This window comes from Burkholderia sp. BCC0398 (assembly GCF_902833245.1).
In the GTDB taxonomy this organism is placed as follows: Bacteria; Pseudomonadota; Gammaproteobacteria; order Burkholderiales; family Burkholderiaceae; genus Burkholderia; species Burkholderia sola.
Map to the genome: position 1 here is coordinate 56,917 of NZ_CADFEM010000017.1, position 57,671 is coordinate 114,587.

Genomic DNA, 57,671 nt, shown 5'->3' on the forward strand with positions numbered 1-57,671 from the left:
ACGCGGCCGAGTCGTAGCCCGCATGCGGCCCGCGCTTCCAGTCGATCTTCAACTGCGCGCGTGCCTGGATCGCCGTCCACGTATCGCGCGCAATGACGGCCACGCCGCCGAGCGGCTGGAAGCCGGACGGCAGCGGCGTCGACGCCAGTTGTACGACCTTGACGACACCCGGCAGCTTCTCGGCGGCCGACGCATCGAACGACGCGACCGTGTCGCCGTAGGCCGGCGGTCGCGCAACGACCGCATACAGCATGCCGTCGAGGCGCGTATCGATCCCGTACCGCGCGCGGCCGCCGACGATGTCGCGTCCGTCGATCAGCGCCGTCTTGCCCTTGCCGATATAGCGGAATTCGGCCGGCGCCTTCAACGCCACGCTTTTCGTATCGGGCACCGGCAGCGCGGCCGCCTTCTCGGCCAGTTCGCCGAAGCCGAGCTTGCGTCCGGTTTTCGTGTCGACGACCTCGTGCACCGTCACCTTCACCTGGCGCACGTCGACGCCCCACACGGCAGCGGCCGCCTGCGCGAGCATCGTGCGCGCGGCCGCCCCCGCGCGGCGCAGCGCGGCGAAGCTCTGGCGCAGGCTGCGCGAACCGTCGGTGTTCTGGTTGCCGTAGCGCGGCTCGTCGCCGACCGCTTGCGCGACCTTCACCCGCGCCCAGTCCGCGCCCAGTTCGTCGGCGACCACGAGCGCGACGCTCGTGCGTACGCCCTGGCCCATCTCGGAGCGGATGCAGGTCACCGTGACGGTGCCGTCCGGTGCGATCGCAACGAACAGGTTCGGATCGTCGCGCAAGCCATGCGGCATCCCCGCGCCGCCATACTGCGGATTCGCGCTGACGGGCGGCTGCGCCGGCGTGGCCGCCTGCGCGAGCGACGGCACGCCGAACGCGAGCAGCAGCCCGCCCGATGCGAAGCCGAGCAGCAGCGCGCGACGGCTTTCGTTGTCGACGGAGAGTTCGGGCGCCCTCATGCGTCACCTCCGCGGCGCACGGCCAGCCGGATGGCCGCGCGAATGCGCGTATAGGTGCCGCAGCGGCAGATGTTGCCGGACATCGCATCGTCGATGTCGGCATCGGTCGGATGGGGATTCGTCTTCAGCAGCGACGCGGCCTGCATGATCTGCCCGGACTGGCAGTAGCCGCATTGCGCGACGTTCAGTTCCTGCCACGCCTGCTGCAGCGGGTGCGTGAGATCCGTCGACAGCCCCTCGATCGTCGTCACGCGCCTGGACGCCGCCGCCGCGACCGGCGTGATGCACGCGCGGATCGCGACGCCGTCGAGATGCACGGTGCACGCACCGCACAGCGCCATCCCGCAGCCGAACTTGGTGCCGGTGTGGCCGAGCACATCGCGCAGATACCAGAGCAACGGCATGTCGGGATTGCCGTCGAAGTGCTGCTCGCTACCGTTGACGGTCAGCGTGATCATCGTTCACCTCCTGGTTGCGATGCCCGCCGGGCAGGCATCGAGTGGGGATTCGAACGGCGCGGCGCACATTCCGAACGATCAGGCAGGCGTGGCGCCGTTTCGTCGACCGTGTCGCGTGCACGCACGGTCGGGCGGATGCTGCGAACGATGCCGTCGGCCGGTTGCCTGCGCAACCTTTCGCCTTTGCCCGGCCGGCGCTCGTCCGCATGGATCGCCGCCCGCATTATCGAACCATTTCGGATTTGACGTCGGGTCGCGGCGATTCGGGCGTTTCAGGCAAGCGGGGAGAACGCACGGCCGGAGATGGCGCGTGTCATCGACGGGGCTTTAGCGTGCATCGCGAGCGCGCGTTCCGGGTCGCACATAGGCAAACATCCGGCCGACCTCACGGCCGGACCGGATGCTTGATGGTTGCGCCGAACGCGACGCAACGCACTACCGCACGGTCTTCCTCACGGCGAGCGCAACGCCTGCAACCCGAGCGTGAGCGCGTTGAACGGCATCTCCGCGGCGCCCATCGAGAAACTGGTCGTCTTCGTGGGCACGCCGGGCGTACGCATCAGCGCGTGGACGATCCGCTCGCTCGCATGGCCGTCGCCGTATGGATTGCTCGCGCGCGACATTTCCTCGTACGCGCTCTCGCTGTCGAACAGCCGCGACGCTTCCCACACGATCCGGTCCTGATCGGTGCCGACGAGCCGCGCGGTGCCGGCCTGAATCGCCTCGGGCCGCTCGGTCGTCTCGCGCGTGACGAGCACCGGCTTGCCGAGCGCCGGCCCTTCTTCCTGAATGCCGCCCGAATCCGTGATGATGAAATGCGCGCGCGACATCAGGAATACGAACGACAGGTATTCCTGCGGCTCGATCAGGTAGATGTTGGGCACGCCGCCGAGCCGCGCGCGCGCCGGCTCCTGCACGTTCGGGTTCAGGTGCAGCGGATAGACGAACTGCGCATCGCGATAGCGGTTCGCCAGCGTGCACAGCGCGTCGCAGAAATGCCGGAACGGTTCCCCGAAACTTTCGCGGCGATGGCCGGTGATCAGCACGACGCGCCGCGACGGTTCGAGAAACGGGAAGTACGCGGCGATCTTGTCCGACAGCGCGGCGGTGCGATCCAGCATGCGCTTGACCTCGTGCAACGCATCGATCACGGTATTGCCGGTCAGCGAGACGCCCCCGCCCGGCACGCCCTCGCTCAGCAGGTTGTCGCGGGCCTGCCCGGTCGGCGCGAAATGCCATGACGACACCGCATCGGTCACGCGGCGATTCAGCTCCTCCGGCCACGGCGACCAGATGTCGCCGCTGCGCAGGCCGGCCTCCACGTGACCGACCGGCAGATAGCGATAGAACGCCGCCAGGCTCACCGCGAGCGTGGTCGTCGTATCGCCGTGGACCAGCACGATGTCCGGCCGAAAATCGTCGAAGACGACGCCGATCGCATGAAGAATGCCGGTCGTCACGTCGGTCAGCGTCTGGCCTTGCCGCATCAGGTTGAGATCGTAGTCGGGCTTGATGTCGAACAGCGTCAGCACCTGATCGAGCATTTGCCGATGCTGCGCGGTCACGCACACGCGGGCGTCGACATCCGTCTGCGCCTTCAGCGCACGCACCAGCGGCGCCATCTTGATGGCCTCCGGCCGAGTCCCGAACACAAGCAAGATCTTCTTCATCGTTATCCTCGTTTAGCCGCTTCGCGCCCGGCGATCCTGCACGCGGCGCGAAGCATGTATTCGGGCGGCGCATCCCGTACGCGCACGCGATCGAGCTGCGGCGGTGTGGCGGGGCGAGCGCGCTGCCGCGTCCGCGCGGTCCAGGCCGCGCGAATCGTCGTACTACCGGCGTCCCGTTGCACTGGATCAATCACGTCATGAGTCGTTCCTCGCTGTGTCGAGCGTCGCGTCCTCCCACACCAGCAATATTCAAACCAGCCGGCTCGCGTCGCGGCCCGCTTCGCTCCGCGGCCATTGCCCGCGAACGGTGCGTCATGGAATGTTTCACAACTGCTACGGACACCCGCATCGCCGGATCGACGCGGCAACGATAAACAGCCGGACGCTCGCGCGATCCGTCTGACGACGTCGTCCGACGAATCGCGCATGCATGTCGAGCCCTCGTGACGAAGCGAATCGCACGGACCTTTCGACGCGCGTTGCGTCGCCTCGATTCGCCCCTTTCGTCTGTGCAGTGCGCGGCGCGCACGCGAGCGTCGACCGCCGTGGCGCGCGCAGGATTTCGCCCACATCCGACGCCGCGTTGAATCACACGAATCGGGGCTCGGGAAATGTTGCGAATGTGTAACGCGGATTCGAAACTGGCGAATACATCGGAGTCCGGTCCATTCGTCTCATGTGAAAGCAGCGCGCGTAGCGATCGCGGGCCGACGCGTGCATGCCGAACGACACGCGACGGCCAGCCATGCCAAGCCGCACCCGGCCACGCGGCATCGGCAGCTGGGACGGTCCGGGCGCCGCGCGACGCGCTCGAGCCGCGCGGCCGACCGTGCGGGGTCGGATGCGACGCGCGCACGCTGATTCGTCAGTGAATCAAAACACGCCGGCTGCACGCATGCCGCATCCGCTTCCCGCGCGGGCCTCCTTGCTGCGCGGGGCATCGCGGCAGATGGCTCACCCCTTGCTTGATGTCGGACAGTGCGTCCCGAAGCACGCGCATCGCAGCAGACAGATGGGGGCGCCAAAGCAACGAAGCCGGGAGACGATGCGACGCATCCGTCCGGGGCAGCCGACAACCGCCCCGCGACGAACGCGCCATCGTTTCCCATTGACGTCCGCGCGATCCACGGAGCGCCTTCAGCTCTCATCGGTCGTCGTTGCGGGCACGGGGATGGGGACATGAAGAAAACGCGGGCGGCGTCATTCTGCGAGCAAGGCATCCTGCTGCTGATCGTGCTTGCGTGCTCGCTGATCGTGCGCGACACCGCCTCGCAGGCGATCGCCGAACCGGCCCGGTTGGGCGTGCCCGCCGCAACCGCCGCAACGGCCGCAACCACCGGGATCGCGATGGCGCGCATCGCGCTCGTCGCGCCGGCCTCGCCCGATCCGGACGCGTCGCTCGAGCCGCCGCCCGCCGCCACGCCGGGCGTCGCATTCGATCCCGAGCTGCTGCTGATACCGTGCGTCGCGTACCTGTGGCTGTTCACGCTGTTGACGTGCGCGTATGCCGCCCGGCATTACGTATTCAGCCTCGACCGCCTGTTCAAGCCGCAACACGCGCCCTACCGGACGATGACCCACGGCGACTGGCCGCGGCTCACCGTCTTCGTCGCCGCCCACAACGAGGAAACCGTCATCGTCGATTGCCTGATGGCGCTGCTGGCGACGACCTACCCGCGCGACCGGCTGACGATCATTCCGGTCAACGACCGCTCGACCGACAACACGCGCGCATTGATCGACGAAGTCCGCGCACTCGCGCCCGAGCTGATTCAGCCGTTTCACCGCGAGACCGGCAAGCCGGGCAAGGCAGCCGCGCTGAAGGATGCGCTGCGCTTCATCCGCGGCGACATCATGGTCGTATTCGATGCCGACTACCTGCCGCGCCCGGGGCTGCTGAAGGAACTGGTCGCGCCGTTCTTCGACCCGGAAGTCGGCGCGGTGATGGGCCGTGTCGTGCCGCAGAACGCCGACAGCAACCTGCTCGCACGGCTACTCGATCTCGAGCGCGCGGGCGGCTATCAGGTCAACCAGCAAGCCCGCAACAATCTGAACCTGGTGCCGCAGTACGGCGGCACGGTCGGCGGCATCCGCAAGGGCGCGCTCGACGCCGTGGGCGGCTGGTGCGACGACACGCTCGCCGAAGATACCGACATGACCTACCGCCTGCTGCTGAGCGACTGGCGCACGGTCTATCTGAACCACGCCGAATGTTACGAGGAAGTACCGGAGCGCTGGGCCGTCCGCGCGCGGCAACTGACGCGCTGGGCGAAGGGCCACAACCAGACGATGCTGCGCTATCTGGTTCCGGTGCTGCGCAACCCGCTGATCTCGCGCCGCTGCCGGCTCGACGGCGCGCTGCTGCTCGGCGTGTTCACGATGCCCGCGCTGCTCGCGATCGCGTGGAGCGCCGCGCTCGCGCTCTACCTGTTCAACGGCGTCAACTCGACCGCGCTCGGCCTGCTGCTGTCGCTGTTCGCGCTGTTCTCGTTCAGCACCTTCGGCAACTTCGGCGTGTTCTTCGAGATCGTCGTCGCCGCGCGGCTCGACGGCCGCGCGACGCGGCTGCGGCTCGTGCCGGTCAACGTCGTCGGCTTTTGCGTGACGATCGCGGCGGTCGTCTCCGCGCTGTGGGGACTCGCGCTCGACGCGGCGTTCCGCCGCGAACTGAAGTGGGACAAGACCGAGCGTTTTCGCCGGCAGTTGAAACCGGAGCGATGAGCGATGACGACCTTCAACGTGATGGTGCCGGTGGCCGGCGTGCTCACGCTGCCGTTCCTGCCGATGCTGCATGAACTGATCCGGCGCAGCGACGTCGCGGCGCTGCCGATCGGCGACGGGCCGTTCGTCGACCAGGCGCTGCTCGCCGCGCGCTGGCACGACGCGCTGCGCGCGCACGTGGCCGGCACGCCGCCGCCGGATGCATCCGGCGCGCCGCCGTGGCAGACGCTCGGACTGGCCGTCGAGCATGCGGATGCGATCCAGGTCGCACGCGACGCGCATCGCGACGACGTGCTCTACGCCGACCGTTCGATCACGCTCGACGACGGCGCGCGGGCCGCGTACGCGTTCGCCGACCAGCGCATCGACATCCGTGCCGGCGCGACGATCGGCACGCTCGCGCATGCGCCGCTGATCGACGTCGACGATGCGGTGCTGCGCGGCGTCGTGGTCGGCGACACGGTGCGCCTGCGCGGCGCCGGCGGCTTCGCGTGCCTGTATGGCGAGCCGCTCGTCTTCGGCGCGGCGCCCGGCCCGCGGCCCGCGGACATACCGGCCGCTCCGCGCCGCGCGATCACGCTCACCCGCCACTTCGCGTCGCTGCCGCATCGCTTCCTGCACGGTCGTTACCTGCTGCCGTGCGACGTTCGCCTGCCCGCGCACACGGTCGTGCAAGGCAACCTGATCGTCGAAGGAACGCTCGTCCTCGGCGAAGGCTGCGTGCTGCGCGGCAGCGTCAAGGCGCATCGCGTCGAACTCGAACGTCACGCGTTGCTGCACGGCGCGGTATTCGCGCGCGACGACGTGTTGCTCGCCCACGCGAGCTGCATCGACGGCGTCGTGTCGGCCGGCGGCCTGTTGCGACTGACGGGTGCGCGCATCGGCGTCGCCGGTCATCCGGTCAGCGCGTGTGCGCGCGACGTATCGATCGTCGATCATGCCTGCCTGCATGGCGATCTCGTCGCGTGGCGCAGCGGCTGGTTCCACACATCCCGTTAAGGAGCGCCTCATGTCCGATCGCCCCAGCCATCGCGGCCCGCGCGTGCCGGTTGCCACCCTCGCGATGCTGTGCGGCGTCGCCTTCGGCGCGCCCGCGGCGCTGGCGGAGCAGCCGGACGATGCCGCCGCCGCGCCCGCCGTGCAGCCGCCGCCCACGACCGTCATCACGCCACGGATGCGCGACGAATCGATGTTCGTGCGCGTCGACGCCGAAGGCCTGCCGGACGGCGTGCCGCTCGCCGAGTTCACGCCCGAGGATACGAACCGGCCGCCGCTGCCCGATGCAGTCGTCACCCATGTGCAGGCGCCGCAGGAATCGCACACCGAACTGTCGCTCGGCTATTCGAGCGCACATCTGACGCACGGCTACGGCGACTGGTACGGCGTGCACCTGCGCGGCGTCTATCAGGACGGCAGTCGCACCGTGCTCGGCGAACTGGCGCAACTGCACCGCTTCGGCGAGAACACGCAGCTCGGCGCGCTGACCTACGTGCAGAACCTCGGCCCCGACTGGTTCGGCGGGATCGGCTTTTCCGGCACCACGTCAGGCACGATCCTGCCGAGTGCGCGCGTCGACGTATCGATCAACCGCAAGCTGTTGTCCGATCGTTCGCTGGTCGTGTCGCTCGGCGCCGGCTACGCGTGGAACCGCAGCGGCCACCGCGACCAGCTCTATCACGCCGGCGTGATCTGGTACGCATTGCCGAAGTGGATTTTCGAGGCGGGCGCGAACTATACGGTCGATTCGCCCGGATCGGTGAAGGCGCCCGCCTACTACGGCGCCGTCACCTACGGCGAAGTCGGCAAGAGCGTGATCGTGCTGCGCGGCGGCGTCGGCCGCGAGGCGTATCAGGTCACCGGCTCGGGCTCGCAGATCGCGGATTTCCGCAGCCACGAGATCACCGCGAAATGGCGCTACTGGGTCACGCGCAAGTGGGGGACGCAACTCGAATTCGCGTACTACCACAACCCGTATTACTCACGAATCGGCGGCGAGCTCAGCGTCTTCTATCGCTGGTAAGCGGGCGGGCGCCATGCAGACGCATCCCGTCCGTCCTCCCGTCGACCGTTCGCTGCGCACCCACGCGCACCCGCAGCGCTGGCTGTCGTCGATCGCGCTGCTGACGCCCGCGCTGTACGCGTCGCTGTGGTTCGGATTGCCGATGGCGTGGCGCTACTGGCGCGCGGTCATGGCGTGGGGCGCGCGCCAGATCGATCCGGCGCTTCACGTGATCGTGATCGGCTATCCCCCCGACGCACCGCGCGTGCCGCTGCTGTCGATCGACGTCGCGGCCCGCATGCCGGGCGGCACGCTGCTGGTCGCCACCGCCGCGCTCTGCATGATCGGCTTCGCCGCATCGTTCATCCGGCGCGCGCGCTGGCTGCCCGTTGCATATCTGTTACGTATCGCGAGCTTCACCCAGCTGCTGATTTGCGCGTACTTCTGGCTCGCGCCCGGCACGTTCCCGTACGTCCCGCAACTGCATCTGCGCGACATGTTCGTGCTGCACGGCGCGGCGATCGCGCTGATTCCGCTGGTCATGGCCGCGCTGTACTACCCGCTCGATTTCTCGCTGCTGCAAAAAGCCTTCGCGTCGCTGCTGGTGCTGGGCTACTTCGTGTTCGCGCTGCCGTTCGTGATGCTGCTGCACGCGACGATCGTCCATCACGGCTCGCTGCTGTTTTTGCCGTTCTGCTATTTCCTGCTCGGCGGGCCGCTGCTGATCGCCCTGCTGGTCACGCTCTATACCTACTGCGCGAGCTGGCCCGGCGCGCTGACGCGCGATCGCGATTCCGTCTGCTGATAGCGCGTCCCAACGCGCCGTATCAGCGATGAAACGAATCCGTCGGGTTTGCGACCGTGCCGCGCGACCGGCAGTGCAGGAAGCCAGCAGGACCGGGCCTCCTGCGCCAATGGCACGTTGTTCGCTTCTTTCCATGCGTCGCATCGAGTCCTCTCACCGGCGAAGGCAGCGCGGCGCACCGGCGCACCGGCGCATTGGCGCGGTCGGACCGCCGTGACACGCACCGCTCGATACCCGACGAACCGGACAGCCGCAACACACCTACGGGGCTGGAATGCTCGACCTGGCGGCACGCGTATCCCGGCTGCCGCACGCCCCCATTCCTTGAGCGAGGAGCACACCATGTTGGCAAAGTCAGGCAAGTTCTTGCGGATCCTGTTCGCGCTGTTCGCGCTCGCGTTCGCATTCAGTCCGGGCGGCGTTCAGGCGGCCACCAACCAGCTTCTGCTGTTGGTGCCCGATACGCTGACGCTGCCCGATTCGCGCGTATCCGCATGGCTCGACAGTGCCCAGGAAGAAGGGCTGCAGATCAAGGTGATGACCGACAGCCAGTTCATGGCGGCCGGCGCGACGCTGTCGCAGTATCCGGGCCTGATCCTGCCCGATCAGGTGCATACGACGGCCGCCGACGCGCTCGTGACCGCGATCCAGAACTACGCGCTGAACGGCGGCAAGGTGATGCTCGTCTACGATTTCGGCGTACTGAATTCGGCCGGCTTCTACGTCAGCCCGAAATCGCGCTTCAGCAGCATGGCCGGTGTGGACTATGTGCTGTATGACCAATACGGCGGCAACATGATCGGTCTCGGCAATGTAACCGGCATGAGCAGCTGGCTGCGCACGCTCCAGGTGCCCCCCGGCAAGTCGATGGCATGGACCACGACTTCGTCGACCACCACGACCGCCAGCGCCCTCGCCTCGACGAGCACGTCGGGCACCTCGGGCACGTCGACCAATTCGGCGTCGGGCAGCGCACAGTTTCTCGCCGCCAGCCCGTCGAACCCCGGCGGCCTCGCCAACTACAACCACGGCGCATGGTTTCAGTACACGACGCCGTCCACCGGCAGCGGCGTGCTGAACCAGACGGCCCCGAAGCTGACCGGCACCGTGACCGGCAAGCTGAAGAAAACCACGACGTATACCGCCAATTCGCTGCTGAGCACGTCGACCGGCAAGACGGCCACCGCGCTCGCGTCGACGCTGGCCACCACCACCGACACGCTCGAAGGCATCTCCGGCTACGTGTACGGCTTCCTCACCTATCCGAGCTTCGTCACGCAGGGGACGTACACCGGCACGACGATCCTGACCTCGCCGACCTTCGGGCTGGTGTCCGGCTACAACACGTACGGCAACGGCGGCGTGCTGTTCGTCAACCTCCCGCTCGCCTACCTCGACGGCCAGACCGACGGCATGCTGATTCACGGCTACCTGCATTATTTCGGCACGCAGATGCTTAACCTGCCGTCGCTGTCGCCGCTGCCGAAGGCGATGGCCGGGCTCGTGTTCAACTGGCACTTCTGCGCGGGCGACCAGATCCAGCCGGCGCTCTACCTGAAGAGCCTCGGCGTGTGGAACAACGGGCCGTTCTCGCTCGTGGTCACGGCCGGCCCCGATGAAGCGGCGTTCGGCGACGGTGGCGGCATCAATCTCGCCAACAACCCGTCCGCGCAGAATCTCCTCAAGTATTTCGTGAGCAAGGGCCATCGCGTCGGCAGCCACGGCGGCTGGATCCACGACTACTGGGGGGCGAATGCGAGCGAAACCAACGCGAGCACGTTTACGCAGTACCTGGTGATGAACCATCAGGCCGTCCAGGCGACGACGGCCTTGCCCGACGTCGAGTACGCGGCGCCGGAAGGCAACACGCCGACGTGGTCGGTCAACTGGCTCGAAAGCAACGGCTTCAACGGCTACTACTTCACCGGCCACACCGGCTCGGCACCGACCCGCGCCTACCGCAACGGCGCGTTGCTGAACCCCGGCCTGTGGGCGTACCCCGTGATGCCGTTCGGCAAGTACGCGACGTTCGAGGAGTTCCAGCAATACGCGGTGCCGACGGCCGACGTGAACAACTGGTACGCATCCCTGATGAACTTCGTCGTCGCGAACCGCACGAGCCGGCTGATCTATGCGCACCCGCTCGGCGCGTCGTCCTACACGTCGACGCTGTCCGCGATCTTCAATCAAGCCAACACGCTGAAGCTGCTCGGTCAGTTCAAGTGGTACACGATGACCGACATCACGGTGTTCGACCGCGCACGCCTGAACGTCACGTGGTCGGCCACCGATACGGGCACCGGCTGGTCGTTCGCCGCCAGCCACCCGACCAGCCTCGCGAACATGACGTGGCTGCTGCCGAAGAAGGCCTTCGCGCTGCCGTTGATCACGCAAGGCCTCGGTAGCGTCGTCATCACCGACTCGACGTACTGGCTCGTGACCGCGAACAGCGGGACCAGTCTCAAGTTCACCAGCGCCAAGGTGCACTGAGCCGCGACATCGACCCACCCGCCGGCGCGCGACGCGGCCAACGCCGCGCCCGGCGGAATTTGCGCAGGACCACCGCGCAGGAGCCCCCATCATGAACCGGCCCGCGCTTTTCCCGACCGCACGCGCACGCGTGGCGGCCACCGCCCGGCTATGCCGCCTGTGGTGCGTCGCCTGCTGTATCGCCGCATGCGGCGTCGCACCGCATGCGGGCGCCGCCGAACTCCAGCTCAACGGGCTCTACCAACGCCCCGACGGCGCGATCACCGTGCGTCTGAACGGCGCCGGCATCGATCCGTATTTCGCCGCGAAAGCCCTGCTCGGCGCCGCCGATGCCGGCCTCGACGCCCATCAGGCCGCGCTCGCCTGGATCGCGTGGCTGTTGCCGCGCCAGCGTCCGGACGGCGGCTTCGATCGCTATTGCGTGAAGAGCGGCCAGTACAGTTCATGCGCCGAAGCCGACGCCGACGACGCGATGATGGCGACCTGGATCGAACTGCTCGCCCGCTTCGCGCCGCCCGACGGCATGCCCGCCGCATGGGAACTCAGCCTGAATCGCGCCGGTGCGCATCTGGATACGCTGCTCAGCAAGCCCACGGGCGTCTATCAGATCTCGTCGACGCTGCACGTCGCGCTGCTGATGGACAACGTCGAGGTACACAGCGCGTTCCAGGCGCTCGCCGCGTATTACGTGCGGCGTGGCGACTCCACGCGCGCCGGCCCGTGGAGCCAGCGCGCCGACCGGCTCGCGTCCGCGATCCTGAAGGTGTTCTGGCGCGGCACGCAGTCGGGCTTTCGCCCAAGCACGCAGCGCATCAGCGACACGACCTTCTATCCGGCGAAAGTGGCGCAGATCTTTCCGCTCCTGTCGGGCATTCAGGTTCCGCAGCAATCGAACGATGTGTTCTACGCGCAGTGGATGCAGAAGTACGGCAAGACCTGGCTGCAACTGGCCAGCTCCGATTATCCGTGGGGCTTGATCGCCCTGGTCGCATTCAAGATGAACGACCGGAACACGGTCGCGTGCTGGCATGCGCTATCGGGCCCGTACCGGCACGGCGCACACTGGAACGTCCTGGAGGAAGCGCTTTATCTGGCATTCGAAAGCCGGATGGCCGACCCGGTCGCGCCCGCGCAATGCGGCTTCACGACGGCGGCGACAACGGAGACCGCGTCACGCTGATCCACGCGTGCGCACGGTCCGGGGGAATCTACAGGGAAGGAGACGTGTCATGTGTGGCATCGTCGGCGCGGTCGCGCAACGGGACATCGTCCCGATTCTGATCGAAGGTTTGCGCCGCCTTGAATATCGCGGCTACGATTCATGCGGCGTGGCAACGGTCGTCAACGGCCAGGCACGCCGCGAGCGCAGCGTGTCGCGCGTCGCCGATCTCGACGCCCACGTGCGCAGCGCCGGCCTGGCCGGCAGCACCGGCATCGCGCACACGCGCTGGGCTACCCACGGCGCGCCGGCGACCTGCAACGCGCATCCGATCTTCTCGCGCGACGAAATCGCGCTCGTGCACAACGGCATCATCGAGAACCACGAAACGTTGCGCAAGCAACTATCCGACGAACACTACGAGTTCGACGGCCAGACCGACACCGAGGTGGTCGCGCACCTGATCCACAGCAAGTATCGCGGAGACCTGCTCGCCGCCGTCCGCGACGCGACCTCGCAGTTGCACGGCGCCTATGCGATCGCGGTGTTCAGCAAGCGCGAGCCGCAGCGGCTGATCGGCGCGCGGGCCGGCTCGCCGCTCGTCGTCGGCGTGAAGGACGGCGAATGCTTTCTCGCGTCCGACGCGCTCGCGCTCGCCGGCATCACCGACCGCTTCATCTTTCTCGAGGAAGGCGACATCGTCGAACTGACGCCGGGCGGCGTGCGGGTGCTCGATCGCACCGGCACGCCGATCGAACGCGCGATACAAACCATTCCGTCCGTGCAGGGCGTGGTCGAGCTCGGGCCGTACCGGCATTTCATGCAGAAGGAAATTTTCGAGCAACCGCAGGCCGTGGCCGCGACGATCCCCGATGCCGGACTGTTCGATCCGGCCGTATTCGGCCCCGACGCCCCGCGCGCGTTCGAGCAGATCGACAACGTGCTGATCCTCGCATGCGGCACGAGCCACTACGCGGGCCTGACTGCCCGCCGCTGGCTCGAGACGATCGCGCGCCTCCCTGCGCAGGTCGAGATCGCGAGCGAATACCGCTACAGCGACGCGCTCGCGATGCCGAATACGCTGGTGGTCAGCGTGTCGCAATCCGGCGAGACCGCCGACACGCTCGCCGCGCTCAAGTACGCGCAGGCGCTCGGCCACATCGACACGCTGGCGATCTGCAACGTGCCGACCAGCGCGATGATGCGCCAGACCGGCCTGCGCTTCCTGACGCGGGCCGGCCCGGAAATCGGCGTCGCGTCGACCAAGGCGTTCACGACGCAGCTCGCCGCGCTGTTCATTCTCGCCGTCACGCTCGGGCGGCTGCGCGGCTACGTCGACGATGCGCAACTCGCGCGCTATACGACACAGTTGCGGCGGCTGCCTGGCGCGCTCGAAGACGTGCTGGGGCTGGAGCCGCAGATCGAGCGCTGGGCGGCGGAATTCTCGCAGCATGAAAACGCGCTGTTTCTCGGGCGCGGGCTGCACTACCCGATCGCGCTCGAGGGCGCGTTGAAGCTGAAGGAGATTTCGTATATCCACGCGGAAGCGTATCCGGCCGGCGAGCTGAAACACGGGCCACTGGCGCTCGTCACGCACACGATGCCCGTCGCGACGATCGCGCCGAACGATGCGCTGCTCGAAAAGCTCAAGTCGAACATGCAGGAAGTGCGCGCGCGCGGCGGCCAGCTTTACGTGTTCGCGGACGCCGATACGCGGATCGACAACGGCGAAGGCGTGTCGGTGCTGCGCATGCCGGATTACTACGGGTTGTTGTCGCCGATCCTGCACGTCGTGCCGTTGCAGTTGCTCGCGTATCACGCGGCGTGCTTGCGGGGTGCGGATATCGACAAGCCGAGGAACCTGGCGAAATCGGTGACGGTCGAGTGAGGGGGTTGCGTGACGAGGGGCTGGCCCGCGGAGGTCGCCTGGCGATCAAACGGGCCCGCCGTACACGATTCGAGCAGGGACGATTGACGCTTTCAACGGGAACGGCCCTCGGTTGCCCGGACATCCCGCTGACCGGCCCGCCCTTCTGCCCCGAACCATCCGCTTCCGGGTACGTTAATCGGCGACTCTGTCGAATGTATCCGCATTGGTCTGAACGGCATGTGCCCAGCCGAACGCCGATGATCGTGAGCCTTGCCGTGGCGCCTTGCTGGTCACGACATGCCATACGGTCTGCAGCTTGCCGTCACGCAGCATGCCGGTGAAAGAACAGATCGCCGACACCAGGTCGTTCGACATGCCGAAAGCGAAGTTGATGCAATCGCCATACCCGACGCCGGAGACGGGCAGATCATGACCAAAGAACGCGCTGTCCCGCAACGCCGTGCTGAATACGCCACGGATGACGCCATTCTTGTCATCCGCGATGGTCAGTGTAGAACCATATTGATTACGCCACGTGCCAATCCAGTTCATCACGCACCTCCTGAGCCCCGGACACTTGATCGCCTGCCAGGCGGCCGCGCGTGCTTGTCGTTCTTCTTCCGGCGGCAAAATGGGCGCTCGAGCCAGCGCCGTGCATCGGCGAGCGTCGTTGTGACGAGTGAAGCCTGATACGAATCGAGCAATAGCAAAAAATTGCTGGCGCCCGCGATCCGGCATGACCACGGAAAGTATAGATGGTCGTCAGACGATATGAAGGGCTGCATGTCGCGATCCGGGCAGCTCGTACACTCTTGTTCCCTACTTTATTCGCCGTAACATCGCGCACGGCGCGAAGTCTCGCCTCTGTCGCCGCGGCGACTTCGCGAGCGGTCGCGGACCTTCTTCCGCGCTGAGCGTCATGGGTCATTCTGAAGAAATTCGATACCAGGTTGATCGCAAAAGCACGATGTCGCATGCACCGTCAAAAATCGTGCTTGAATCTTCGAGTTCTTCGTACGATATTTGAACCGCACGGCGTGCTCGTGGGCAAACGAGCAGCCCGGAACCGAATTCGCGCCGACCCAGGCCCGACCCGTGCGGCAAACGACAACGGGAACCATACGGTGCAGCGCAGGCCAGATCTCTCGGGAGACCGCAGGATGTCCACGCAAGCCAGGAAGCCGTTGATATCGCTCGTCGTGCCGTTTCACGACGAAGAAGAAACGATCGACGCGTTCTTTGCCGAAACGCTGCCCGTTCTCGAGTCGGTCGCGTCGGTACGCTTCGAGATCGTCTGCGTCAACGACGGCAGCCGCGATCGCACGCTGGACCGGCTGCGCTCGGTCGCCGCCGGCGACCCGCGCGTGCACGTCCTGGACCTCACACGCCGCTTCGGCAAGGAAGCGGCGCTCACCGCGGGCCTCGACGAAGCGGCCGGCGCGGCCGTGATCCTGATCGACGCCGACCTGCAGGACCCGCCCGCGCTGATTCCCGCGATGCTCGAACGCTGGCGCGCGGGCGCCGAGGTCGTCGCCGCGAAGCGCACCGACCGCCGGTGCGACCCGCTGATGCAGCGGGTGGCCGCCGCGCTCTACTACCGCGTGCACAACCGGCTCTCCGAAGTCGAGATGCCGGAGAACGTCGGCGATTTCCGGCTGATGGACCGCGAGGTCGTCGACGCGCTGCGTGCGTTGCCGGAACGGCGGCGCTTCATGAAAGGGCTGTTCGCGTGGGTCGGCTACCGGACCGAGATCGTCGAATACACGCGTGCGGCGCGTAGCGGCGGCCGCTCGAAATTCTCCGGATGGCGGCGCTGGAATTTCGCGCTCGAGGGCATCACGAGCTTCAGCACGGTGCCGCTGCGCGTGTGGACCTATGTCGGCCTCACGTTCGCGATGCTGTCGCTCGCGTATGGCGCGTTCATCGTCGCGCGCACGCTGCTGTACGGCAATCCGGTGCACGGCTACCCGTCGCTGATTTCCGTCGTGCTGTTCGTCGGCGGCATCCAGTTGATCGGCATCGGCGTGATCGGCGAATACCTCGGCCGGATCTATCACGAATCGAAGCAACGCCCCGTCTATCTCGTGAGGCGGCACTACCGTGCCGAGCGCGATGCGGCCGCGCGACCGGCATCGAAGCTGCTGCAGTTTCCGCTCAAGCGTGCGCACTCGGCGCGCCGCCGGGCCGCGACGCCGGCCGCCGCGAGCATCACCGCCCGCAAGACGTCGTTCAAGTAGCACCGGGCCGCGTCAATTGGACATCCTCCGGCAATCGACCCGCCCGGCCGAGCGGCCGGTCGTCGCATGGCTCACGTCGCGACGCGTCGTCCTGTACAGCGCGCTGATGCTGGTGTCGTACGCGGTGTTCATGGCGATCTGGACGGCGGTCGCGCGTCACGCGTCCGTCACCGGCGGCGTGATGCCGCGGCCCGGCGCCGACTTCTCGGTGTTCTGGTCCGCGTCGTACGTCATGCTGCACGGCGCGCCGTCGCACGCGTACGATTTTTCCGCCTTCTCGCGGCTGACGGCCGCGCTGTTCCCGCACCTTCCGCGCGACGTCTTCGCGCCGTGGCTGTACCCGCCCACCTATCTGCTGCTCGTGACGCCGCTGGCGCTGCTGCCGTTCGCGCTCGGGTATCCGCTGTTCGTCGCGTTCGGCGTGTCGATGCTCGGCCTCGCCGCGTGGCGCGTATCCGGCCTCCGCGCGATTCCCGGCGCATCGCGCGCCGGCGCCTTCGCGCTGATCGCCGCGCCGTGCGTGTTCGTCACCGCGACGCTCGGGCAGAACGCGTGCCTGACCGCATCGTGTGCGGCGCTCGCCGTTCATTGGGCCGACCGGCGACCGCTGTGGGCCGGCCTCTGCATCGCGCTGCTGTCGGTCAAGCCGCAGATGGCGCTGCTGTTCCCGTTCGTGCTGGTCGCCGTGCGCGCATGGCGCACGATCATGTGGGCCGCGCTCGCGACCGGCGCATTCGTCGCATCGAGCGTGCTCGTCTGCGGCGTCGCGTCGCTGCGCCTGTTCGTCGCGAGCGCCGGCCTCGTCCGCTCGATCATCCTCGAGCATGGCGTCGGGTTCTGGCTCGCGTCGCCGACGCCGTTCGCGGCGCTCCGCCTCGCGGGCGTGCCGCTCGGCGCCGCGTATGTCGCCCATGCCGGCATCGCGGCGATCGCGATCGCCGCGGCCTGCGTCGTCTGGACGCAATCGCGCGACACCCGCGTGCGCGCGGCCGTACTGGCGGTCGCGACGCTCGTGGCGAACCCGTACGTGTGGCACTACGAGCTCTCGTGGCTCGCGATCGCGATCGCCTGCATGCTGTCGATCGGCTGGCGCGACGGCTGGCTGCGCGGCGAACAGGCGGCGATCGCGCTGATGTGGGCACTGCCGATCGCCGAATACCTGAACCCGTGGCTGCAGTTGCCGCAGATCGGCCCGGCCGTGACGCTCTTCGCGCTATTGATGCTGCTGCGCCGCGCGCGGCACGACGCGCGCAACACTCACAGCGCAAGCCGCGGCGGCACGTACACGCCGTAATACGGCCCGACGCCGGTCGCGACGCCGGTCATCTTGACGCCGGCGACGAAGTGCCCCTGGATGTACTTGTAGCTGCCGCCCAGCGCCACGTCGATGCGGAACGCGGCGAACGCGACGATCGGCACGGTGGTGCTGCTCGACGTCTGCGTGACGACCGGCAGCACGACCGTCGTGCCGACCGGCACCGCCGTGTAGAGCGTCGCTTTCACGCCGGTCGCGAGATTGATGCTGTCGCCGATATTGAGCGTGGTCGGGTTGCCGGTCACCATCAGGCCGCCCATCGTCGTCGTGTCGGTCGCGGTCGACTGGAACGACGTCCACTGGCCGCCCATGCACAGCGCGCCATACGTCTGGCCGTTCGTGATCGAAAACTCGTACGGCAAGCCCGTCAGCGGATTGATCAGCGGCTGGTTGGTCTGCGCGTTCCAGTACTGGTTGTACACGCACTGGTCGATCGCGATCGGAAAGAGCCCGCCCGCCGCGACGCCACCCGGCGCGGCGAGCACCGCGATCGCGGTCGCGCCGCCGGATGCGCCGCGGATGCCCAGCAGCCCGCCGAGCAGCAGCGGGATCGATCCGCCATTGATGCCCGGCGCGCGCGACACGGTCACCTGCACGGCCGGCACGTCGTAGGGGCCCGGCGTGATCGTGGTCGGCTGCATCGACGCCGGCGTGCGCGTCACGTTCCAGTAGCCGGTCGTCACCGTGCCGGTCGCCAGCGGTGCGCCCGCCGCCGAGTTCAGCGCGATCACGCCGTTCGCCGCCGGCGCGGCCTGCGACCAGTTCAGCGGCCCGCCGGTCGGCGACATCATCGCATCGGCCGCCGCGAGCGCGGCCGCATCCGCGGCATTCTGCAGCTGGTTGCGCACCGTGGCGATCCATGCGATGTCGATCGCCAGCGCGCCGAACGACAGCAGCGGAATCAGGAACATCAGGAAGAACAGCGCGACGGAGCCGCGTTCGCGCGCCGTGCCGCCGGATGGCTTGCCGGCCGCGTCATTCATAGAGCATCACCGAGCTGGCCGTGAGCGTCACCGGGCCGGTCAGCGCGCTGAATGCCGAACCGAGCACCATCCCGGAATACGTGTAGGTCACCGTGACCGTCAGCGCGGTGCCCGCCGTCGTGCCATTCGCCTGCGTCACGGTCACGGTCGGCGTCGTCGGCGTGCCGCCGGTGATCAGGCTGTTCTGCGTATAGCTGAGCGCGACGTTGGCGATCTGCGTCGGGGTCAGCATCGGCACGCGCAGCACGACACCGGCGCGCGCGGCTTCGCGGCTCGCGTTCGTGATCACGGCCTTGTCGCACAGCAGCAGGCTCACGTCGATGATGCCGATCAGCACCATCAGCAGGAACGGCAGCATCAAGACGAACTCGAGGGATACGACGCCGCGCGCGTGGCGGCCGCGCATCGCCGCGCGTGTCATTTTGCGGCCCCCGCGGCGGGTGGCACCGTACGCGGCTCGAGCGCGGCGCCCTTCAACGGCCGCGCCGCATCGGCGACCGGGCGCGCCGCGAGCTGCGCACGCACCGCCTGGTACACGCGCAGATTGTCGGCCACCGCCGACGCCGGCAGATCCGCGGACAGCAGCTTCTTCGCCGAATCGGTGTTGCCGAGCACGCCATACGCGAACGCGAGATTCTGGCGCGCCTGCCACGGCGCATCGGGCAGCCCGGCCACGTCGAGCAGCACGTTCACGCCCTCGCGCGGACGATTGCTCAGCACGAGCGACAGCCCGAGGTCGACGCGCAGCCCCTGCGCGTCGGGATGGGCGCGGAGCGCGTCCCGGTACACGGCCTGCGCGTCCTCGTGGCGGCCCTGCAGGTCGAGCACCGTGCCGAGCCCTTCCGCCGCAAGCGGAAGGTTCGGCTGGGCGGCGAGCAAGTCGCGATAGCGGCTGGCGGCCTCGTCGAGCCGCCGCTGCCGCAACGCGACGCGCGCGAGCCCGACCTGCGGCCCGAGTTCCGCGGGCGCCTGCTGCCGCGCCTGCTCGTAGAGCACGCGTGCGCGCTCCAGATCGCCGGCGCGGTAGTTGACGTCGGCGAGCCCCAGTTGCGCCGCGAGCGAGTCGGGATGCCGGGCGAGCACCTTGCCGTACAGCGTCGACGCGAGATCGACGTTGCCGCCGACCAGCGCGCTGTCGGCAATGCGCAATTCGGCCTGCGGGTCGTCGCTCTTGTGCGACAGCGCCGGCCGCGTCTGGATGCCCGGCGCGCAGCCGCCGGCCAGCAGCGGCAGCACGGCCGCGAATGCGAACGCGAACGCGCGTCGCGCGGAGCCTTTCATTTGAACACCTCGAGCAGACGAATGGCCGCCGGGCCTGCCGCGATCAGCCCGACCGTCGGCAGGATGAACAGCATCATCGGCAGCGTGATCTTCGGCGCGAGCTTCGCGGCCTGTTCCTCGAGCGCGACGATCTGCTCGGTGCGCTCGCTGCGCGACAGCGTTCGCAGCGCCTGCGTGATCGGCGTGCCGAACCGCTGCGATTGCGTGAGCGTCGTGGCGAGCGAGCGCGCCGACGGGAAATCGACGCGGAGCGCGAAATGCGCGAGCGCTTCGGACACGTTGCCGCTCAGCGTCAGCTCGTCCGCGCAGACCGTCAGCTCGTCGGCGAGCGGCGGGCAGATGCGCTCGAGTTCGCGTGCGACGCGCCGCACGCCCGACACGAGGCTGTTGCCGGCCATCGTGCAGATCACGAGCAGGTCGAGCGCATCCGGAAAGCATGCGGCGATGATGCGCCGGCGCCGCCGGATCATCGCGCCGAGCACGTATTCCGGCACGATCACGCCGATCACGAACGCGGCGATCATCGCGACCGCCCGGATCACGAAGTATTCGCCGAAGCGCGGAATATACGGGCTGAACACGATCGCGACGCCGGCGAACAGCACGCCGCAGCTGAGCTTGATGCCGATCATCGACGACACCGCGCGCCGTTCGCGAAAGCCCGCGCGCGTCAGTTGCAGCCCGAGCTTCACGCGCTGCATCGGATCGAGCACGGGCAGCCGCTCGCCGAGCTGCGCGAGCCGTCGCGTCAGATCCTGACGTACGTCGCCCGGCTGCAGACGCCCGCCTCCCAGCGACGGCGGCCGCTGCCCGGCGGCCTGCTGCACGCGCACGGCGATCCGCTTGCGCGTGCCGCCGCCCGGCGTCGCGAGCGCCGCCGCGACGCACGCGATCAGCAGCAACAGTTCGAGGCCGCGGGCGGCCAGCATCGACATCGTCATCGCGCGGTATCCAGTTTCGAAATCTTGTGAATCGCCAGCAGGCCGATCGTCAGCAGCCCCGCCGCGATCGTCAGCATCACGCGGCCGGCATGCGTGTCGAACAACAGCATCACGTACGCGCGGTTCACGAGGAACAGCGCGCCGATCATCACGAACGGCACCGCCGAGATGATCTTCGTCGTGATCCGCCCTTCGGCCGTCAGCGCGCGTGTCTTCAGGCGGATGTCGCGACGCGTGCGGATGATGCTCGACAGCTCGTCGAGCGTCTCGCCGAGGCTGCCGCCGGTCTCGCGCTGCAGCAGCAGGTAGACGGTGAAGAACGAGAAGTCCGCGATCATCAGCCGGTCCGCCGCGTGCGTCAGCACGTCCTTCAGATCCGCGCCGACGCGCAGGCTGTCGCCCATCGTGCGGAAGGTCGAGCGCACCGGCTCGGCCGCGCTGTCGCCGACCGTGCTGATCGCCTGCGTGACCGGAATGCCCGCGCGCACCGCCCGCACGATCAGGTCGATCGCGTCGGGGAACGCCTCCAGAAAGCGCAGCCGGAAACGCTCGACCAGCATGCGGTAGCTCGCGCGCATCGCAATCAGCGGCAGTCCGACGTAAATCGCCGGATGCACGACGCTCGGCAGCGCGACGAGCTTCACCGCGACGATCCCGGCGATCGCGCCGGCGATCGTGCTCGCGACGACGATCCGCAGCCCTCGCTCGCCGCCGACCGCGCGCACGCGCGTCACGTAGCGCTGCATCCACGCACGTACGCGGGTTTGCCGGCGCGGCAGGTTGAACAGCGCGACACCGGATCCGGCGGCCTCGCCGGCGTCCCGGCCCGCGAGCGCGGGTGCAAGGCGCTGCAGCCGCGCGCGAATGCGCTGCTCCGGCGTATGGCGCGCACGCTCGAGCAACGCGGACAGCCCGAGGCCCGCCGCGAGGATCGCGACGAACGCGCCGAGCGTGAAGAGATCGGCAGCCCTCATTGCCGGAATACCTCGGAGAGCACATCCTCGACGCCGTAGTACGCGGCGCGCGGCGCGAACGCGGGCCGCAGCGACGACGCCTCGAACACGCCCTTCACCGCGTCGCGCGTCGTGTCGCCTTCCTGGCGGAACGCGAACAGGTCCTGCGTGATCACCACCTCGCCTTCCATCCCGACGATCTCGGTGATCCGCGTCACGCGGCGCACGCCGTCGCGCATCCGCTCGACCTGCACGAACAGGTGCACGGCGCTCGCGATCTGACGCCGGATCGACAGCAGCTGCAGGTTCGCGTTCGCCATCATGACCATGCTTTCGAGCCGGCTGATCGCGTCGCGCGGCGAGTTCGCGTGGATCGTCGTCATCGAGCCGTCGTGGCCCGTGTTCATGGCCTGCAGCACGTCGAACGCCTCCGCACCGCGGATTTCGCCGAGGATGATGCGGTCCGGCCGCATCCGCAGCGCGTTGCGCACGAGATCGCGCTGCGAGATGCCGCCGAGCCCTTCCGTATTCTCCGGGCGGGTCTCGAGGCTCACCACGTGCGGCTGCAGCAGTTGCAGCTCGGCCGCGTCCTCGATCGTCACGATCCGTTCGTGCTCCTCGATGTGCTGCGACAGCGCGTTGAGCAGCGTCGTCTTGCCCGACCCGGTGCCGCCCGAGATCACGATGTTCAGCCGGCATGCGCACGCGATCTTCAGGACCTGAAGCATCCCGTGCGAGATGTTGCCCTGATGCGCCATCCGCGCGAGCGTGATGTCGCGCTTCGCGAACTTGCGGATCGAGATCGACGCGCCGCGCATCGCGATCGGCGGCAGCACCACGTTCACGCGGCTGCCGTCGGCAAGCCGCGCATCGACCATCGGGCTGCTCTCGTCGACGCGGCGTCCGACCGCCGCCGCGATCCGCTGCGCGACGCTCGTTACGTGCGCGTTGTCGCGAAACTTCAGCGACGTGAGCTCGAGCCGGCCCGCGCGCTCGACGTACACCTGGTCGGGACCGTTGACGAGAATGTCGGACACGGTGTCGTCGGCGAGCAGCGGCTCGATCGGCCCGACGCCGAACATGTCGTTCAGGATCGCGTCGACGATCAGCACCTGCTCGCCCGCGGTGATCTTCAGGCGCTCGCGCTCGACCGTGTGCGCGGCCACCTGCTCGATGCCCGCGCGCACTTCGTCGCGCGTCTTCATCAATGCGGCCGACATGTTCATCGACGCGAACACCGCGGTGCGGATCGCATCGAACTTGCCGGAACGGATGAGGGCCTCCTGCGTATCGGCCGTCGCCGCCGCGCGCGCGGCTGCGGATGCGGCGGATGCGGACGTGGACAGCGACGCCGGCACCGGGCTCGCGGCCGGCGCGGGCGCGTCGTCGCGCGGCGCGGTACGGGAGCCCGCCGGCGCGGGGTCCGGCGTCCGCCGCTTGCGGGTACCGAACGTCACGATCCCTTCCTCCATTTGACGAAGCGCGCATACCACGGCTCGGCGACGACCATCGATTCGCCGGTGATGCCGTTCGCGAGCAGCCGGATCTCGTCGAGGAAGCCGCTCCGTTTCGCGCCTTCGATCGGCTCGCCGAGGTTCTCGGCGATCGCGAGCGACTGCGCGTCGTGCGGCAGCTCGCTCAGCCGCACACCGCCGAACGCGTCCTCGAAATCGGACTGCGCGACGCGCCCCTTGACCGGCTCGAGCGGATTGTTCAGCACCATCGACAGCATCCGTTCGCCCGGCATTTCCTTCACGAAGCGCGCGAGCCGCGCGGCTTCGTACGCGGCGTGCACCGACCGATCGGCGACGATATAGACGAGATCGGACGCCGTCAGCGCATCCTCGAACAACTTGCCGGCACGCACGCCCACGTCGAACAGCACGTAATGGAAGCGGTCCTTCAGCATGTCGACGAGCTGCGCGATCGCATCGTCGCGCAGCAACGCGTCCTCGCCATAGGCGAGTTCGGCGGACAGCACGTGCAGGCGGTCGCCCTTCGTGACGAACATGCGGTCGAACAGCGCGTCGTCGGGCCGCAGTTCCATGTTCAGCAATTCGATCAGCCCGTTGTTGCTCGACAGCCCAAGCATCGAGTTCGCGCCGCCGCCGTGCAGGTTCAGGTCGACGTAGGCGACGCGCCGCCGCTTCTCGCCCGCCAGGCAGCGCGCGAGGCTGACCGCGATCGTCGTCGTACCGACGCCGCCGCGCGCGCCGACGAAGCTGACGATCTTGCCGGTGCGCACCTGCACGACCGCCTCGGTCGTCGTCAGCGCGCGCCGCATCAGCTCGACGGTCAGCGGCTTCACGATGTAGTCCTGCACGCCGATGCCGAGCAGGTTGCGGAACAGCCCGACGTCGTTCTGCGTACCGATCGCGACGACCCGCACCGACGGATCGCACACGTCCGCGAGCCGCATCAGGTCCGACACCGGCAGCACCGAATCCGACACGTCGACGATCAACTGGCGCGGCGAGCGCTCGTGCTGCTGCAGCAGCCGGATCGCGTCGTCGCAGTTGCCCGGCTGCACGTGGGCGCGCGTGATCGACAGGTCCTGCGCGACGCGGCGGATCACATCCTCGCTGCCGGCGTCGGACACGACCGCGATGAGGTCCGCCGCACCGGCTGCGGCGGCGTGCTTGGCGTTCTGGCGGTCGAGGACGTTCATGGGCGGCATCGCGATCGCATCGGAAGGGGGTCAATGGCCGGGCGAGCCGGTCGTCGTCAGCGTCTTGCCCGGCGCGGGCTGCTTCACGCGATCCTCGACGTAGCGGCGCACCGCGTCGGCCGCGACCTGCGCATCGGCGCCGCCGTACGGCACGGGCGCGACGAGGTCTTCCGGCCGCGCGAGCATCGTCGCGAGATTCGTGTAGGTCGCGCAGCCGAACGGCACGCCGGGCCGCCCGAAGCCGGCGTCGACGAGCTGCGACGGCTGCATCAGCTTCGCGCAGTCGGGCGGCACCGCACGGACGCCGTCGAAGCCGATCGCGCGCGCATCGGGCAGGTTGATCGGCGGAGGCGTCGACAGGCAGGCCGCGAGCGCCAACGGCAACGGCGCGGTGAACAGGGTTCGAAGTCGCATGCGTGCTCCTCCGGTCAGTACACGAAGCCCGCGGCGCCGACGAGACGCGGCGTGTCGCCGGTCAGCAGGTCGAGCCCGAGGTTGCGCTGGATCGCGAACTCGAGGTCGCTGCTCGGCCGCGCGACGGTGTCGAGCGCCTGCTCGAGCTGGCCGGGCCCGGTCGGCTGCACGATGTACGGCGTCACGATCACGACGACCTCGGTCTTGTTGTCCTGGAAGTTCTTCGACGAAAACAGCCGGCCGATGATCGGCAGCCGGCCGAGCCCCGGGATCTGCGACACGGTATTGGCCGTCTGGCTCTGCAGCAGCCCGCCGATCGCGAAGCTCTGCCCGCTCGACAGCTCGACCGTCGTCTCCACGCGCCGCACGGAGAGCCCCGGCACCGTGACGCCGCCGGTCGTCACGCTGTTGTTCGGATCGACCTCGCTCACCTCCGGGCGCACCTTCAGGCTGATCCGGTTGTCGGCGAGCACGGTCGGCGTGAAGTCGAGCGATACGCCGAACGGCTTGAATTCGACCGTGATCGCGCCGGTCGTGTTGCCGGCCTGCGCGACCGGAATCGGGATCTCGCCGCCCGCGAGGAAGCTCGCGGTCTGACCGGACATCGCGGTGAGGTTCGGCTCCGCGAGCATCGTGATCAGCCCTTCCTGATCGAGCGCGTCGAGCACGACGTCGATCGACCAGCGCCCCGTATGGAAGCCGCCCACCACCGAATACGCGCCCGTCGGCGACAGGTTGAACAACCGGTTCGTCGAATCGAACAACGTGCGCCCGTTGAACAGCCCGCCGATGAAGTTGCCGGCCGCGCCGAGCGAACTCCAGTTGATGCCGAGCTGCTGCGTGATGTTGCGGCTCACTTCCGTCACGCGCACGCGCAGGTTCACCTGGATCGGGCGCGACAGCGTGAGCCGGTTGACGATCTTTTCCTTGTCGTTCACATACGGCGCGAGCGACTGCATCACGGCGTCCGCGTCCGCCGCGCTCGGCACCTTGCCCGACACCATCAGCGAGCCCGGCGCGCCGGACACCGCCAGCTTCAATTGCGGAAAGCGGCCGTCGAGCACCGTCTGCAGCGACGCGGTGTCGACCTGCACGATCACGGTCCGGCGCAGGATCGGCCGATGATTCGCGCCGAGCGCGATCAGCGTGGTCGTGCCGGCCTTCTTGCCGAACACGAACACGGTGCGCGGCGACGGCACCTGGATGTCGGCGATGCCCGGGTCCGCGACGAACATCGCGGTCGCCGGTTCCGGCAGCGACAGCATCTCGCCCTTGCCGGTCGCGATCGACAACGCCGCGCCGGCGTCCGCCGCGTGCGCGCGCTGCGCGAACGCGACGTCCGGCGCGACGAGCGCGGCCAGGCACCAGAAAGCGATCCAACGAACCATGCGCACCATGCGTGTTCCCGTCAAATGCCGGCCGCCGGGCGGCCGGTTCCGAATCGACACCTCGACACCTCGTCCTCGCGTCACTGCGCGACCGCCGCCCGCGGCACTTGCGCCGTCGTGTCGGCGGCCGCATTGCCCATCGCGGGCGCCGCCGGCGCAACCGGCGTGCCCGGCCAGCCGGACGGCAGCGGCGGGATGCCCGGCATGCCGACGCCACCGACGCCGGTGCCACGCGAGCCGTCGTCCACCGACGAGCCGCGATAGATCACGACCGTGTTGCCCTGCGGTGCCGCCCGCATGCCCGTGTCGGGCTTCGCGGACGACGAACGCGTCGCGTCCCGGAACGCGCGCGATACGTCGCCGGCCCACACCGGCGGCGTATCGGGCTCCTGTTCGTCGCCGCCCGCGGCCTGGCGGCGATCGCTCGTCGCGAAGCTGCGCAGCGCGAGCGACAGCGAACCGAGGCGCGTCGCGACCAGCACGACCTGCGCGGTGCGCGGCGCGACCTCGAGCGTGACCGTGCGCGCGCGCACCGGGGCGTCGGGCGCGCTCGCGGCCGTCTTCGCACGCTGGAATTCCGAGCCGACCGCGAGCACGCGCGCGCGGCGCACGACCGTCTCGGCTTCGAACGTGCCGGGCGTCGTCGCGGAACCGCCGATCTGCTGCGTGAGCACGACGTCGACGAAGTCGCCCGGCTGGATCAGCCCCGCGTTGCCCGACACGTCGTCGACCGGCACCGAGATCGCGCGCATGCCGGGTTGCAGCGCGGCCGCGAGAAAATCCGGCGCGCCGGCCGGGATCACGTTGTCCGCGCGAATCGGCGCACCGGCGTCCACGCGGTTGCGCAGCAGCGCGCCCTTGAGGTCCGCGCCCGGCTGCGACTCGACGAATGCGCCGGCCGGCACCTGCGCGCGCGGCATGCGCTTCCACGCGAGATCGTTGTCGCGCAGCAGCAGCCCTTCGGGCAGGTCGGCCGCCGCGACGCGCACGTCGACGTCGCTCGCCGCGCCGGGCGCCGACGGCGTCGACGCGGCGACATAGAGCTGGCGCAAGAGGAACGCACCGATGGCGGCAGCGATGATCAGCACGGCCATTCTCAGGGGTTTGGGCATGGCGGCGTGCGTCCCCGCTAGGTGAGCGAAACCGCGTGAGGAAACGGCGCCCAGACGGCCAGTGCGCCGCCGAGCGAGAGCGCGATGCCGTACGGCACGCCACGCGTGTCGATCGCGCGCGCCGGCGCGATGCGGCGACGCCGCCACGCAACGGCCGCGAGCATCGCGAGGCCGCATGCGACGCCGCTCGCCCCGACGATCGTCAACACCGGGAACGCGAGCGTCGGGCCGGCCCACAGGAAGACGGCCGCCGCCAGCTTCACGTCGCCGCCGCCGATCCAGCCGGCGTGACGCAGTCCGGCGAACAGCAGCAGCATCGCCGCGGCGGTCGCGACGTGAGCGGCGAGCTGCGCGAGCCCTTCGCGTGCGAGCGCGGCCGCGACGAAATACAGCATCGCGAACGCGAGTACCGGGCGGTTCGACAGGCGCCGCGTGCGCACGTCCTGCAGCACGAGCGACATCAGCACGAGCGTCGCCGCCGACTGTACGAGATAGAGCATCGGAGAGCCGTCCGTCGGCGCGCCCCGGCTGGATACGTCGTACCGCTGCGGATCCGTGTATTCGTCGGCGGCGCGCGGGTTCAGGGGGATCAGATCAGCGCCGTGACCTTGTTGATCAGCGACGTGAACACGGCCGGCAGGCCGCCGGTGTTGCTGCTCAGGATCACCCCGACCGCAGCCAGCGCGACGACGACGATGCCGGCGAGGACCGCGTATTCGAGCGAGCTGACGCCGCGTTCATCGCGCAGCAGGGATTTGACGTAGTGCAGCATGACAACCTCCGTGTGACGGGGTCGTTGATCGACCGTTGAATGTAAAGACGCGGCGTTGCTTCGGTGGCGTTCACTGCGTTTCGCCCATTCATGACTCATGCGGCAGGCCTGGCAACGGGCCGTTCGCATCCCCCGGAATCCCTTCGATCGCTGCAACGCGAGTTCAGCGGCAATGGAATCCGCCATTACCCGCGCTCGCTTGTTGCCTGACCGCATCGACACGATACGGATCAAGCCGGTTCGTCTAGGGTATAGACAATTTTTTTGGCGTTTTCAAATAATTTAGCGTCGAAATGTATTTATGGAAAAGCCCGTTCACAAGTGAATCGAGATCCCGGCAGTCGGCGTATTATCGTGCCTCCGCATTATGTGGTCGCTATCCACTTTAATAGTCTTACGGTGTCGGGCGGAATGATTTTCCGAATCGCACACAATTTACGCATTTGTTCAATTTTCGATTGCCGGGCAGTCCTCTTTATTGCCCGGGTATCGAATTCCGACAGCCGCCCGGCGTCGCGCGAAACGCGTTCCGCGAGCGTGCCGGTCGACGCCATGCGCGCCTCCGCACCGTCCATGCTTCGAGCGCGTCGGCGGCTTCCGGTCAACGGCGATCGCGCGGCTCCGCCCCGCCGAGCGAGCGCAGCGGAGACGGGCGGATGCCGAGGCGGGCCACGCCGAGATCGGCCCCGCTCATCGACGTGTGCTCGAACCGCTGGAACGACTCGGTGATGTGCTTGCGCAGCAGCGCGACGTCCCATGGCTTGATCAGCACCTTCTGAACGGACCCGTTGCCGGACGCGTCCGCGATCGACGCGCCGTCGCCGTAGCTGGACAGCAGGATGCGCACGATGTCCGGGTACAGCGCCTTGACACGCTGCAGCAGGTCGAGCCCGGACACGCTCGGCATCCGGAAGTCCGACACGATCACGCCGACGCGATGCTGCGCGAGCAGGTCGAGCGCCTCGTCGGGATCGGTGGTGGCGAGGATCTCGTAGCCGTCGCGGCCGAGCGCCTGCCTGAGCATCTGCAGGACCGCGCGGTCGTCGTCCACCAGCAGCAGCGTACGGTGCAGCAGTTCGCGCTGCCGGCAGTGCTCGGGCAACTCCGAGCCGGCGGACAACATGTCGGCGATCTCGTCACCGGTGACCGGATGGCTGAAGTAGTAGCCCTGCATCGCATGGCAGCGATGCCGGTTCAGGAACGACAGCTGGGCCTCCGTCTCCACGCCCTCGGCCACCGTCTCCATGTGCAGCGACTCGGCCATCGCGATGATCGAGCGCGTCAACGACGCACCTTCCGCGCTGGTGGTGACGTCGCTGAGGAACGAACGATCGATCTTGACGACGTCGATCGGCAAGTCCTTCAGGTACGACAAGCTCGAATAGCCGGTGCCGAAATCGTCCAGCGACAGCACGACGCCGAGCGCCTTCAGTTCGCGCAGCGTATGCGCGATCGCATTGGAGTCCTCCATCAGCACGCTTTCGGTCAGCTCGAGTTCGAGAGAGTCGGGCTCGAGACCGGTTTCCGCGAGCGCTGTGCGCACCAGGTGGGCCACGTCCTGCTGCCGGAACTGGCGCGCGGACAGGTTGACGGCGATCCGGATCGGCGGATGCCCTTCCCGGCGCCACGCGACGGCCTGTGCGCACGCGGTGCGCAACACCCACTCTCCGATCGGCAGAATCAGCCCGGTTTCTTCGGCGATCGGGATGAAGCGGTCGGGTGGAATCACGCCGATGCCCGGACGTCGCCAGCGAATCAGCGCCTCGACGCCGCTGATCTGGCCGGTCTTGAGATCGACCTTCGGCTGGTAGTACAGCTCGAGTTCACCGTTCGCGACGGCCTGATGCAGCGCGTTTTCGAGGATGGTCTGCTCTTCGACGCGCGCGCCCAGTTCACGCGTATAGAAGCTGTAGCAATTGCGCCCGTGTTCCTTCGCGCAATACAGCGCGGCATCGGCCGTCTTCAGCAGCGTCTCCGCGTCGGTCCCGTCGGTCGGGTAAAGGCTGACGCCGACGCTGGTCGTCACGTGCAGGTCGTGGCCGTCGAGCACGAACGGCGCAATGAAGGTGTCCAGGATCTTGCGGGCGATCGTGTCCGCGTCCGACGCCGTCGCGAGATTGACCAACATCACGACGAACTCGTCTCCGCCGAGCCGCGCGACCGTGTCGCCGTCGCGCACCGAACTCTTCAGGCGCGCGGCGACGACCCGCAGCAGCCCGTCGCCGGCCGAGTGACCGAAGCTGTCGTTGATGTGCTTGAAGCGGTCCAGGTCGAGCACCATCACCGCGATCAGCTGCCCGGTGCGCCGCGCCTGCGACATCGCCTGCTCCATCCGGTCGCCGAGCAGGTTGCGGTTCGGCAGGCCTGTCAGCGCGTCGTGATTGGCGAGGTATTCGATACGCCCCTGCTGCATCTTGCGTTCGGTGATGTCCTGCACGATGCCGCGCAGGATGATCGCGTGGTTCGGATCGCGGCCGGACTCCGCCTGGTGCAGCACGCAGCGCTCGGTGCCGTCCGCATGGATCAGCCGATGCTCGATCGAGAACGCGACGCCTTCGGTGCGCAGGCTCGTGTAGGACTGCACAAGGAGCGGCTGCTCGTCTGGCGGCACGGCCTGCACGAGGCGCTCGAACGTCGGCGGCGTGTGGGCGGCGTCGAGCCCGAGAATCCGGTACAGCTCCGGCGACCAGTAGCCGTCCGTCCGCCCGGCCTGGTATTCCCAGTTGCCGAGGTGCGCGAGCGCCTGCGCATGCGTGAGGCTGACCTCGGTCGTCGCCAGCTTTTCGACCGCCGCGGCCGCGCGCAACAGATAGCGGACCCGATACCCGAGCAGTTTCCACCGCATCGGCTTGGACACGAAGTCGGTCGCGCCGGCGTCGAACGCGCTGGCGATCGATGCGTCGTCGTCGTTGCCCGTGAGCATGACGATCGGCACGCGGCGGCCCTCGGGCAACGCGCGCAATGCGCGGCAACAGTCGAATCCGTCGCCGCCGGGCATTTCGACGTCGAGCAGCACGACGACCGGACGATGACGCAGGAACGCGTCGATGCCTTCCTGCGGCCCCGTCGCTTCCTCGACGCGAAAGCCTTCCGGTTCGAGCGTCTCCACGACCAGCAGGCGCGTCATGGCGTCGTCGTCGATGATCAGAATCGCCGGCACATCGGCATGTTCCTGGTTCACGAGCATCCTCCTGTTTTGCCGCCGCGCAATCGCCATGGCGATCGGCCGGCCCGGCGTCCGTTCAACCTTCGACGCGCTCCGCGATCAGCGCCGCGTGCGCGTGCCCGAATTCCGCGTCCGTGCCGGCGACCAGCTCCACCGCCGCGCCGACGTCGGCTGCGCGCGCCAGCTGCTCGATCGCGCGACAACGCGCCGACAGCAGGTGCGCGCCGACGTTCGCGCTGCTCGATTTCAGCGTATGGGCGGCCAGCTTCAGCGCATCGGCGTCGCCCGCTTCGACCGCCGCATGCATGTCGCGGATCAGCCGCGGCGCGTCCGCCGCGAATTGATCGATGATCCGCGTCAGGACATCCGGGCGGCCCGGCCGCTGAAGCGCGCGCAATGCATCGAGCGCCTTCTGGTCGATCACGCTGGCGTCGTCGTCCGGATCGGGGGCCGCGCCACCGCCCGCTTCCGGACGCGTATCGATGTCGGCGCCCGTCGTCGCCGCATCGCTTCCGGTTACCGGCGCGCACGCCGCGCCGCCGACATGGCGCGCGAGCATCTGCAGCAGCACATCGCGGCGAAACGGCTTGCCGAGATAGTCGTCCATCCCGGCGGCCAGGCAGCGCTCGCGGTCGCCGCTGAGCGCATTGGCCGTCAGTGCGATCACCGGCATGCGCGGCGCGCCGGCTTCGGCTTCGCGACGGCGCAGTTGCCGCGTCGCCTCGAAGCCGTCGAGCTTCGGCATCTGGCAGTCCATCAGGACGACGTCGAAACCGTCGTCCGCCAGCCGCTGCAGCGCCTGCTCGCCGTCGTCGGCCACGTCGACCTGATAAGCGGTGTCCTCCAGCATCGCGAGCGCGATCTGCTGATTCACGACGTTGTCCTCCACCAGCAGCACGCGCGCCGCGATCTCGTCGAGCGGCCGGCGCGGACCCGCGGCGGCGTCGTCGGACACCGGCTCAGCAGACGTCAGCCGCGGCGGCATCACGTGCATCGCCGAGGCGATGGCCGCATGGAGATCGGCGCCATGGAGCGGCTTCGTCAGCCGGGCGGCGATGTCGAGTTCGTGCGCGACCAGCACGCTGTCCATCATCTCGAACGCGGTCAGCGTGATGATCCTGAGCGCACGCAGCGACGGATCGCGGCGGATGTACTGCACGAGCGAGATGCCGTCCATGCCCGGCATCCGCACGTCGACGATCGCGAGATCGAACGGCGCGCCGTCGGCGACCGCCGCGCGCAACTGCGCCAGCGCGTCGTCGCCGCCGATCGCCGTGGCGACGCACAGCTGCCATTCGATCGCATGTTCGAGCAGCACGCTGCGATCGGTTTCGCTGTCGTCCACGATCAGCACCTTCAGGCCGGCGAGCGACGGCCGTGCCTCCGATGCGACGCCGACCTCCCCGGACGCCGGCTCGAACGGGGTCGTCACGGTGAACACCGAGCCCTGGCCGGGCGTCGATTCGAGCGTGAGCGCGCCGCCCATCATCTCGGCCAGCTGCCGGGAAATCACGAGGCCGAGCCCGGTTCCGCCGTATTTGCGCGCGGTCGAGTTGTCGGCCTGCTGGAACGGCCGGAACAACTGCGCGGCCACCTCGGGCGCGATGCCGATGCCGGTGTCGGCGATCGTGAACACGATGCGGCCGTCGTCCGCATACGACACGCTGAGCGCGACGTGCCCGTGCTCGGTGAACTTGATCGCATTGCCCAGCAGGTTCGTGAGCACCTGGCGCAACCGCACCGGGTCGCCGCGCATCCATTCGGGAACGGTGTCGCCGCGCCGGTACACGAGCGCAAGCGCCTTGCGTTGCGCGTTCGGCTCCAGCAGCGCGACGACATCGTCGAGCAATTGATGCAGATTGAAATCGATGCGCTCCAGCGTCAGCTTGCCCGCCTCGATCTTCGAGAAATCCAGAATGTCGTCGATCAGCACGAGCAGCGTCTGCCCGGATCGATACACGGTGTCGACGAACTTGCGCTGCTTCGACGTCAGCCGCGTGCGCTGCAGCAGCTCGGTCATGCCGAGCACGCCGTTCATCGGCGTGCGGATCTCATGGCTCATCCGCGCGAGAAACTCCGATTTCGCCGAATTCGCGGCTTCGGCCGTGGCGATCGCCGCCTGCAAATCGACGTCGCGGCGTTCGATTTCGTCGAGCATCATGTTGAAGCCGGCGACCAGCGCCGCGACTTCGTCGCGGCCTTTGTGCGTCATGCGCAACGACAGGTCGCTGCCGCTGCGAATGCGCGCCATCGTGCGCGTCAGGCGCGACAGCGGCCCGGAGATCGACGCGCCGAGCCGATGACTGATCAGCAGCCCGCCGATCGCGAGCAGGAACGATACGCCCACGATCATCAGGATCGCGGTCGCCACGGCCCGGTAGACGTCCGATACGATGCCGCGCTGCTGAAGGTCGACGCGCACGGCCTCCTGCTCCGTGTAGGCCGCGAGGCGATTGGCCGTCGTATCGACGTCCGCGACGATGCCCTGCATGGCCACGTCGTTGGCCAGCATGTCGGACTTCACCGCGAGGATGCGGCGCGCGGATCCGGCCAGCTCCGTGGTCAGTCCGACGACCTCCTGGGCGCGCTTCACGTTGCCCGGGCCGTCCGCGGCGAGCGCATCGCGCAGTGCGCCGGCGGATGCGGCGAGCGCACCGATGTTCTTGTGCAGCTCGTCGTCGCCGCGCGCCAGACGGTCGTTGCCGTCGCTTTGCGCGATCATCCGCAGGTCGAACGCCAAAGCGCTGATGCCGCCGTTCACGATCGCCGACAGCGACGCGACGCGCGCGGCTCGCCGCCGGAATTCGATCGCCTCGTCGAGACGCTGTCGCGCCTTGACGATCTGCAATGCGAACGGATCCGCGATCTCCGCGAGCTTCGCGTCCAGCGCCTCGAGCGACTGCAGCACACTGCCCTCTTTCGCGCGGTAGCGGGCCGCGACGGACGGCTCGGCGAACATGACGCCGCGCAGCGCGACGAGGCCCTCGTGGCCGTCGAGGATGTCGGCCGCCACGCGCCCGAGTGCGGTCGTCACGCCCTGCGCGGTGGCGGCATCGAGGTTCGGCACCGCGAGCGCGAGCGCATTGCGCGCGCCGTCGATCGACGCCTGCATGCGCTCGCGCAGCGGCGCGAGCCGGTATCGGTTCGGCGCGACGTCGACGCGGCCGGCGACGGTGATGATGTCCTTGACGTTGGTGCGAACCTGGTCGAGCGCATGAATCGTCCGGTTGTATGCGGTGTTGGCCGCGAGCGCGCCGCTCACCGCCGCATCGGCGTCGTTGTCCAGCCGCTCGGTTTCCTTGCCGATCTCGGTCAGCAGCGCGGCGCCCCGCGCCTGCACGCGTTCGATCAGCCGGCGCTCGGCGACCAGTTGCGCCTCGCCGCGCAGGCGCTTGTCGACGCCTTCGTTCATCGACCGGAGCATCGTCCGCAGATCGGTGGACGGTTCGTCGATACCGTGCCGGTCGATCGCGCGCACGGCGGCCGTGATGCCGGCGATCCGCTGCAATTGCGTTTCGATCTGCGACGACGACTGCTGCCGCTCCGATGCGTCCTGTGCGTGCTCGAGCCGGCCGAACTCCACCGCGAGTTCCGCATACGCGCGCTGGAGTTCGTTGCTGCGCACCTGCAGCGGCAGCGATTCCGTCGTCAGCGTGCGCACGCCGGACGCAATGCCGTGCACCGCGATCAGGCTGGTCACCGAAATCGCCACCGCGCCCAGCAGCATCAGGCTGGTACTGGTGACGAGCTTCGCCTTGATGTCCATGCAGCCCTCCAGGATCGGAATGGCCTGACGGCCATCCGCCGCTCATTGCGCCGGCACGACCAGCGGCGTGACGTGCCCGTGCGCGATTTCGGTGAGGAACACGTCGTTCAGCGCCTGATGATCGTCGCTGCTCAGGTTGACCACCAGGCCGCCGAGGTCGAGATGGCGGATCGATTCGAGCGCCTGCTTCAGCGTTGCCCGCGTGGGCGATGGCCCCGCGCGCTCCAGCCCGATCAGCGCGACCTTCGCGTCGAGGCAGCCCTCGATGTGCACCACGCCGATGTGCTCGTCCGGAAAGCGCCGGGCGATGAGCCGCGCGCAGTCCCGGATCACCGGGCGATCGCTCTGCGGCAGCGGCACGACCTGCGAAATCAGCATGCCATTCCCTTCGTCGCCGATGAGGCGCAACAGGTCGTCGGTGCCGACGAACGACACCGCCGCGAGATGGGCCGTGAGGCCTTCGCGGTGCGCGGCGCGAACGAATGCGGCGACCGGCGTATACGGGCCGACCATGATGACGACGTCGGGCCGCCCTTCGAGTACGGCCGCCAGACCCGTGTCGACCGCCGTCGTGCCGCGGCGGAACGTGCCGGTGGCGACGACGTCGAGGCCATGGCGGCGCAGCGCGAGCCGCGTGCCCGCCAGCACCGCGAGCCCGAAGCCGTCGTCCTGGTAGAACACCGCGAAACGCGTCGCGTGGTCGTGCGCGATCAAATGATCGACCAGCGCGCGCGTTTCGTCGTCATAGCTCGCCCGGATGTTGAAGACCTCCGGCGTGACCGGCTTGCGCAGCGCCATCGCGCCGCTGAACGTACCGACGAGCGGAATGCCAGCGTCCCGGATCATCGGCAGCACCGCGGTGGTCGTCGGCGTGCCGACGTAGCCGAACAGCGCCAGCACGTTGCCCCGCTCGATCATGTCCAGCGTGTTGTCCACCGTCCGGTCGGGTTCGTAGCGATCGTCGGCGACGACGAGGTCGATTTTTCGCCCGTGCACGCCGCCGCGAGCGTTCGCGTCGTCGAATACGGCTTGCGCGCCGATCAGCAGCCCATGTCCGAGGCCTGCGGAATTGCCCGATTGCGCGTTGACCATGCCCAGGCGGATCGTGTCGCCGGTCACGCCGGGCTCCGCCGCGAATCCGGCGCTCTGGCCGCTCAGTGCGGCGCAGCATGCGATCAGCGCCAGCGACTGCCTGCCGCCGGGACGCGCGAGTGCGCGCAGTAGGTTCGAAGACCAGGTGCGGGAACACATTGGTGCGACTGACACACTCTCGTCCATGTAGGGCTCCCGTTCGGCACCCGGTTGTTCTGATCTGACGATGCGCCCCGCCGCGTGCCGCACCGCTACCGTGGTACGAGTCGATTAGTCATATATATAGGTGGCATCCGTTGGGACTGCAAGGCGGGAGGCGCGGGGCCACGCCGTTGTCGCGCGTTGTGGCGGATTGTTGCGCTGCGGCGATCGAATGCGGGAGGGCGCGACTGTGTGGGATCGCGTGTGCGGCATTTCGATACGGTCGTCAGTGCGTCGGTTTGTTGCGTGAATTGGTGCGCAAGAACCGGACGCCCGTGCGATGTCGCGCGGCCGATTCCGGCGTTCGGAAGAGGGAGTGCGCAGCGCGCGGACTTGCGGCGGCGCCGATGCGGCGATACGCCGACGCGTCGCGTAGCCAGGCCGCGCGTTGCCGATCTTGTCGATCGGCAACTTGGCCGCGCCCGTTGTTGGTGTGTCGGTTGAATGCCGCAAGCCGGTTCGACGAGGGATAAGCAACGGACTGCCAAACAAATTGATAGCGCGGCTACGGCCGACATACTGCTCGGACAAGCAACGCCTTTCTGCTTGCCGTGCAAATTGGACACGCTATGCGCGCATCGCCGTTCTCACATGGACTGGGTACGATCCGGGTTGACTATAAAAGCCACACGCTGCGTGAACACGCAACGCGATAAAGGAAACAGGCAAATTGAAAATATCGGCCAATGCATTGATTTCACTGGCCCGCCCTACACGATTCGAACGTGTGACCTACGGCTTAGAAGGCCGCCGTCCATCACCCGGATCGAGATTGATCGACATCCCGATAAACATCTATCAATTTGAAATTAAAGGATTTTTTAGTCAACCACAACGCTTCGATGTTGACTCGAATTGACTGACATCCCTAGAATTCCCCTACATGGCGCCTACACGGCACTACAAGCGGGGACTACAGGTGATCAAGGAAAATTTCACGATCGAACGTGTGACGGGTTACGAGTGCGTACCTGGACGACAACAGACGATCTACTGGGACAAGAAGCAGCAGGGACTCGGCCTTCGCGTGACGGCTTCGGGCGTGAAGTCCTACGTATTCGAGGGTCGTTTGTTTGGCAAGACCGTTCGCATCACCATCGGCTCGCCGAACGCGTGGCTGCTGGAGCGACACGCCACGACCGACGCCGCAACCGGAAAAACGATCGAGCGCCTCGGTGCGAGACAGGAAGCAGCCCGACTCAAAGCGCTGATGGATCGCGGCATCGATCCCCGCGAAGAAAGAGCGGAACAGCGCGCTGAGCATGAAGCCCGCAAACTCGAATCCCTCAGGCAAAACGCGACCGTATCGGAAGCATGGTCCGCCTACCTGGACGCGCACCGCAGCAAATGGAGTGATCGACACTACTACGATCACGAGAAGCTCGCACAAGCGGGCGGCCTACCTTGGAAGCGTGGACGTGGGACGACGATTCCCGGACCGCTGGCGACGCTAATGCCGCTGAAGCTGACAGATCTCAACGCCGAGCGAGTGGCGACCTGGCTTGAAGCCGAAGCAGAAAAACGACCAACGAACGCTGAGCAGAGTTACCGCAAACTGCGTGCATTCATTCGGTGGTGCGATGACAAGCCGGAATATTCGGGATCTATTGCTCCAAATGCGTATGCCGCTCGGGCCGTGCGCGCAGCCGTACCACGCACCAAGGCAAAAAGTGATTGCCTACAGCGAGAGCAGCTGCTTGCCTGGTTTACAGCCGTACGTGAGATAGGCAACCCGGTTATCAGCGCATACTTGCAGGGGCTCCTGCTTACTGGTGCTCGCCGTGAAGAGCTCGCCGCCTTGCGCTGGAAGGACGTGGACTTCCGGTGGCGCAGCCTCACCATAAACGACAAGGTTGAGGGCACCGGCGGCCGCACCATACCACTTACACCATATCTGGCGAGTCTTCTCTCGAAGCTGAAGCAGATGAATGAGACACCGCCGAACAGCCGGCAGTTGGCCAGCCTCGCCGAAAAAGGACAGTCATGGTCACCATCTGAATGGGTGTTCACGAGCAACAGGTCGGAAGACGGAAAGATCACCGAACCCAGAAAAGCCCATAATGGTGCGCTGAAGACCGTCGACCTACCGCACCTCACGTTGCACGGACTTCGACGGTCGTTCGGGACGCTTTCAGAATGGGTTGAAGTTCCTGTCGGTGTTGTCGCGCAAATCCAGGGGCACAAACCTTCTGCGATCGCCGAGAAGCACTATCGGCGGCGGCCCCTAGACCTTCTTCGCATGTGGCATGACAAAATTGAGTCCTGGATGTTGGAGCAGGCTCAGGTCGAACTGGAGCCTCCAACGTGCGAGTGAGGGTGACGGAAGAAAACTGATTTGGGATCAGAGAGTCGTAGGTTCGAATCCTATCGCTCCGACCAAAGAAATCAAGGGGTTAGCTGATACTAATCCCTTTTTGCTTTTTCGGCTCATGTAACCATCATGCAACCTGATCCAGCCTGGGTTAACCTGCATCGCTCCATCTCGGCTCCACCAAATTCGCCTCCCCCGCTTCCATTGATTCCTATCCAGTCAAGCTTTCGATATAACACCAATGTTTATGGGACGGATATCGCTGTCGGAAGGTTTGACTGCGGGCTCAACAAGCCATGAGATACATTTAATGTGCGATGGCGTGATGCGCGAGAAACTCTTTCAAAATCGATTTCAACCCGATAATATATTTGTTTTCCTCCCGAACGGGCGTTAGCTGGTACTGAGCGTAGCGATTAATGGAATCGGCGTCCGAGTCAAGCTCCATTAACTTCAACTCAGCGACCAGAGCAGCTTTCGCATCCTCATTCGTCCCGGCCCTTCTAGCTGCTTCCTCTTCCCCGACCAGCGCAGATAGCACCACGAATTCTGGGCAGATAGCGTCAAGGTATCGCATCCGGCTTCGGACCCACCTTACGTAAGAGGCCGCAGGCTCCGCCTTGCCAAGCGAACACCCGTGCGGCAAGACACCAAATTCATCTTGCAGTTTCTGACTGAGCAGCAGTTGCTCGGCCAACGGTAACGTGCCAGGATCTGGAAATGGTGCATTGGGCTTTTGGTCGCCGTCCAGAATGACATAGACGTCTTGATGATCGCTCATCCACGTCGGAATGTTGTATTTCAGTATAGAGTTTGCGCCGCTCGTTGGAACGTGCAAACGGATAATCTCAGCCTCACCAGGATCAAGCAATTTTATTGCAATCCTAACCAAGACGGCAAGTAGTTGGTCCTCGACGGTGATCAGTAGCACGTTATCCGGGATGTGCCCCAATCGATTAAATGCCACTTGTGGGTGAGTATTTTCAACGATTCGCATCCGTCCATTGGGTCCTTCTTCTAAGACCTTGATAGCGTTGCCTGGTAGCATTCGCACAATCGACGGAGAATGAGTTGAAAGCACAACTTGAATATGCTTCACTCGGATGCGATCCAGCAGAAAAGCAACGAACCTCCGTTGCGCGAGGGGATGTAGGGACGTTTCGGGTTCGTCGAGCAGCACCAAGGAGTATTGCTCGACGGCAAGCAACTCAATCACAGCGCGAACAACCGCAAGTTCCCCACTACCAGCAAACGCCTCGGAATATGTCATATTCTTTCGCGTGAATATCACGCTAGGCGCTTCCATCCTCCCATAAAGACGATGTAGTATGTACCGCGCGCTAACGTACTCATGTCCGAGAATGTAACTCACCCAACTTAACTCCTCAGCGGTCAGGTCCCGATGCTCGAACACCGCCTGGTGACCTCCCGGCGCATAGCTCTCCAGCCTGCGCTTCAATACATTCTGCAACCGGTGTGCGCCTTTTCGAATCTCTTCCTGCCGTTCCTCGAGAGTGACGCCTCGGGGGGCAAAGTAGAAATAGCGATCAAACGCGCTGAACTCGCATTTGAAGTTTAGATAGCTAACTTTTCTATCGACGGGATTCCAACGCTCCTTCGAGCGAAACGGTGCGGTATTCGCATCCTCAGGCGGCATCGGGTCCATACCATCGGCAGTAGACGCTCTCGCTGGCTCCCAATACCCGCTCCGCTTTTTACCACGCACCTTTTTGGTTTGCACCACGCGCTTCAGTTCCGATACCCAATGTGAATAGTAGTATCGATTGATGCCATGCGTGCCGCCTTCCGCAATTGGATCGACTGCGGTAGAGAACCAGAACCTGCTTGTGCTATGTCGTATGGGCATACCCCACATGGCGTGCAGAATCGAGCTCTTCCCGCTTCCATTCGCACCGACGAGTGCAGTCAATGGATAGTCAAAAGTAATTTTTGTTGAAGGCTCGATGTTCTTGAAGTTTGGAAAGACCACGTCGACTATGTATTTGTCGAGTGGTTTTCCTGGCTGAAACTTCGCTACCGTTGCCACTAGTGCGTCGATGTCCTCGATCATTCGCCCCCCGCTCCCGCATGTTCTTTTTTGACTACACTAACATCGAAAATACGAACAGCCCCTACTCCTCTCGAGAAGCGCTTTTCGTCAAAATGCTGCGGGCTCAGGTACCAAGCCTGCGCCACCCTCCGTCTCGCGCTCAATATCGCAGAAGCGACTGCCTGCATCTTTGAGCCGGTAAGACCGATCTCCAGATTTGCTCCCCCGTTTCCATATACATCAAGGAACTGTTCGTCGAGATACTTCAAAAGTGCAAACAGATCGCTTGTGTCAATGCGGTTGACAGTTGCATTCTGATAGTTTTGACAAAGGAATTCTGCAGCATACTGTGCGACCTTGGATCGAGGTTCGTCGCCCGTAGGCGCGATAACCTCAATGTAGTCAAATTCCCGTTTGTCAAGAAGCGAGAAGAGCCGCTCGTGCTTAGCCGACGCAAATGCCAGCAGCGCACGATTTCTCGAAGGATCGACATGTTCGTCCAGGAGGCGAACGTCCTTGTATGGACCCGTTTCTCCCTTCAGGACGTGCGACAGATTTTCGAGAAAACGCAAAGGATCGTCAGATTTCTCGGCCGCAAACAGCTTCTTCAGATCGGCCTGAAGCGGATAGTGATGTTCCGCAGACACATGACAGATCAGCACCCGTCCCTTCTCGATCAGTTCCCGGCGTACCGACTGGAAGATCAAAGGCTTTGACAATCCTGAGACATCAACAAGCGCCAAACCCTCTATCGCGGGGAGAGAGTTCAATGCCTGATCGTAATCCACTTCGTGAACAATACGTTTGGCAGCCTTCCAATGGCGAAGGATTTTCTTTGAATGTCCAGGCAAGTTGTAGCGCACCGCAAACACGTTCCCCGGACGGGCATGTTCAGCCAGAATCCGATTTGATTCTAGCGTTCTATCCTCGAAACCCAGCGCCGTCAACACGCCCCCCAGTTGAATCGCCTCCAGGTCAGATGTCGTGATCTGTCTGATCTCGACATCGATTGCCTTTGCCCACATACGCGGCTGGGAAGTTTTCTCTGCGTCCAGTTCTACCGTTGGCTCGTCTTCGAACAGGTTCTGCTGTCCCGGTTGTAACTGGACTGCGTGCACATCGTACTGGTCCGGCGTACTGTTGTTCTGACTCTCTTCGCGACTCTCCTCTTCGGGTGCCGTGCCAAGCTCCGCTTTTATCTGATTGCGAAGCAGGATTTCCTTGGCTGGACTGTCAAGCCATTCGCGGAGGTCCGGGCCGGATAACTCGAACCGATCCCGGTCGGCCAGCCCGATAAACGCCGCAAGGCCATATATCTTGCGATAGCTTAGCTTGAACTGTTGGATCGGATTAGAATCCTTGGTCTTCGTACGAGGCGAGCCTCCGGTGTACACAAACACACCAGCGTCGATAAGATCCCTCAGACCATCAATCTGCTGTCGCAAGCTGGCTTCATCGTCGGCTGTTACGCGTACATAAATCGAGGAGTACTGTCTCAAACGAGGACTGCTACTCTTGAGCTTTACAGCTTGCCTGTAGGAACGTGCAAGCAGTTCGTGAGCCGCACCGGCAAAGGCAAGCGCGTGATTCTTGAACCGCCCCGTCCTACGATCCAGGTCATAGAGCCGTCTGGAGCTCAATGCAAGAAAACAGTCAGATTGAATGCTCTCGGGAATCGGAATCGATGCCTGTCCTTTCGCGCCAGCGGCGCGTCGCAGGATTTCTTCATAGAGCTTGATCACGTCTCCAATGTCTCCGACGCATACGCTCGTCAAGCACGACAACCCGCGATACGCTTGCTTGCGTTCCTTGGATGTGGCGTTCGACGCCGCGATCTCCCTGGCCACCTGCTCCAAAGGTACGTCACCCAACATCTCTCGAGGCCCGTGCTTGTTCGGGTGAGAAACATGGAACTTGGCACGTTGCTGAAGGATGTCTGCGACGAACGCGTTTCCCTTTTCCTTGTCAGAATTGATTGTCTGAAAAACGTCTGCCCCAAGATCGAACACCGCCAGATCACGATCAACCCGAATTGGGTGATTCCTGCCTGGTGACTGCAAACCCAGTTCGATTGTCTGCCACTCCGATGTAAATTTGAATGCGCAGATGGGACTTTGAAACAGCAGTGCAGAAAGCAGCTCCGCGATCCGGTCAAGTTCCAGATAGCGCGTTGATACGTCATCCAGAAGAAACAGGATCGTAGACGACGCAAAATATGGAGAACATGATCGCAACTGTTCCGCCAGGTGTGAAAAGACCTGCACCGGCGCCTGTTTCACCGAATACGTCTCGTCCCCTTGAGTAGTCAGCACGGCAATCCGCTGAAGCCGTACCTCAAGATCTTCAACTGATACCACCTGTCGAAGTTCGTCCGCTCCGTCGAGATAATCGGCGACGGCACTGGCCAATTTGGCATGGGCACCAGGCGCCAGGGAAGCCGAATCAATGTCTTTCAGGTGCAACAGGGCGCGCGCCGCCTGCATTGCATAATTGACAAACAGTCGGGTCAGGCGATGTTCAAGTTTGTAAACAGAATGACGAAGGTCGAGTAACCGTTGCGCCGATACAAAGAGCCCAACGAACTGATCCTCATGGACACGCTTCAAAACGGCCTCACCACTCTCTCCCTCATGCTGCGCAGCGCGCGCGTGAATGTCGAGAGCACGCAAGAGCATCGTCTTTCCGCAGCCGCGCATGCCCGTAATGATCTGCGGCCCCGGCTTGCTAACCTCCGCCAGCCAGCGACCATCCGGGTCAACCAGTAGACGCGGCACATTCCACGACTCCAGCGTCTGCGCGTTATAGTGATCGCCGAAGCTCTTGAGGCTCAACGGCGTGCTCCATGGGCGCCAGTGATACGACGCACGATAGTACGCCTCTTCGATCTGCGCGATCAAATCGTCTGGGTTTGGGGAGCGCAAGTTCTGCGCGTTCGCCAACAATCCGTGCACAAGACGCTGAAGTGCCAGCGCGGTGCGGAAGTCCCTGTCCTCAAGATTGTTTGGCGAAGACAAAAGTCGGTCCAATAACTGGTCGACGTGCTTCGCAATGAAATGAAGGTCACCGATCCGGTCGGGCGAACTCTTGCTAGCGTCTGAAATACTCCCTAAGTCGATCGCCTTTACACGTATCGTGTCGCATATCGCATTCGGCCTTCGCGCCTCAGTGCGAATTTTTTCGACAATCAGATTCTCTGCGTGCAGGTCGTTGTGGTTGAGCTGGTTTGCTGCGAATTCACCCCGAATGCGCAACAGGTCAATGGCAATCTGGCAGATTGCTGCGGACCCGGCGGCGATCTCGCCGTCGATATATTTCCGAAGCAGATCCCCGTTCACGAATTCCAGAACCGTCACATGACAGCGGATCTTCGACCCATCGGCAAATTCGACTTCCTCGTCAAATCGGTCGTCAATGCCGACGACATGCATGGCGTCCTGGGCGAGACGGGCATGCAGAGAGGTTTCTTCCTCAAATGAAGGCTTCTCAAAAAACTTGTAGAACTCGATGGGCGAGATTTTCAACACATGTTTTTTTGCAAATGTCCCTCTCTCGGCAACATAAGCCGCGCCATAAAACCCCCGCCCCAAGTCGCGCGTTATCCTGTAGTCCCGGATAGATGCCGGTGCAGCAGATAGGACGAACCCGTAGGGACGTTGGCATTTTGGACACAGGTCATCGAGCGATTTTTCCGCGTGATCTTTTTCTGGGCAAAAGAAACAACAGTATTTACTCATCGGTCTTTATTCCTTCAATGCTCAGCCCAAGAGGAAGCAATGCAGTCTTCGCGATCGGCTCCTCCAGATCATTTACCGCCCCTTGAAATGCTTCGTCGTCTATGCGGACCGTCGCGAGAGGCTCCCCTCTGCTCACCCACTCACCGGGGCGTCGCATCAGAATTATGCCGACCGGGTCAGGAAACAACGCGCCATCAACGACTGCTCTTTTCTGCCACGCAACCAACACCTTGCGAATTCCGTCCAGATCGAATCGCACGAAACCATCATCGCGTGCTCGTAGCATATGGTCATGACGCGAGTTAGTGGATTCGACGAGCTGCTCGAAGCCATCACGACTACCGCCTTGTGCGACCACATTCATATAGAACTGATCTTGCAAATCCGAAACCGTCGCTCTGAATATCCTTTCACGCTGCTCGGGTGGCGTGGATGCGAGCGCAAGATTCCGGCACAGAATTCGATGCTCTTCAAGCCACGGCGATTCCGTTCCACGGAATATATGGCGCAAGGCCAATAGCGCCTCCTTTCGACCGATAAACGGCTGGTACGGAAAGCGCGCGTCCGTTAAAACCGGATAGGCGTTGATCGAAAGCAGTCGAGCAGCCTCAATGAACAGGCGCGCGTTGCTCGATGCTTCCGACCACGTTTTTCCGAAATTTCCGTGCGGCGCAACCCGCACGTCCAAACCAGCGTTCCGCACGCCCACTGCGAGCTTCTTTGAAAGAAGACTTGCAGCTACGAGGGTCGGGACTTCCTGAGCACCATGTTGTTGGCGCAATTGGAACATTCGGCTATCCAAAGGCGCGAGCCGGCCGCCAGCCATAAAGTGAGCGTAGCCAGACGCGTCCAATAGTCGTTCGACTTCGTCCACGCCGAAGGTGCTTCGATAGCCGGCAATTTGGATCAGACAATCAATGCCGCCAGCTGGGCGTCCTGGTACGCCAAGTTTCGGCACAACTGCCCCCGCAGCCCGAAGGTACAGCGGGCACAATAAGGTGCTCAGTGAAGACGGTCCCCCGGTCGATGCAACATCTGCGGAGAACGGACTTCTTGGTTGGATCCGGTCACCCGAGGCAGCAAGTACCCTGGCCAGCTGTGCGGCGACGCGCGGGTCCGCTGGGCATCGCGACTTGATCTCCAAAATGTAGGCGACAATATCGTCATCGCCGGATTCGCTGTGAATTTCGGGCAATCGATCCGTCATGGTGATTCGCCGGGTTAGTCGTTATTGATGGCGCTTTTATTGAAAGTTCACGCAATTGGAGAGCATGTCGACAGATGCTTGCGTATCGCAGACGCCTGCGCGCGAGAAAACGCAGGAGGAAGCGCATTGCCAATCATTTCAGCCACGGCATACTTTCCCCTTGTCAAAGCGAACTTGTACCTTGCCGGAAATGTTTGCAGCAACGCAGCCTCGCGCAAAGTGATGGCGCGGTCCGCCTCGGGGTGAAGAAACCGCCCTTTCGACGGATTGATGCACCCGCCAGTAATAGTCGGCGAAACATCGTCCCAGTTCATCCGGCCGTAGACATCATAAAACCCGTCACTGCTCTCGTGACACTTAAGGGCGAATGTGGGTGGTAGCGAACTCCGGCTACCGCCATTCTTCGGGATGGCCTGAATCATCGCACGAACGCGGGCACTCCGACTTTCCACGATGTCGTGAAGTGGATCACCGCTTTCTCCTGCTGCTGGCAAGTCTCCGATCGCATCTCGCACGGTGCGACGAGTGTCTGGAGACTGCAGGTGATCTATCTTGCCTACTCGGGAAGCCAGCACTACGAGTCGACGACGACGTTGCGGCACGCCGAAATCGGCAACATTTAGGACCTGGTCAGATACGTTGTAACCCAGCCGTCGTAGCTCGCGCTTGAACTCGAGATAGCGGGTGTATTGTGTAAGCGCCGGTACGTTTTCCAGCATGACAACCTTGGGCAGCAAGGCCCGGACGAGGCGACCCACGTCATCAATCAACCGATTGCGAGGATCATCGAGACGCTGACGCTTGTTATTGTGGGTCAGCCTGGAAAATCCCTGGCAAGGAGGACAACCAGCCAACAGGTCCAGCTGGCCGACCTCTAACCCGCAGGCGGACTCTATTTCAGCGGCGGTCACCGTCCGAATGTCCCTGTTGTACAGAACCACATCCCTGTGGTTGAGTGCATAAGTCGCCGCTGCAAGAGGATCGAGTTCTACCGCCGCCAGAACATTGAATCCCGCTTCACGTAAGCCTTGCGTTAACCCCCCACAACCAGAAAATAAGTCAATCGCGGTCGGCTTTTCCGTTGCGACCTTAGTTTTTTTCATGGCTTGTTCTGTGCCCTTTACTTATTCGTTGCTTGTGTGGCTACCTTCAGCCGTCGCGCTGGGGTTCGATGCCACCCGCACATCAATCCCGTTTCTCTCACAATAGTCGAGTACGATGCATTCAATCATGTTTGCTTGTGTCCGATGCTCTCGCGCTGCCATGAAGCGAAGCAGCTCCTTCATACTTGGCGTGAAGCGGAGGTTGACAGTCTCTGTCTTACGCTCGGTCATAGCGGAAAATCTAGCATTTATGTAGGGAATTATAATTCTAGCCAAATGTAACGCGGATGTACATACATTTCGGATCATGAAAGGTCGCTCAAAAGGCCCCCTGTCCAAGTCGGAGCAGATGGCCCGCGTCCGAACGAAGGATACGGCGCCAGAACTCCTGCTTCGCCGAGCGCTCTGGCATGCCGGGATTCGATACCGGCTACGGGCACGCTTACCTGGGAGCCCGGACCTGGTTGTGCCAGGTGCCATGGTCGCGATCTTCGTCGACGGCTGCTTCTGGCATGGGTGCCCCGACCACTACAAGCCACCAGCAACAAACTGCTCATTCTGGCAAAACAAGCTGGAGAAGAACCGCGCTCGTGACGATCTCGCAAACCAAACACTCGCGGATCAAGGTTGGACGGTTCTCCGCTTCTGGGAACATGAAGTCATCACACACGTGGACATAGTACTGGCGCGCGTTCAATCAACTCTTGCGGAAAAGAGGCGGTGAAACGCGCGGAATCCAAGAATCCGCCGTCGGTCGTTGACGGCACGTACGCCTCTTTGGTATGCGCCGTGCGTTAATACGTTTCGCGCAGCCCCTCCCAAACTGATCGAGAGATCACCTCAATCATTTGAGCTTCGTGGCTACGCGCCCACTCGCCCTGCTCAGCAACGCCTTCTATGCAGTTCTTGTTCATCGGCTCGCGATTTACGCTACACGCTTCCTCCCGGCATTCGGTCGCCCTCATGCAGTTGCGCTTCGCTTCGTTAGCCGTGGTCAGCCTATGGTGGGACTTACACCCGCAGGAGTGCACCCATGCTGGGCACACATGCAAAAAAGCCCGCTCCCAGCGGGCTTTTTATGCGCAATTTGTCAAACAATCCAAATGCCGGCACATAACGCACAATGCTAGAACATCGGAAACACGGCTCCTCTACATCGAAGCTCGGTACAAATCGAAAACGTCTACGTCCGCTTGCTCAAGCAAATCCTCAAACTCACTCTCCCCTCGCGCACGAAGAATTTCCAGCTCAGCCTCCGAAATAGGCATTCCTTGTAACCAATTAACCTTTACTCCACCGTTCAATTCAAGTTGCTTAAAATGCCCTTCGCTCCACAAGAACGGTGCAGTCAAGTACAAGTGCGGAACTAATGTGTCACTGTAGTATTCTGCAACATACCCCTCCAGCACACTCCCTGGCATAACTGCCCGCCGCGATCGCATCAGCGCAAAAACAGCAGAGGCGAGCACATTAGGCCACTGCTCAATATCAGCGGGCATCGCGCCACACAACTCAACTCGAGTACCCAACTCCGCCTCATTTCCCAAAACAGTCTCAAATAGACCTATGGTGCTGTACGACACGAGATCCGGTTCGGGGGAGTCCACGACCGAAAGTACATCAACAGCCATGGGCAAATCATCATGCAGATATTCCTGCACCTTGGGCTTACCGCCGAACACCGATAAGGCATGCCGCCCCACGGCCTTTCGATCAGCAGAAATTGGGCCTTTTGTCATGTCACGGTCCGAAATAGTCATCCGTCAAGTCTTCGCCTACGTGACTGCGATTGGACGAAGGAAGTTCAGGTCGATAATGGCTGGGATCATTATACTCATCAAGGAACTGTTTGCGCGTGAGATCACGTTCCGCAGCGCTGATCACGTGCTTTCTGTGCTCAAGTCCCGGCTTGTGCCCCATGTCCCAAGGATCATCAGGATTCATTTCCTTCTCGGTCACCGGATCTCGAACCTTTCCATCAGGGCTTTTCTTCTTAGCATCTTCCCACGCCTTTTCACGCACACCTTTGCGGAACTTTCCTCGCTTGTAGCGTGGATCTTTGGACGGTTCGACCTTAAGCCCATTTCCCGCTGGTTTTGCGTCCGCACTCCCGGCCTTTGCTGCATTGGCCGCTCCCTCGGTTGCCTCTCCCCCCTTCGACGCAGCCCCACCGATGTCAGAGGCCTTGCCTGCTTGGCCAGCCGCCTCGGCAACCTCGCCAGTCTTCCCAGCCGCGTTCGCAACCTCCCCCGTTTTTCCCGCGACATTTGCGACGTCAGCAACCTCGCCTGCCTTTCCGGCAACATTCACCACCTCGCCGACCTTGCCTGCCACATTCCCCACTTCCCCGACCTTGCCGGCTGCACCGACTCCACCAACAAACAATCCGCCGATGTCGACTGCGCCGCGCCCAAGCGCCTCGCCATAGTTGCCGTGGCTCCACGCCTCCATGTACGGCTTGGTGATACCGTCGACGATCGCCCCCGGATGGTCGTAGATCGCCTGCGCCGTCTTTCCGGCAGAGTCCAGCGTCTGCGAGTAGCCGTGATAGTCGTACAAGCCCGTCAGGTCGGACAAGCCCTCAGCAGCCTGCGACAAAGGCGATAACTTGGCTGCCCCAACTCCTAACCCGACCAAGCCTTTACCCATGTCCCACACCGCACCGCCGGCCCCCTTGAAGAATCCGCCGACCTGATGCATGACGCCCTTCTCGGGTGGCGGATTAGCATCCCCCACGACGTTTCCGCTCGCATCCACCGAGCTTCCCGGCGCGGGAGCGGTCACGTAGGTACCAGTACAGTTGCCGGAATTCATCGTGCACGGATCGCCGTCACGGATCACGGGATGGCCGCCCGCGCGAACCGTCGTGCTTCCTTTCGTCGGCTTGGTCTCGCCTCCCACGGTGCCGGAACGTACCCCATCGGCTGAGCCCGCTTCGTCGCCCGTACATGTCGGAACCACACTCTGATCGAGCACGTACGCCGGCTTTCCGTTGAATCGCACGCTTGGCACGATGCCTGATGACCCGCTCAGATCCGATACAACCTGATAGGGCACGGGCGGCGTCGAACTGCCCATCGGCGTCTTGCAGACATCAGGTGTGCTACTGACCGCCTTGAAGCTACCGTCCTGTCTCGAGGCAATTCGATTGCCCTTGGAGAAATGATCGGACGGTTGCGCCTTATCCTGCGGCTTATAGACGCCGGATTCAAAGCGCCTTTGAACTGACTTCCCCGCCGCGTCAAATATATCCCGCAAGTCGGAACGGTGGCTCCACGGATTCGGTGTGTTCCATAGCGCATCCAGATTCTTCACCGCGTCGCGGGCCTGCTCGACGCTCTGGATGTTGAAATGCTCACGGAAAACATCGCCCGCGTCACCGGTAACGGTAATCCCCACCGGTTCAGCCATGTTGCGCCCCCGTCGATCCGATCGGAGTTACCGGCGAACCCGCAGCAAGTCGCTCCAGGTCGGTATGATTCGCAAACCTCGCCTCGAAACGCTGTGCACGCGCGGACTTCATCAGCGTCGCACGCCACGCCAACGTCACCACGGGCTTCGCCGCCGCCGATACGTCGACAGACAGCGTATCGAGGAGCAGCGGCGCGAACTTGAGCGTCTGGTCGGTATAGACCCATCCCATCGGCAAATGGCCCGGCAAGGCGATGCGCTGGACCGTATTGCCCCGCTCGTCGACGGTCGATCCGGGCGTGCCGGCGGGAACAAGATTCGTCAGCACGATCGTCTCGTTACCCTTCAGGTGCGGCACCTGCATCAGCGGATGTGCGCCGTTCCAATATCTGAATTCGAAATCGTCGGGCAGGCCCGGATGACGCTCAGCGAGCCACTGATCGTCGTAGGTGCCAGCAAGCGCACGCCTCGATCGCCACGCTTTCCCGACAATGCCAAAGCCAGCCGGACGCAGCGACGGTTGTGCCTGCCCGTTCGAAGCCGCGAGCCACGCCTGTACCGAGATGGGTTCACTGCTGGCTTCGATCTGCGGAGCAGCGATCCTCTGCTGCTTCGTCGCGGCAAGAAACCAGCGTTCAGCAAAGCCCAATCCGATCGGATTGTCTTCACACGCCGTATGCCCGACTGGAACGTTGTCCGGATCAGGATGCGCAGCTTGCTGTTTGTCATCAAGCCGGGATGCCTTCGGCACACGTTTCGCAGCCGGATCCTGCGCGTCGACCCGACACTGCCCGCCCCATGCGTATTCGTAACGCATAGGCAGCGCTGCGATTGGCTCGGGCGGCGTCAGCCACCAGTCGACGGGACGCACGATGCCGAGCGAGGCGATCTTCACGAGCCGATTCATGCTTCGACCAAGCATCGATCGTCGAGCAAAGTACCTTGGGCCAGTCACGGACAGTCTGCGATCCAGCAAGACTTTCGTTGTCGGCACACCCGCGTCATCGCCGGATCGCATGGGCGCCGACACAATTCGAATGCCCGCCACGAAGCGCGGCAACGGCCGCCCCTGCGGCGCATAGGCCGTCCCGTCGATCAGTACATCGCAAAACGGTTTATATGGCGCGAGATCGCTTTCCTCTGCCACGCTGGATTGATTCGGCTCGCCGTGGAAGCGATCTGATGTCGCGAGCGGCCTTTGTTCCTGCGCCAGCACCAACGAGCCATTGCGCAGCTCAAAAGTCTGCCGCAATACAACGGTATGGAACGATGCGCCGTCCGGAGCAAACGACTCGAATGCCAATGCCGGAAAAGGCGTGTGATTGGAGAACTCCATCGCCGCTCCCGTCAGTTGACGTCAACATCCTTGCCGTTGATCTGCACCGGCCCCGAGCCCTCGATTAGCAGTTGCGTGCCGCGCAGCGTGATGTGTCCGTTGCTCTCCATAATGAGCACCGAGCTACCGGTCTTGAGCTCGATACGGTCGCCAGCCGTGATCGTGTACGTCTTGCCGACCATCGTGGTCTTCGACAGGCCGACTTCTTCAGCGCTAGCCAGCCCCGCCGACGTGTTCACCGCACCGGCAACGGTTACCTGATACCCGCCGCCGACTGTCAACGCCTTCGCAAGCCCCACCGTCTCCGTCGACGTCAGTGCAATCAGGAGATTCTCCATCCCCTGGATCGTCTCGTTCCGGTTGCCGCCCACTGTCAGTGTCTCGTTGTTGCCAACGGTCTCGGTGCGATCCACGCCAACGTGAATCGTCTCGTTGTTGTCGACCGTTTCCGTACGATCGTGGCCGACGTGCACCGTCTCATCGTGATCGATGTTCTTGGTGCGGTCGTTACCTACCCAATGCGACTCGTCGTGCTCGACCTCGATGCGCTGATCCTTCTCTGCGTGAAGCCAGACCTCTTCCTCGCCCTTCTTGTCCTCGAAGCGGATCGCATTGGCCGTGTTGACGTTACCGGTCCTGGTCGAACGCGTCAGAATCCCGCTCTGTGTCGCGTTGGCCGGCAACGTCCACGGCGGCATGTTCTGCGAGTTGTAAACGCGCGATGTCACCAGGGGACGGTCCGGATTTCCGTCCAGGAAGCTCACGACCACCTCATCCCCGATTCGCGGGATCTGAATCATCCCGAAACCGCTGCCCGCCCACGGCTGGCTCACCCGCACCCAGCAGGAGCTCCCTTGGTCGCGTTTGCCGAGACGATCCCAGTGAAACTGCACCTTCACACGACCGAGGCTATCCGTATAAATCTCCTCGCCTTTCGGACCCACGACGATCGCCGTCTGCGGCCCGACGATCGTCGGACGCTCGCCCTCGAATGCCGGGCGGTACGGAATCTTCTTGCGAATGCAGGTGAAGCTGCACGAGTACGCCGAACTCCCCTCACCGGGCTCATAGTTGTTCGTGCCGGTGTGTGACACAGTCAGCAACAGGAATTGCCGGTCTTCCTGTTTGGTGCTGGCGTGATCGTAGTGATCGTCCAGCTCGAAGTATCGGCACGGCATCATCCGCCGCCCCGTCGTCACCCCGACGAACGTCTTGCTGTGTGCAGCCAGCGCTTCCGTCCGGAAACGCGTGAGCTCTTCACCTCGATCGCTGTCGGCAAAACCATGCTCGCCGAGGTAGTCGTATATCTCGTAGGACGGTACGTCGCCTTGATTGACTTCCGTTCCACCCGACACGAATCGCCGGGCATGGGGAATTTTGTAGTCGAAAGTTTTCAGTCCGACCGTGTCCGGTGCAAGCTGACGCTGCGCTTGAAATGACGTGATGACGGCCAGATTGTCCATCGCCTCGCCCTGGTTGTATTGCAGCGATGGACTGCGCCCGTCGATCGGCTTTGCGGTCACCGAGTTATCGGCGATGATCAGCTTGTGTCCATCCTTCGCATGCTCGAAGTAATAGAACAGGCCATCCTCTCGCATCAACCGTTCGACAAAGGCTAGATCGTTTTCCCTATATTGGGTGCAATAGCTGCGATTCTTCGTTCCCTTCGAGAGCCGGAACTCGAACGACGCGAGCTTGCCGTACTCTCGAAATACGCGCGCGAGAATCGCCTCTGTGTTCTCTTCCTGAAAGATCCGAATGTCCTGCCGGCGGGAGAGCATCCAGAGCCACGGCAGGATCGTTGCGCTGTACATCGCAAAACCACCATCGGTATCGAGATGCGAAAACGCTGCGACGTATCCGTGGAAGTAACGCTCTTCCGAACTGGCGAGCGCGTCGGTCAACTGCAACGTGATTGTCACAGGTTGGCCGATCAGCTTCTTCAGCTCGATATTCTTGTCCTGCGACGCGAGCCGGACATGCATCTCGAAATTCTGAGATAACCCCTCGGTACAATGGAAATCGACGAGCACGAGATCCGATCGACCTTTCAAAGGCGTTTCAATCGTAAACAGGCGATTGCTCTGGAGCTGGAAGAAGCTCGCAATTTCGGACATTTGCATATGTAGCCTCGGAATCTCTCAGCAGAGGGGCAGTTTTTTGTCGGCGCGGCCATTCTAATATGTCTGCGCGCCATTTGGACTAGATGTCGGCTCCGGAAAACGGGGACTGATTATCGCGGATTATTGAATATTTGCAGCGAATGGACCACCTGCTGTCACATTACGAACGTGAAGTCGGACTGCTTGCACGTAGTCTGGCGGACTTTGCTCGACGCTTTCCGAAGATTGCAGCACGCCTTGGCATGTCTGGCGGCCACGTCGACGATCCGCACGTCGACCGGATGGTACAGACGTTCGCGCTGCTAGCCGCTCGTGTCGATGCGAAGCTTGATGACGATTACCCGCAATTCACCGAGGCACTTCTCGAAATTGCCTATCCGCAGTATCTGCGCACGGTCCCATCATGCGCGGTTGCCTCGTTCGACCCCTCGGTTCTGTTCGGTCAGCTTACCGAACCGCTGGCGATAGCACGCGGCACGATGCTGGACGCCAATGCTGCACCGTGCCGCTTCCGTACCGTCTACGACGTCACGTTGTCGCCATTGCGTATTCACTCGGCACGCTATTCGCCAGCGACGCTTGCGCCAACAGCGGCACGCATCCCGGCAGAAGTGACGGGGATCATTTCGATTACCTTTACAAGCGAATCCGCGTCGCAAGCATTCGATGACGCCATTCCGTCCGCCCCAGTGCGGGTACATCTGTCCGGAGAGCGGCCGCTCGTCGTCGCGCTTTCCGATGCGCTGTTGCTTCGCGCATCGGCCGCCTACGTGGAGGTGGACGAAAGCGGACGCTGGACGCGCTTGTCGAAAGTCCCCATTGAGGCGGCCGGCTTTGCCGATGGCGAGCGATTGTTGCCGAACGAAGACGATACAAATGCACAATCGTTCCGGCATCTGATCGAGTATTTTGCCTTCCCCGAAAAGTTTGATTTCGTCGACATCGACCTGGGTCGAATGCGTCGCGCCGCGCGCACCGAAGCCGCTCGACGACTGACGCTTCACGTCGCCGTCCAAGGCACCGCCCATGATTCCGGCGCCGCTCAGATCCTGGCAACGCTGAACATCAGCACGTTCCGATTGTTTTGCACGCCGGTCGTCAACCTGTTCGAACGCGCGGCAACGCCTATCCAGTTAACCAGTCATGATGCCACCTATCCGATCACGCCGACCCCGTTGGCAACCGGCATTCCGCTGAGCGTCTACTCGGTTGAAGCCGTTTATCTGGGCGACCGTACGAAATCGGATGAAGACAAGGCCCTCATCGCTTCACGGGCGACATCGCGCACGCTGGTGTGGCCGTATCGTGCATACAGTCACGCGCGACCCATGGATTCGTCCGCCATCTATTGGCTGGCCTACCGAGATCCGGAAGCCATGCCAGACGGCGCGCTGGCGGAATCGCAACTAGCGTTGGTCGACTTAAAGGGTCAAACCGCTCATCCGCGACACCCGCAGGTCGATGTCGATGTCCTGGCAACCAACGGAGCAATGCCGTCCCGGTTGCCAATCGGTGCCCCGGATAGCGATCTTCTGTACGAGGGTTCGGCATTGGCGTGCCCGATCATGCTGCTCTCCCGCCCCACCTTGCCGGCTGCCTTGCCGCGTGGCGGTGCACTTTGGCGCGTCCTGTCGGCATTGGCGCCGCATCCGCTCGACCTGACGCGGACCGGACTACCCGCGCTGAAGGAGTTTCTCCGTTTCCATGCTCCGCGTTCCAGCGTAGTTGCCCAACGTTGCATCGACGCGATCGCATCCCTCGACTACAAACCGGCGATCAGGTGGATGTCTCTCGACAATCACTTCCCGTCATTTGTTCGCGGTGTCGAGATCCTGCTTTCGTTCTCCGAGGCTGCGGCACGAGATGTCAGCCTGCATCGGTTCTCGGCTGTCATGGACCGATTCTTCGGCCCGTACGCTCAGTCAAACAGCTACGTTCAACTCGTCGTGTTATCGGCCGAGAGCGGCAAGGAGCTTTTGCGGTGCGCTCCACGCCCTGGGACACAACCGCTGGTATAGGTCAGTGGAGATAGCCCGCCAGAATACCACCACCAAAACCGGCCTGAAAGCCAGCCGTTAGACCATGCATGAAGAGCAGCGCCGGAGCATCCGCAATGGCCTCTGCCAGAATCATCGACATGGCTGGGCTCGTCAGGCCCAACGCAAGCAATGCTGGATTGATGCCCAACAGCATGACGGTCCCGCCCTGCGCGACAACTGCCCCGCCGTAGCCATCAAGATAGACGGTTCCGCCTTGCAAATCCGATCGCGTAAGCTCGCTGCCCTTGAATGCACTTGTCATGTAAACGGTTCCATGACTCGGGAAATCATACGTCGAGCCAGCAGCACTTGCGTCGTGGCTACCGAAGCTTGGCAATTTCAACTCGGGAATTGTGAATCTCGGCAACTTGATTTTCGGAATCTTCGCGCCCCAACCGTAACCGATACCCACACCACCGTAGTAGAAGCTTTGCGAATGCTTCTGAGGATCGGTGAGAACGATATCCCCCCCCGTCGCAACTACGATGTCAACGCTCACCCCACCGCCCGCGCCAGTGTCATATTTCCACTTGCTCTTCCGAAGATACGACATACGCCCTCTCTCTTCTGCTTCTCGTTATGTCCGTGACGGCAGATTCATAATCCCGCACACGATTGCGACCGCACCCATGAAGGCAAAAACAATCGTCGAATCCCAGATCGCGGCGAAGACATTCATCGTTGCGCTGCCATCAGGATCGTCGGCTTGGTACCGCACCTCGACTCGCTGACCGAGCTCCACTTTCGTGACAATCCCGCCTTGCGGATACGAAATCTGCTGTCCTGTCTTGGTGGTGAATTGAATCTCGGGATGGTATCCGCCGGCATTGAGCTTAACGACGAGGCCCGGTACCACAATCGACGTTCGAAGAAACTCTCTAGTCGACTGTGCGCTGACTGCAGCAGCGACAAGAAGGCCCACCCCAATCACAATGGCACTGATGCCCTTAAACATGACGCCCTCGTTTACATTCCTTACAATTATTCGGGTGCTCCATGCTGATCGTATCAGCCTGCCAAATTCTAAAACATCCTCATCTGGACGCCAGACTGTCCGCCTGGTGCGCTATTAGACCTTGGTCGGCAAGTGGCGGCGCTTGCGAATGGTCTTCGGGTTTGTCGTCATCTCTAGATAGGCGCACAGTCGACACCAGTGCCCGTTTCTGATCGTATTCGGCGTCGCGAACCAACGATGCCCGATATGGCATTCCCACTCAAGCCTCGTGCTGGAGTTCACATAGTCCGTCGAGACGCATCGACCGCCGCGCTCCCTTGCGATTGTTCGCATCAGCTTCAACCCAAGCTTCCGGCCATCGTACGCACATACACGGCACCACCTCCCCGCGACGATCGCGCCCGGCACTGCCGACCAGCGATGGCCATGTGCGCACGCCCATTCAAGTTTCGTCGCGGCGTTCTTGTAGGTACGAGACAGGCACCGGCCACCATGTTCTTTTGCTAAACGGCGCATATCGGAGATGTCATATACGTTGCCCTGGTTCTGGCATCTCGGGCACCACGATCCTCGAAAGATCTTCGCTCCCTGCGCATCCCATTCGTGACCATGCCCGCAGCGAAACCGGTAATAGGCATCGTTTCCGATGTATTCGGTCGCAAGACAAATGCCGCCACGTTTCAACGCATGCGCCTGCATCGCCTGGAGGCCGTCAGCACGACGATACGCTATCGACTTCCGTGCATTGGCACATTTTCGGCACCACGCACCCCTCGTCACCTCATACCCGACCGTCTCCCATTCGTGGCCTTCCGCACACCGAAAGCGATAACGATCTGAAAGCTTAGTGTAGGTCGTAGACAAGCACTTCCCGCCGCGATTCCGCGCGACCGCACGCAGGCGCTTCATCCCGTCCGGATCGGACATCCGCTTTGAATGCTCCGCACGCGCACACAACACGCACCACGATC

At 64.0% G+C, this 57,671-nt stretch carries 42 protein-coding genes and 1 tRNA gene (2 of these 43 only partly in view); 13 read left to right on the forward strand and 30 right to left on the reverse strand.

The features are described from left to right. The 3 genes from HWX76_RS30130 to wecB form a co-directional block, all read right to left on the reverse strand. Positions 1-970, reverse strand: the 5' portion of a protein-coding gene (locus tag HWX76_RS30130) for a xanthine dehydrogenase family protein molybdopterin-binding subunit (protein WP_176016782.1). It extends 1,355 nt beyond the left edge of the window; only the first 970 of its 2,325 coding nucleotides appear in the window; the start codon lies at positions 968-970; its stop codon lies off the left edge, out of view. Then, entirely contained in the window at positions 967-1,428 is a 462-nt protein-coding gene (locus tag HWX76_RS30135; RefSeq protein ID WP_050013730.1) for a (2Fe-2S)-binding protein, read from the reverse strand. Before HWX76_RS30135 ends, HWX76_RS30130 begins: the two co-directional genes overlap by 4 nt. A 452-nt stretch (positions 1,429-1,880) precedes the next feature. Then, entirely contained in the window at positions 1,881-3,098 is a 1,218-nt protein-coding gene (gene wecB / locus HWX76_RS30140) for a UDP-N-acetylglucosamine 2-epimerase (non-hydrolyzing) (RefSeq protein WP_176016783.1), read from the reverse strand. 1,179 nt (positions 3,099-4,277) lie between these two features. Between wecB and HWX76_RS30145 the strand changes: the two genes are divergently transcribed. The 7 genes from HWX76_RS30145 (at position 4,278) to glmS (ending at position 14,160) form a co-directional block, all read left to right on the forward strand. Then, positions 4,278-5,819: a glycosyltransferase gene (locus tag HWX76_RS30145; RefSeq protein WP_176016784.1), complete on the forward strand. Its 1,542-nt coding sequence runs from the start codon at positions 4,278-4,280 to the stop codon at positions 5,817-5,819. A gap of 3 nt (positions 5,820-5,822) precedes the next feature. Further along, positions 5,823-6,818: a polymer-forming cytoskeletal protein gene (locus HWX76_RS30150; RefSeq protein ID WP_176016785.1), complete on the forward strand. Its 996-nt coding sequence runs from the start codon at positions 5,823-5,825 to the stop codon at positions 6,816-6,818. Positions 6,819-6,828: 10 nt separating this feature from the next. Further along, on the forward strand, positions 6,829-7,839 hold the full coding sequence (locus HWX76_RS30155) for a YaiO family outer membrane beta-barrel protein (RefSeq protein ID WP_050013726.1): 1,011 nt from the start codon (positions 6,829-6,831) through the stop codon (positions 7,837-7,839). A gap of 13 nt (positions 7,840-7,852) precedes the next feature. Then, complete coding sequence (locus tag HWX76_RS30160) at positions 7,853-8,623, forward strand: hypothetical protein (protein WP_089488329.1); 771 nt, start codon at positions 7,853-7,855, stop codon at positions 8,621-8,623. Positions 8,624-8,965: 342 nt separating this feature from the next. Next, positions 8,966-11,113, forward strand: coding sequence for a hypothetical protein (locus HWX76_RS30165; protein ID WP_176016786.1), 2,148 nt, complete (start codon positions 8,966-8,968; stop codon positions 11,111-11,113). A 91-nt stretch (positions 11,114-11,204) separates the two neighbouring features. Next, a complete protein-coding gene (locus HWX76_RS30170; RefSeq protein ID WP_176016787.1) occupies positions 11,205-12,293 on the forward strand; it encodes a hypothetical protein in 1,089 nt (362 codons plus the stop codon). Between the two features lie 49 nt (positions 12,294-12,342). Then, positions 12,343-14,160 carry a glutamine--fructose-6-phosphate transaminase (isomerizing) gene (gene glmS / locus HWX76_RS30175; RefSeq protein ID WP_124556675.1) on the forward strand — a complete coding sequence of 606 codons (1,818 nt, stop codon included), beginning with the start codon at positions 12,343-12,345 and terminating at the stop codon, positions 14,158-14,160. Positions 14,161-14,334: 174 nt separating this feature from the next. On the opposite strand, the gene HWX76_RS30180 is transcribed toward glmS, so the two are convergent. Continuing rightward, positions 14,335-14,694, reverse strand: a complete 360-nt coding sequence (locus HWX76_RS30180; protein ID WP_089488326.1) for an avidin/streptavidin family protein — start codon at positions 14,692-14,694, stop codon at positions 14,335-14,337. Between the two features lie 608 nt (positions 14,695-15,302). Between HWX76_RS30180 and HWX76_RS30185 the strand changes: the two genes are divergently transcribed. Continuing rightward, positions 15,303-16,379, forward strand: a complete 1,077-nt coding sequence (locus tag HWX76_RS30185) for a glycosyltransferase family 2 protein (RefSeq protein WP_050013720.1) — start codon at positions 15,303-15,305, stop codon at positions 16,377-16,379. Between the two features lie 106 nt (positions 16,380-16,485). Next, positions 16,486-17,673 (forward strand): glycosyltransferase family 87 protein, encoded by a 1,188-nt coding sequence (locus HWX76_RS30190; RefSeq protein ID WP_124556708.1) that lies wholly within the window; start codon positions 16,486-16,488, stop codon positions 17,671-17,673. Here the strand turns inward: HWX76_RS30190 and HWX76_RS30195 are convergent. The 15 genes from HWX76_RS30195 to HWX76_RS30265 all read right to left on the reverse strand — a co-directional run bounded on the left by HWX76_RS30195 (position 17,637) and on the right by HWX76_RS30265 (position 36,257). After that, positions 17,637-18,677, reverse strand: coding sequence for a TadG family pilus assembly protein (locus HWX76_RS30195; protein WP_176016788.1), 1,041 nt, complete (start codon positions 18,675-18,677; stop codon positions 17,637-17,639). The two genes, HWX76_RS30190 and HWX76_RS30195, sit on opposite strands and share 37 nt — an antisense overlap. Beyond that, positions 18,670-19,098 carry a TadE family protein gene (locus tag HWX76_RS30200; protein WP_050013717.1) on the reverse strand — a complete coding sequence of 143 codons (429 nt, stop codon included), beginning with the start codon at positions 19,096-19,098 and terminating at the stop codon, positions 18,670-18,672. The genes HWX76_RS30195 and HWX76_RS30200 overlap by 8 nt, the downstream gene beginning before the upstream one ends. Further along, on the reverse strand, positions 19,095-19,958 hold the full coding sequence (locus HWX76_RS30205; protein WP_050013716.1) for a tetratricopeptide repeat protein: 864 nt from the start codon (positions 19,956-19,958) through the stop codon (positions 19,095-19,097). Before HWX76_RS30205 ends, HWX76_RS30200 begins: the two co-directional genes overlap by 4 nt. Then, positions 19,955-20,899: a type II secretion system F family protein gene (locus HWX76_RS30210; protein ID WP_050013715.1), complete on the reverse strand. Its 945-nt coding sequence runs from the start codon at positions 20,897-20,899 to the stop codon at positions 19,955-19,957. Before HWX76_RS30210 ends, HWX76_RS30205 begins: the two co-directional genes overlap by 4 nt. Then, positions 20,896-21,873 (reverse strand): type II secretion system F family protein, encoded by a 978-nt coding sequence (locus HWX76_RS30215; protein WP_176016789.1) that lies wholly within the window; start codon positions 21,871-21,873, stop codon positions 20,896-20,898. Before HWX76_RS30215 ends, HWX76_RS30210 begins: the two co-directional genes overlap by 4 nt. Further along, complete coding sequence (locus HWX76_RS30220) at positions 21,870-23,309, reverse strand: CpaF family protein (protein WP_050013786.1); 1,440 nt, start codon at positions 23,307-23,309, stop codon at positions 21,870-21,872. Before HWX76_RS30220 ends, HWX76_RS30215 begins: the two co-directional genes overlap by 4 nt. Continuing rightward, entirely contained in the window at positions 23,306-24,529 is a 1,224-nt protein-coding gene (locus tag HWX76_RS30225; RefSeq protein WP_176016790.1) for an AAA family ATPase, read from the reverse strand. The genes HWX76_RS30220 and HWX76_RS30225 overlap by 4 nt, the downstream gene beginning before the upstream one ends. 21 nt (positions 24,530-24,550) lie before the next feature. Further along, on the reverse strand, positions 24,551-24,934 hold the full coding sequence (locus HWX76_RS30230; RefSeq protein WP_050013712.1) for a CpaD family pilus assembly lipoprotein: 384 nt from the start codon (positions 24,932-24,934) through the stop codon (positions 24,551-24,553). Between the two features lie 14 nt (positions 24,935-24,948). Beyond that, positions 24,949-26,331: a type II and III secretion system protein family protein gene (locus HWX76_RS30235; protein WP_050013711.1), complete on the reverse strand. Its 1,383-nt coding sequence runs from the start codon at positions 26,329-26,331 to the stop codon at positions 24,949-24,951. 71 nt (positions 26,332-26,402) lie between these two features. Continuing rightward, positions 26,403-27,434 carry a Flp pilus assembly protein CpaB gene (gene cpaB, locus HWX76_RS30240; RefSeq protein ID WP_176016791.1) on the reverse strand — a complete coding sequence of 344 codons (1,032 nt, stop codon included), beginning with the start codon at positions 27,432-27,434 and terminating at the stop codon, positions 26,403-26,405. Positions 27,435-27,451: 17 nt separating this feature from the next. Next, on the reverse strand, positions 27,452-27,934 hold the full coding sequence (locus HWX76_RS30245) for a prepilin peptidase (RefSeq protein ID WP_176016792.1): 483 nt from the start codon (positions 27,932-27,934) through the stop codon (positions 27,452-27,454). 89 nt (positions 27,935-28,023) lie between these two features. Further along, entirely contained in the window at positions 28,024-28,206 is a 183-nt protein-coding gene (locus tag HWX76_RS30250; RefSeq protein WP_050013708.1) for a Flp family type IVb pilin, read from the reverse strand. 601 nt (positions 28,207-28,807) lie between these two features. Continuing rightward, positions 28,808-31,387, reverse strand: coding sequence for an EAL domain-containing protein (locus tag HWX76_RS30255; protein ID WP_124556661.1), 2,580 nt, complete (start codon positions 31,385-31,387; stop codon positions 28,808-28,810). Between the two features lie 61 nt (positions 31,388-31,448). After that, entirely contained in the window at positions 31,449-35,138 is a 3,690-nt protein-coding gene (locus tag HWX76_RS30260) for a response regulator (RefSeq protein WP_176016793.1), read from the reverse strand. A gap of 42 nt (positions 35,139-35,180) precedes the next feature. Then, positions 35,181-36,257, reverse strand: a complete 1,077-nt coding sequence (locus HWX76_RS30265; RefSeq protein WP_244138036.1) for an ABC transporter substrate-binding protein — start codon at positions 36,255-36,257, stop codon at positions 35,181-35,183. A gap of 1,093 nt (positions 36,258-37,350) precedes the next feature. On the opposite strand from HWX76_RS30265, the gene HWX76_RS30270 reads away from it, so the two are divergent. Further along, entirely contained in the window at positions 37,351-38,745 is a 1,395-nt protein-coding gene (locus tag HWX76_RS30270; RefSeq protein WP_176016795.1) for an integrase family protein, read from the forward strand. Further along, positions 38,742-38,810 (forward strand) — tRNA-Ser (locus tag HWX76_RS30275). Before HWX76_RS30270 ends, HWX76_RS30275 begins: the two co-directional genes overlap by 4 nt. Positions 38,811-39,049: 239 nt before the next feature. Here the strand turns inward: HWX76_RS30275 and HWX76_RS30280 are convergent. Genes HWX76_RS30280 through HWX76_RS30295 form a run of 4 tightly spaced genes read right to left on the reverse strand, consistent with a single transcriptional unit; the run spans position 39,050 to position 46,836 of the window. Next, positions 39,050-40,813 (reverse strand): ATP-binding protein, encoded by a 1,764-nt coding sequence (locus HWX76_RS30280; protein WP_176016796.1) that lies wholly within the window; start codon positions 40,811-40,813, stop codon positions 39,050-39,052. Then, entirely contained in the window at positions 40,810-44,526 is a 3,717-nt protein-coding gene (locus HWX76_RS30285; protein WP_176016797.1) for a serine/threonine-protein kinase, read from the reverse strand. The genes HWX76_RS30280 and HWX76_RS30285 overlap by 4 nt, the downstream gene beginning before the upstream one ends. Beyond that, positions 44,519-45,733, reverse strand: coding sequence for a hypothetical protein (locus HWX76_RS30290; RefSeq protein WP_176016798.1), 1,215 nt, complete (start codon positions 45,731-45,733; stop codon positions 44,519-44,521). Before HWX76_RS30290 ends, HWX76_RS30285 begins: the two co-directional genes overlap by 8 nt. Positions 45,734-45,780: 47 nt before the next feature. Beyond that, the gene (locus tag HWX76_RS30295) at positions 45,781-46,836 is read right to left on the reverse strand and encodes a DNA cytosine methyltransferase (RefSeq protein WP_176016799.1); all 1,056 of its coding nucleotides are present in this window, start codon (positions 46,834-46,836) and stop codon (positions 45,781-45,783) included. A 307-nt stretch (positions 46,837-47,143) separates the two neighbouring features. Here HWX76_RS30295 and HWX76_RS30300 point away from each other — a divergent pair, with 307 nt between their 5' ends. Next, positions 47,144-47,560 carry a very short patch repair endonuclease gene (locus HWX76_RS30300; protein WP_176016800.1) on the forward strand — a complete coding sequence of 139 codons (417 nt, stop codon included), beginning with the start codon at positions 47,144-47,146 and terminating at the stop codon, positions 47,558-47,560. A gap of 427 nt (positions 47,561-47,987) precedes the next feature. Here HWX76_RS30300 and HWX76_RS30305 read toward each other — a convergent pair whose 3' ends face one another. Genes HWX76_RS30305 through tssI form a run of 4 tightly spaced genes read right to left on the reverse strand, consistent with a single transcriptional unit; the run spans position 47,988 to position 53,706 of the window. Then, positions 47,988-48,575: a suppressor of fused domain protein gene (locus HWX76_RS30305; RefSeq protein WP_244138038.1), complete on the reverse strand. Its 588-nt coding sequence runs from the start codon at positions 48,573-48,575 to the stop codon at positions 47,988-47,990. 1 nt (position 48,576) lies between these two features. Continuing rightward, positions 48,577-50,247 carry a PAAR-like domain-containing protein gene (locus HWX76_RS30310; RefSeq protein WP_176016801.1) on the reverse strand — a complete coding sequence of 557 codons (1,671 nt, stop codon included), beginning with the start codon at positions 50,245-50,247 and terminating at the stop codon, positions 48,577-48,579. Beyond that, positions 50,240-51,583, reverse strand: a complete 1,344-nt coding sequence (locus tag HWX76_RS30315) for a DUF2169 domain-containing protein (RefSeq protein WP_176016802.1) — start codon at positions 51,581-51,583, stop codon at positions 50,240-50,242. The genes HWX76_RS30310 and HWX76_RS30315 overlap by 8 nt, the downstream gene beginning before the upstream one ends. 11 nt (positions 51,584-51,594) lie before the next feature. Beyond that, positions 51,595-53,706 carry a type VI secretion system tip protein VgrG gene (tssI, locus tag HWX76_RS30320; protein WP_176016803.1) on the reverse strand — a complete coding sequence of 704 codons (2,112 nt, stop codon included), beginning with the start codon at positions 53,704-53,706 and terminating at the stop codon, positions 51,595-51,597. Positions 53,707-53,846: 140 nt separating this feature from the next. Between tssI and tssF the strand changes: the two genes are divergently transcribed. Next, positions 53,847-55,724 carry a type VI secretion system baseplate subunit TssF gene (tssF, locus tag HWX76_RS30325; RefSeq protein ID WP_176016804.1) on the forward strand — a complete coding sequence of 626 codons (1,878 nt, stop codon included), beginning with the start codon at positions 53,847-53,849 and terminating at the stop codon, positions 55,722-55,724. A 1-nt stretch (position 55,725) separates the two neighbouring features. On the opposite strand, the gene HWX76_RS30330 is transcribed toward tssF, so the two are convergent. The 3 genes from HWX76_RS30330 to HWX76_RS30340 all read right to left on the reverse strand — a co-directional run. Further along, positions 55,726-56,298: a hypothetical protein gene (locus HWX76_RS30330; protein ID WP_176016805.1), complete on the reverse strand. Its 573-nt coding sequence runs from the start codon at positions 56,296-56,298 to the stop codon at positions 55,726-55,728. 24 nt (positions 56,299-56,322) lie between these two features. After that, on the reverse strand, positions 56,323-56,700 hold the full coding sequence (locus tag HWX76_RS30335; RefSeq protein WP_176016806.1) for a DUF3592 domain-containing protein: 378 nt from the start codon (positions 56,698-56,700) through the stop codon (positions 56,323-56,325). Positions 56,701-56,814: 114 nt separating this feature from the next. Then, positions 56,815-57,671, reverse strand: partial view of a hypothetical protein gene (locus HWX76_RS30340; protein WP_176016807.1) — the 3' portion only. It continues 331 nt past the right edge of the window; the window shows 857 of its 1,188 coding nt (coding positions 332-1,188); the start codon falls outside the window, past its right edge; the stop codon is at positions 56,815-56,817.

What these genes read in the sequence shown, in the direction of transcription:
- HWX76_RS30135 (WP_050013730.1), bottom strand. Translation starts at nt 1,428, where the DNA reads ATGATCACGCTGACCGTCAACGGTAGCGAGCAGCACTTCGACGGCAAT.
- wecB (WP_176016783.1), bottom strand. Translation starts at nt 3,098, where the DNA reads ATGAAGAAGATCTTGCTTGTGTTCGGGACTCGGCCGGAGGCCATCAAG.
- HWX76_RS30145 (WP_176016784.1), top strand. Translation starts at nt 4,278, where the DNA reads ATGAAGAAAACGCGGGCGGCGTCATTCTGCGAGCAAGGCATCCTGCTG.
- HWX76_RS30150 (WP_176016785.1), top strand. Translation starts at nt 5,823, where the DNA reads ATGACGACCTTCAACGTGATGGTGCCGGTGGCCGGCGTGCTCACGCTG.
- HWX76_RS30155 (WP_050013726.1), top strand. Translation starts at nt 6,829, where the DNA reads ATGTCCGATCGCCCCAGCCATCGCGGCCCGCGCGTGCCGGTTGCCACC.
- HWX76_RS30160 (WP_089488329.1), top strand. Translation starts at nt 7,853, where the DNA reads ATGCAGACGCATCCCGTCCGTCCTCCCGTCGACCGTTCGCTGCGCACC.
- HWX76_RS30165 (WP_176016786.1), top strand. Translation starts at nt 8,966, where the DNA reads ATGTTGGCAAAGTCAGGCAAGTTCTTGCGGATCCTGTTCGCGCTGTTC.
- HWX76_RS30170 (WP_176016787.1), top strand. Translation starts at nt 11,205, where the DNA reads ATGAACCGGCCCGCGCTTTTCCCGACCGCACGCGCACGCGTGGCGGCC.
- glmS (WP_124556675.1), top strand. Translation starts at nt 12,343, where the DNA reads ATGTGTGGCATCGTCGGCGCGGTCGCGCAACGGGACATCGTCCCGATT.
- HWX76_RS30180 (WP_089488326.1), bottom strand. Translation starts at nt 14,694, where the DNA reads ATGAACTGGATTGGCACGTGGCGTAATCAATATGGTTCTACACTGACC.
- HWX76_RS30185 (WP_050013720.1), top strand. Translation starts at nt 15,303, where the DNA reads ATGTCCACGCAAGCCAGGAAGCCGTTGATATCGCTCGTCGTGCCGTTT.
- HWX76_RS30190 (WP_124556708.1), top strand. Translation starts at nt 16,486, where the DNA reads ATGCTGGTGTCGTACGCGGTGTTCATGGCGATCTGGACGGCGGTCGCG.
- HWX76_RS30195 (WP_176016788.1), bottom strand. Translation starts at nt 18,677, where the DNA reads ATGAATGACGCGGCCGGCAAGCCATCCGGCGGCACGGCGCGCGAACGC.
- HWX76_RS30200 (WP_050013717.1), bottom strand. Translation starts at nt 19,098, where the DNA reads ATGACACGCGCGGCGATGCGCGGCCGCCACGCGCGCGGCGTCGTATCC.
- HWX76_RS30205 (WP_050013716.1), bottom strand. Translation starts at nt 19,958, where the DNA reads ATGAAAGGCTCCGCGCGACGCGCGTTCGCGTTCGCATTCGCGGCCGTG.
- HWX76_RS30210 (WP_050013715.1), bottom strand. Translation starts at nt 20,899, where the DNA reads ATGACGATGTCGATGCTGGCCGCCCGCGGCCTCGAACTGTTGCTGCTG.
- HWX76_RS30215 (WP_176016789.1), bottom strand. Translation starts at nt 21,873, where the DNA reads ATGAGGGCTGCCGATCTCTTCACGCTCGGCGCGTTCGTCGCGATCCTC.
- HWX76_RS30225 (WP_176016790.1), bottom strand. Translation starts at nt 24,529, where the DNA reads ATGCCGCCCATGAACGTCCTCGACCGCCAGAACGCCAAGCACGCCGCC.
- HWX76_RS30230 (WP_050013712.1), bottom strand. Translation starts at nt 24,934, where the DNA reads ATGCGACTTCGAACCCTGTTCACCGCGCCGTTGCCGTTGGCGCTCGCG.
- HWX76_RS30235 (WP_050013711.1), bottom strand. Translation starts at nt 26,331, where the DNA reads ATGGTGCGCATGGTTCGTTGGATCGCTTTCTGGTGCCTGGCCGCGCTC.
- cpaB (WP_176016791.1), bottom strand. Translation starts at nt 27,434, where the DNA reads ATGCCCAAACCCCTGAGAATGGCCGTGCTGATCATCGCTGCCGCCATC.
- HWX76_RS30245 (WP_176016792.1), bottom strand. Translation starts at nt 27,934, where the DNA reads ATGCTCTATCTCGTACAGTCGGCGGCGACGCTCGTGCTGATGTCGCTC.
- HWX76_RS30250 (WP_050013708.1), bottom strand. Translation starts at nt 28,206, where the DNA reads ATGCTGCACTACGTCAAATCCCTGCTGCGCGATGAACGCGGCGTCAGC.
- HWX76_RS30260 (WP_176016793.1), bottom strand. Translation starts at nt 35,138, where the DNA reads ATGGACATCAAGGCGAAGCTCGTCACCAGTACCAGCCTGATGCTGCTG.
- HWX76_RS30280 (WP_176016796.1), bottom strand. Translation starts at nt 40,813, where the DNA reads ATGATCGAGGACATCGACGCACTAGTGGCAACGGTAGCGAAGTTTCAG.
- HWX76_RS30285 (WP_176016797.1), bottom strand. Translation starts at nt 44,526, where the DNA reads ATGAGTAAATACTGTTGTTTCTTTTGCCCAGAAAAAGATCACGCGGAA.
- HWX76_RS30290 (WP_176016798.1), bottom strand. Translation starts at nt 45,733, where the DNA reads ATGACGGATCGATTGCCCGAAATTCACAGCGAATCCGGCGATGACGAT.
- HWX76_RS30295 (WP_176016799.1), bottom strand. Translation starts at nt 46,836, where the DNA reads ATGAAAAAAACTAAGGTCGCAACGGAAAAGCCGACCGCGATTGACTTA.
- HWX76_RS30300 (WP_176016800.1), top strand. Translation starts at nt 47,144, where the DNA reads ATGAAAGGTCGCTCAAAAGGCCCCCTGTCCAAGTCGGAGCAGATGGCC.
- HWX76_RS30305 (WP_244138038.1), bottom strand. Translation starts at nt 48,575, where the DNA reads ATGACAAAAGGCCCAATTTCTGCTGATCGAAAGGCCGTGGGGCGGCAT.
- HWX76_RS30310 (WP_176016801.1), bottom strand. Translation starts at nt 50,247, where the DNA reads ATGGCTGAACCGGTGGGGATTACCGTTACCGGTGACGCGGGCGATGTT.
- HWX76_RS30315 (WP_176016802.1), bottom strand. Translation starts at nt 51,583, where the DNA reads ATGGAGTTCTCCAATCACACGCCTTTTCCGGCATTGGCATTCGAGTCG.
- tssI (WP_176016803.1), bottom strand. Translation starts at nt 53,706, where the DNA reads ATGCAAATGTCCGAAATTGCGAGCTTCTTCCAGCTCCAGAGCAATCGC.
- tssF (WP_176016804.1), top strand. Translation starts at nt 53,847, where the DNA reads ATGGACCACCTGCTGTCACATTACGAACGTGAAGTCGGACTGCTTGCA.
- HWX76_RS30330 (WP_176016805.1), bottom strand. Translation starts at nt 56,298, where the DNA reads ATGTCGTATCTTCGGAAGAGCAAGTGGAAATATGACACTGGCGCGGGC.
- HWX76_RS30335 (WP_176016806.1), bottom strand. Translation starts at nt 56,700, where the DNA reads ATGTTTAAGGGCATCAGTGCCATTGTGATTGGGGTGGGCCTTCTTGTC.